Raw genomic sequence first — 57,474 nt, 5'->3', positions numbered from 1 at the left:
TGCGGCGAACAACGCGCCGCCCGGCCACTTCCACCGCGCGCGAGGTCGCAGCATTGATACCGACGCGCCCAGCGCACCTCCACCACGTCTTTCGAGCGAAGCGAGACCGAGCATCCGCCGTTCGCGGCCCGGCTCGCGTCCGAGCGGCCGCCGCGTCCGCGACGAAGTCGCCAGCGGCGGTCGCTCGGACGCGAGCCATGAGGGGGCCGCGAACACGCCGCGACGAAGTCGCGGCAAAATGATCCAGTGCGCATCTTCTTGGCCGGTGCGACCGGCGTTATCGGAGTCCGCTTGATCCCGCTGCTGATCGAGGCGGGGCACGAGGTCGCGGGGATGACCCGGTCGCCGGGCAAGGCCGATCCTCTGCGGGCGCTGGGGGCCGAGCCGGTGGTGTGCGATGTGTACGACGCCGACGCGCTGAGCGCCGCCGTGGTCGGGTTCGGGCCCGATCTGGTGATGCACCAGCTCACCGACCTGCCCGACGATGCGGCGCTGCTGCCGGAGCGGGCCGAGGCGAACGCGCGCATTCGTACCGAGGGCACCCGCAACTTGATCGCCGCCGCGCGGACGGCCGGCGCGAAACGGTTTCTCGCGCAGAGCATCGCGTGGGAGCCGCCGGCGGGCCGGGGAGCGGTGATCCAGGAGCACGAGGCGGCCGTCCTGGACTACGACGGCGTGGTGGTGAAGTACGGCCAGTTCTACGGGCCGGGCACCTACTACGAGACCGAACTGCCCGCGCACCCGCGCGTGCACGTCGACGACGCAGCGGAGCGGACCATTCCGTTGCTGGACGCCTCCAGCGGCGTGGTGATCGTCGCCGACGCGTCCTGACGCCGGTCAGGAGGCGCAGGGCCCGGTGTCGACCGGGCGGTCGGAGCGCCAGCCGTGGTCGAGCCGGTCGATGATCTCCGGCAGGCTCGTGGCGAACCCGACGTTGCTGTTGTTCTCGTCGACGCCGAACACGATGCCGAGCACGCGGCCGTCGCGGTCGACCAGCGGCCCGCCGGAATTGCCGTGCTGGATCGAGCCGTCCAAGGTGTAGATCTCGCGTTCGGACACACCGGTGCGGTAGATGTCGCGCACCTGGCGGTCGGCCCGGCCGCGCACGCGTGTGGCGGACGCGCTGTAGGACCCGCCCCTGGGGTAGCCGAGCGCGATCGCGTCGTCGCCGGGATCGGCGGGTTCGGGCGCCACGGTGAGGGCGGGCGCGGTGAGACCGGGGACGGCGAGCACCGCGATGTCCATGGTCGGATCGAACTGCACGACGGTCGCGGTGAGCGATCCCGTGGCGGCGTCGACGGAGACTTTGCTGGAACCGGCGACGACGTGCGCGTTGGTCAGCACCCGTTCCGGCGCGATGACGAAGCCCGAGCCGGACTGGCGTACGCCGCAGGTCGGCGCGAGGTCCTGCACCCGAAGCACGCTCTGCCGCAGTGCCGCGGGTACCGGGCCCTCGGTGATGCCCGGATCGGGTGGCGCGAGCGGGCGGCCGAGTCCGGCGTCCACGATCGGTCCGGTGAGCACCTCCGACAGGCCGGACAGCCAGAACGGCGCGACGTCGTCGACGGTCCGCACGGTCGTCGAATCACGCACCAGCGCGGCGGCTTCCAGCGGTGCGGCGAACAGCCACACCACGAGCGGAACCGCGAGCGCGTGGGTGAGGCATCCGAACGCGGCGTCGATGCGCTGGGTGAGAGGATCGGACACCGACGCACGCGCGGCTCGCCCGGCCCGGTGCCCGGCGACCGCGCCGAAGGCGACCAGCCCGAGGACCACCGTCAGCGCGAGCAGGAGCCGCACCGCGCCGGGGGCGAGCCGACCCAGCGCCGTGGCCGAAAGCGCCGCGCCGAGAATCGCCCCCGCGAGCGCGCCCGCGAAACCGGGCAGTCCCACGATCGCGCCGCGGCGCCAACCGAGCACCGCGGCCACCGCGGCGGTGCCGAGCACGGCGAGATCCAGCCAGTTCGGCAAGGTCAACGCCACACTCCCGTCGCTGCTGATGGACAACGGCGACGGATTCGTCGTCGGCCGCCCCGTCGCCGTCCGGCTGTGTCACGGCCGACGAGTCGGCAACGGTCGAGCCGCTAATCTAATCAGCGATTCGAGCTGCGGCAACCATGTCACGCTAGGCCGTGGGCTGGGTGGCCAGCGCCCGCCGGGCATACGCGCGCACGTCGGCGTCGGTGTCGTCGATCGCGGCGCGCAGCGCGTCGTGCGCCGCGGGCAGGTCCGGCCACGCCGACAACGACAGCACCGCCGCCTTGCGGACGTCGAGATGCGGATCGCCCAGTGCCGCGGCCAGGATCGGCACCGCGAGGTCGGGGTCGGCGCCCGCGAGCCCGCGCGCCGCGCCGACCCGGATCTGCCAGGCCGAGTGGCGCAGGGCGGTTGCCAGCGCGGTGATGTCGGTGGGCTCGGCGCCCAGTTGTGCGAACGCGGTCAGCGCCGCGGCGCGGACCAGCGGGTCCTGGTCGTCGGCGAGGCGACGGATCACCTCGGCTCCGCCGTCGCCGATGGCGGCCAGGCCTTGGGCGACCGCGATCCGCACTTCCCGGTTGCCGTCGGCGGCCAGCGTGGCGACGCCGTCGCGATCGTTCAGCGAGACCAGCGCGCGGACCGCCTCGATGCGCACGCGATGGTCCTCGTCCGCCAGCGCGGCGCGGTAGTGCGCGGGCTCGCCCGCACGCAGGGCGCGCAACAGGTCGATCACCGTGGACCGCACGACGGGATCGGAGGAACCGAGCCGGTCGGAAAGCCCCGCCGCCGAGGGCAGGACCTCGACGAGCTCGCGCAGGCTGGCGGCGGCGGCGCGCCGCACCGATGCCGCCGCGTCGTCGAGCGCGTCACCCAAGGCGGTCGCGAAGCCTTCCGGCGTGTGCTCGGTCAGCACCGAGATCGCCGCGGCCCGCACGCCCGCGTCGGGATCCGTCAGATAGGTGGACAGTTGCGCCACGGTGGGTTCGTCGAGTGCGAGCAGCGCGACGATGCGGGGTGACGGGGGAGAGGCAGGCTGCGACGGCGTACCGGAAGCGGTGCGATCGCGATCAGCGTCGCCGCCGGTGTGCGGCGCACGGCCGACGACTTGGTGCGGCTGGTGCACCGGCACGGCCTCGGCATCGGCCGAGGGCAGGTCGTCGAGTCCTGGCACCGGAACCAGGTACGGCGCCACCGGCCGCTTCAGGAACGCCATGGTTCCGTCGGGGTTCTTGCGCAGGTTGAGGTGGTATCGCCATCCGACATCGTCGCGTTCGGGTAGGTCGGCGCGCTCGTGGTAGAGGCCCCAACGGGATTCGGTCCTGGTCAGTGAGCTGCGGGCGGCCATCTCGGCGCAGTCGCGGATGAACGACACCTCCACCGCGCGCATCAGCTCGTGCGGGGTGCGCGCGCCGATGCCGTCGACCTCCGCGCGCATCCGGTCGAAGGTCTCCACCGCGATGGCCAGCTTGGTCGCCGTCTTGGGCGGCGCGACATAGTCGTTGACGAAGCGCCGCAGCTTGTATTCGACCTGCGGTTGCGGCGGCCCGTCCGGCTGGCGCAGCGGCCGGTAGATCAGCTCGTGGGCGGCGGCCAGCTGGTCCTCGGGCAGTTCGGCGGGCGCGGCGACCTGGTCCAGGGTGGACGCGGCGTGCGCGCCGGCCAGATCGCCGAAGACGAATGCGCCGATCATGTAGTTGTGCGGCACGCACGCCAGATCGCCCGCCGCGTACAAGCCGGGCACCGTGGTGCGCGCGTGCTCGTCGACCCACACGCCGGAGGCGGAATGCCCACTGCACAACCCGATTTCGGAGATGTGCATCTCGATGTCGTGGGTGCGGTAGTCGTGGCCGCGGTTGGCGTGGAAGGTGCCGCGGGTGGGGCGCTCGGTGGTGTGCAGGATGCCTTCGAGCGTGCTCAGCGTCTCGTCGGGCAGGTGCGACACCTTGAGGTAGATGGGGCCGCGCGCGGACTCGATCTCCCGCTTGACCTCCGCCATCATCTGGCCCGACCAGTAGTCGGAGTCGACGAAGCGTTCTCCTTCGGCGTTGACCTGGTAGCCGCCGAACGGATTGGCGACGTAGGCGCAGGCCGGACCGTTGTAATCCTTGATCAGCGGGTTGATCTGGAAGCATTCGATGCCGCTGAGTTCGGCTCCGGCGTGGTAGGCCATCGAGTAGCCGTCGCCCGCGTTCGTCGGGTTCTCGTAGGTGCCGTACAGGTATCCGCTGGCGGGCAACCCGAGCCTGCCGCACGGCCCGGTGGCCAGGATGACGGCCTTAGCGGCGACGGCCACGAATTCGCCGGTGCGGGTGTGCAGGGCGGCGGCGCCGACGGCGCGTCCGTTGTCGGTGAGCACGCGCACCGGCATGAGCCGGTTTTCGATGCGGATCTTCTCGCGCATCTTGCGCTGGCGCAGCACCCGGTACAGCGCCTTCTTGACGTCCTTGCCCTCCGGCATCGGCAGCACGTACGAGCCCGACCGGTGCACCCGGCGCACCGCGTACTCGCCGTACTCGTCCTTCTCGAACTTCACGCCGTAGCGTTCCAGCCGCTGCACCATGGCGAAGCCGCGCGTGGCGGTCTGGTAGACGGTGCGCTGATTCACGATCCCGTCGTTGGCGCGGGTGATCTCGGCGACGTAGTCTTCCGGTTCGGCCTTGCCCGGGATGACGGCGTTGTTCACGCCGTCCATACCCATGGCAAGCGCACCGGAGTGGCGCACGTGCGCCTTCTCCAGCAGCAGCACGTTCGCGCCCTGCTCGGCGGCGGTGAGCGCGGCCATCGTGCCCGCCGTGCCGCCGCCGATGACGAGCACGTCGCAGTCCAGCCGAATCCGTTCCGACAGCGGCGGTATGTTCACAGTTTCTCCAGGATCTCGGCCTTCGTCGCGGCCCGGTCGATCGCTTCGCGCGGACTCGGCACCGGCACCAGCGCCCGCAACGTGCCGCCGCCGAGCACGGCGATGCGGTCGCCGAGCAGCAGGGCCTCGTCGAGGTCGTGGGTGACGAAGACGATGGTGGTCGGATGGGCGCGCCAGGTCTGGATCAGCAGGCGCTGCATGGTTTCTCTGGTCTGGGTGTCCAGGGCGCCGAACGGCTCGTCCATCAGCACGGCGCGCGGCGCGGCGGCCAGGCTGCGCGCGAGCTGGACGCGCTGGCGCATGCCGCCCGACAGGTCGCGCGGCAGGTAGTCGGCGTAGCCGGTGAGCCCGACCTCGTCCACCCAGTGCAGTGCGGTGGAGCGCCGCTGGGCCCGGGGTGTGCCGCGCAGGCGCAGCGCGAGTTCGATGTTCTGCCGCACGGTGCGCCACGGCAGCAGCGCGTCGTCCTGGAACACCAGGGCGCGGTCGGCCGCCGGTCCGGTGACGTGGTCGCCGTCGGCCAGGATCACTCCGCCCTCGGGGGCGCGCAGTCCGGCGATCGCTCGCAGCAACGTGGACTTGCCGCATCCTGATTTACCCACTACGACGAGGATTTCGCCCGGCGCGATCGCCAGGTCCAATCCGTCGAGCACGGGTTCGCCGCTATAGGCGATGCGAACACCGCTGAGGCTCAACGCCATTCCGGTCGACGCCGGCGCGTCGATCACTGTGGTCATGCTTCGACCTCCCTGGGCAGCCAGCGGGTGATGCGGCGGCCGGCCAGTTCGACCAGCCCCGATGTCGCGAAACCGAGGACGCCGATGGTGATCATGCCGACGAACACCGCCGGGTAGTCCACGATGGTGTAGGCCTGCCAGGTGCGGTAGCCGACACCGAGACGTCCGGAGATCATCTCCGCGGAGATGAGGCAGATCCACGCCACGCCGACGCCGACGGACAGGCCGCTGAAGACGCCCGGCAGGATGCCGGGGAACACCACGCGGGTGAGCACGTCCAGCCGGGACGCGCCCAGCGTGCGGATCGCGTCCTCCCAGATCGTCGGCAGCGCCCGCACCGCGTGCCTGGTGCTGACCAGCACCGGGAACAGCGACGCGGTGAAGGTGATGAACACGATGCCCGATTCGTCGCTGGGGAACAGCAGGATCGCGACCGGCACCAAGGCGATGGCCGGGATCGGGCGAACCAGTTCGGCCAGCGGGCCGAAGGTGTCGGCGAGCAGCCGCGACCGGCCCAGTCCGATACCCGCGATCACGCCGATGACCGCGGCCAGCCCGAAGCCGGTGACGATCCGGATCAGCGACTGCGCGATGTCCAGGTAGTACTGGTCGGAGCGCAACTGCGTGCCGAATTCGGCGACGATCTCGGTGACCGTCGGCAGGGTGTCGAACCGCAGGCCCGCCGCCCGCACGTTGTTGACCGTGAGCAGCTGCCACAGTCCGACCGCGGCGGCGACCGAGCCCACCCGCAGCAGGCGCGAGCGCCAGGCCGACCGCGATGCGGGGGCGGCGTCCGATCCGGCCGCGGCGGGTTCGGCCGCGGCCCGCACCGCCGGTGCGGCGAGTTCGCTGGTCATCCGCGTACTTCCGTGACGGCCTGGTCGTAGCCGACCGGCGTGGCGGACGGGTGCGCCTGCCGGTAGCGCTGCGCGGCGGCGGCGGTGGTGAAGGGCAGGTAGGCAGCGCCGTCGCGCAGCCAGATCGACTTGTCGGCGAACCAGCGGGTGCCGAGTTCGGTATCGGGGACGTACGCGGCGCGGATCGTCCGGCCCTGCGCTTTCGCGGCCTGGACCGCGCGCAGCAGGCAGGTCGGGTCGGCGGCAGGTTGCGGCGTCGCCGCGCCGTCCACCCACAGTTCGCCGGCCGACGCGGGGTTTTCCGCCGCTTTGCCGCAGACCGGATCGGTGCCGGTCACCCGGGTCGGGTTGGCGGTGGCGGCCAGGTCGCGGTCGTAGTCGCCGCGTCCGGTCTGCGCGTACGCCTTGCGCAGCGGCCCGTCGTCGACGAACCGATCGATGTCGAGGTCGGCGAAGTCGCCGATCGACTTCAGGTAGGCCACATCGCCTTTGAGCGCGTCGATCAGGCTCGGCTTCAGCGTGGTGTCGAAACTCGTTCCGCCGGGACCGTTGTAGAGATACACCACTTCCTGCGGCAGCCCGGACCCGTCGGCGACGATCTTCGCGGCCTCGAACGGCTTCTGCTGCAAAAACTGTGTGGCATCCAGTTGCGCGGCCAGGAACGCCTGCAGGACCTCGGGGTGATCGGCGGCGTACGCGCGCCGCGCCACCACGCCGTGGAAGGTCGGCACGCCGAGTTCGGCGCCGTCGTAGAGCAGCTTGGCCTTGTTCTGGAAGACCACCAGACCGGGCCACGCGACGAACTGCGACAGCGCGCCCACCTGGCGGGATTCCAGCGCGGTCGCCCCGACCTGCGGTTGCTGGTTGAGCACCTCCACGCCCTTGGCCGGGTCGATTCCCGCCCGCGACAGCGCCTGCACCAGGGTGCCGTGCCCGGCCGAGCCGACGCTGGCCGAGATCTTCTGCCCCGCCAGATCGGCGATGCCGGTGGCCGCGGAGTCGTTCGGCACCACGACCATGTTCAGCGCGCCCTTGGGGTTGTACCCGGTGACCGACACCAGTTCGGTGCGCGCGCGCTCGTTGACCTGGGTGCGGGAGCCGTTGATCAGCAGCGGGTAGTCACCCATGGAGCCGATGTCGATCTTCTCGGCCACCATCTGCGCGGTGATCGGCGCGCCGGTGTCGTAGTCCTGCCATTCGACCTGGTACTTCGCTCCGCCGTTGTCGGTGATCTTCTGCAGCCGCTGTTCCAGGTAGCCCTGCGCGCGCAGCAAGGTGCCCGCGGTGACGGTGTTGATGGTCTTGGACTGGTAGCCGACGACCACCTTGACGGTGCCCGCTGGCGTGTCGTCGGACTGCTCCAGCGAGCACCCGGTCAACGCGAGCGCGGCGGCGAGCAGGACAGGGGCGAGTTTCACTTTCATCGGTCTTCCAGATCAGCGGAGCAGGTAGGGCATGTTGACGGTGACGGCGCCGGTGGGGCAGCGGGCCGCGCAGGGACCGCAGTACCAGCACTCGTCCACGTGCATGAAGGCCTTGCCGTTCTCGGGGTTGATGGCCAGCGAGTCGAGGGGGCAGATCTCGACGCACAGCGTGCAGCCCTGGATGCACAGCGACTCGTCGATGGTGACGGGGATGTCGGCGCGCTGGTTGACGAGTGCCATCTAGAGGACCTTCCATTCGGGGGTGCTGCGGGTGAGGCTGCCGCGCATGGTGATGCGGTCGCCGCGCATGCGGATGTACTCCAGGTCGACCGGGCAGCCGTCGTCGAGCCGGGTCAGTCGTTCCAGCATCAGCAGCGGCGCGCCGCCGGGGATGTCGAGGGTGGATGCGGTGTGCGGGTCGGCGGGCACCGCCTCCAGGGCCAGGTCGGCCGAGCCGAGCGAGTGGCCGCTGATGCGTTCCAGCAGCACGAAGACGTCGGTGTGCTCGAGGTCGTGGCCGAGGATTTCGGTGCCGATGTCGGGCACGAGGTAGGTGAGGTCGAGACTCAGCGGCAGGTCCGCCAGATAGCGCAGGCGCTCCAGGTAGACCACACGCTCGCCCGGCGCGAGACCGAGCCTGCGGGCGACGGCGGGCGGTGCGGCGACGTGCATCGCCGCGCGCACCTCGTTGCGCACGGTGCCGTGGCCCTTGAAGGTCTCCTGCAACCCGAGCAGCGCGTCGAGCCCGTGGTCGTACTTGCGGGTGGCCACCCGGGTGCCCACCTTGGGGGCCCGGTCGATCAAGCCTTCGTCCTTCAACAGCGCCAGCGCGTCGCGGACGGTGTTGCGCGAGGCGCCGTACTCGGCGGCGAGTTCCTGCTCGCTCGGCAGCGTGTTCTCGAACGCGCCCGCGTGCAGCTGGTGACGCAAGATGTCGGCCACCCGCCGCGCCTGATCGGCGCGCAACTGCCGCACCGGCGTGGGTTCCGCTGCCACCGCCTCCGCCTTTCTGTCGCTGACCTGCACGAATAGCGACGATAGTGCGGTTGTGGCCGCGCGGTTCCCCGCGTCGCCGCCGGAAGAAATCAGGGGATGTTATTGCGCCGGGTGCCCCGCGTCCCGACCTGGCGATATGCCCTGCGCTCCGGCCATTACGCCATGTCGGGTGCCGTCGGCCGAATTCCGATCACAGCGATTCGAAAGCAGGGTCGCGCGGGCCGGGGCGTGCGGATCTACGGTCGCGGGCCGTACGTATTGAGGAACAGCGCCGGTCCGGCCCCGAACACGCCCGCGTGGTCGAGAGCTCGCAACGCGGCGAGCGCTTTGGCCGTGTAGACGGCCTCCAGGCGCAGTCCGGCCTGTTCGGCGCGCTGGGCGGCATCCAGCGCGGCGGGCGTGGGGTGGCCGTAGCCGGGGCCGAGCCATTCGGCGGTCATCGTGACGTCCTCCGGTCGGAGCCCGGTCGGCGCGAAGCGTGCTCCTCGGGCGCGGAGCAGGCGCTCGGTCCGCCCGGCGAGCCGGACGATGCGCTTCGCGTCGAGGGGCAGCGTGTCGTTGACGACGACTCCGACGACGCGCGTGCGCAGTCCGGCCAACCGAAGACCGAGGGCGAGGCCCGCGGCGGTGCCGCCTGATCCGACGGCGGTGACGACGTGGCCCGGCTCGGGCAGCTCACCCGCGGCGATCTGGGCCGCGAGTTCGCATGCCGTCTCGACGTAGCCCAAGGCGCCGATCGGCGACGACCCGCCCGCGGGCAGGAAGTACGGACGCCCGCCGCTCCGCATCCGGCGCAGATACAACCACGGCGCCGCGAGGATTGTGCGGGCTTTGCTGTGGGTGAAATGCAGAGTGGCGCCGGATTTCTCCAGCCGCCGCAGTTGCGCGCGCACATGGTCGTCGACCGGCTGGTCCACCAAGGCGAGTTCGGTGTCGATGCCCTGGGCGCGGCCGTACAGGGCGGTGGCGAGCCCCCAATTGGTTCCGGTGCCGCCTACCGTCAGGATGGTGCGCGCCCCGCGCCGCCGTGCCTCCGGCAGCAGCCATTCGAGCTTGCGGACCTTGTTGCCACCCCAGCCGCCGTCGCCGTAGCCGCTTTCGTCCTTGCACCACAGCTGGGCCGTGGTGCCGAGGTCGTAGCGGCGGACGGGCGTCGGAGCGGTGCCGAGGCGTACGAACGGCAAGGTGTCGGCCAGCTGCGGGAAACGCTCGTGCAGCAGCGGCCCGCTCATGGCGTGATCGCGTCAGGGATGCCCAACAGCGCCGCCTGCACCTCGTGCAGCCGGTCGACGTCACCGCGAATGCCCGCGACGTTGTCGTTGTACAGGAACGCCTCGCCGAGCCGGACCAGCGCGTAGGCCAGCAGCGCCGGTTCCAGCGGCGGATCGTATCCGTCCTCTTCGGCGGCGCGCGCGATCAGCTCCCGGACGGTGCCGACGACCAGCGGCTGGACCGGCCCGTCGCTCGCGGTGAGGATGCGCAGGCCCGACAGCGGCTCGTTCTCGAAGTAGCGCCGGAACGGTTCGTTGTCGGTCATCCAGCGGTTGACCCGGTACAGCACGTCCAGGATGCGCCGGGCTCCGGTGGAGCGTCGGCGGGCGTCGGCGCGGGTGAGCAGTGCTTCGAACTCCCCAGCCAGCACGGCACCGAGCACTCCGTCGCGGGAGCCGAACCAGCGGTAGACCGAGGCGCGGCTGAGTCCGAGCTGTCCGGCGATCGCCTGGATGTCCACGCGTTCTCCGGCCAGAAACGCCCGGCGGGCGTGCTCGATGACCTGTTCCCTGGTCGCGGAGGCCGGGCGGCCGGGAGGTCGGGTGGTCCGCTGACTGGAATCGATCACCGCGGAATGGTACATCTTCTAGAACATGTATCGAAACGCGGCGTCGTCAGAACCAGGCGTCGCGCATCTGCAAGGTGGTGGTGTCCAGGCTGGCGAGCAGATCCAACGCCGGTGCGGTCTTGGGCAATTCGAAACGATAGAAGAACCGGGCCGCGTGCCGCTTGCCATCATAGAAATCACCGGGCCGATCCGCGGCGGCGAGGAACTGTTCCAGCCAGATCCAGGCCAGCACGGTGTGCCCGAACGCTTCCAGATACACCGAGCTGTTGGCCAGCGCTGCTTCGATGTCGCCGGAGGCGAACAGCCCCGCGGTCACCTCGATCAGCCGCCGCCACACCGGGTCCAGCCGAGTGGCGAGTTCGGCCGCCTCGCCGCCCGCGGCGCGCGCGGCCGCGATGGTCGCGTCCACCCGGGACCCGAGGGCGAGCAGGCTGGCGCCGCCCTGCTGGGTCACCTTGCGTCCCAGCAGGTCCAGGCCCTGGATGCCGTGCGTGCCCTCGTGGATCGGGTTGAGCCGGTTGTCCCGGTAGTGCTGCTCGACGTTGTACTCGCGGGTGTATCCGTAGCCGCCGAGCACCTGGATGGCGAGGCTGTTGGCCTCCAGGCACCACTGCGAGGGCCAGCTCTTGGCGATCGGGGTCAGGATGTCCAGCAGCAGGGTGATCGCGCGGCGGTCGTCGTCGGATTCCGCGGTGCGCTGCTCGTCGACCAGCCGCGCGCAGTAGAGCACCAGCGCCAGCGCGCCTTCGGCGTAGGACTTCTGGGCCAGCAGCATCCGTTTGACGTCGGCGTGCTCGATGATCGGGCGCTGCGGCGCGGACGGGTCGGCGGGGAGCTTGGCCCGGCCCTGGGTGCGCGTGCGGGCGTAGTCGAGCGACTCCAGATATCCGGTGTAGCCGAGGGCGGTGGCGACCAGGCCGACGCCGATGCGCGCCTCGTTCATCATGTGGAACATGTAGGTCAGTCCGCGATGCGGCTCGCCGACCAGGTAGCCGACCGCGCCGGGCGCGCCGCCCGGCGTCCAGCGGCCCTCGCCGAAATTCAACACGGTGTTGACCGTGCCGCGGAAACCCATCTTGTGGTTGAGCCCGGCCAGCGCGACGTCGTTGCGCTCCCCGATCGCGCCGTCGTCGCCGACCAGGAACCGGGGCACCACGAACAGCGAGATGCCCTTGGTGCCCGCGGGGCCGCCCGGGATCTTGGCCAGCACCAGATGCACGATGTTCTCGCCGAGTTCGTGATCGCCGCCGGAAATCCACATTTTGGTGCCGAACAGGCGATACGTGCCGTCGTCCTGCGGCTCGGCCCGGGTGACGATGTCGGCGAGCGAGGAACCGGCCTGCGGCTCCGACAGGCACATGGTGCCGAAGAAGCGGCCCGCGAGCATGGGCTTGACGAACTTCTCGACGTGTTCGGGGCCGTGGGCGATGAGGAGATTGGCGTTGGCCACGGTGAGGAACGGGTAGCCCGCGGTGCCCGGGTTGGCCGCCTGGAACCAGGCGTAGCTCGCCTGCGCCACGGTCGCGGGCAGCTGGGCGCCGCCGAGTTCGTAATCCATCGCGGCCGAGGGCAATCCGGCCTTGGCGAAGGCGGCGAGCGCCTGGCCGACTTCCGGGATGATGGTCACGCGCTCGCCGTCGAAGGTGGGTTCGTTGGCGTCGTTGAGCTTGTTGTGCGGCGCGAAGTACTTGGTGGCCAGCTGCTCGCTCAGCTCGAGCACGGCGTCGAAGGTCTCCCGCGAGTGCTCGGCGTACCGCTCGCGTTTGGTGAGCGCCTCCACGTCCAGCCACTCGTAGAGCAGGAACTCGAGATCGCGCCGGGACAGCAAGGTCGACCGCATCAGCCAGTCCTTTCGAGACATGTTCGACGTACTGTATCTTACGGGCCGGTCGCCGGGCACGGGACCGGTAGTCCGCGCCGAATGCGTATCCGTGCCCAACGCTGTACCGGCTGGCGGCGACGTGCTCCCGGGCACGCCCGCCGGGTCGTTCGGCCCCACTTCGCCCGTCGCCCGTCGCCCGTCGCCCGTCGCCCGTCGCTGCCGGTCGCCGTCGCCGCTCGCTGCCGGTCGCCGACGGTCACGGGTCGCCCGCCGCTCGCTGTCCGCCGCCCAGCCCGCTCCGCCGCTCGCCATGCGCGGCTTGCCGCCCACCGCTCGCCCACCGCTCGCCGTGCGCACCCGGCCGCCCGTCCCCCGGCTGGCTTACCGCCCAACTCCCGCCGCCCGGCTGCTTACCGCCCAAGGTCCGTCGTCCGCTGTCCGACGCTCGGCCGTCCGCCATGCGCAGCCCGCCATGCGCCGCTTGCCGCCTGACGTCCGCTGTCCGACGCTCGGCCGTCCGCCATGCGCAGCCCGCCATGCGCCGCTTGCCGCCTGACGTCCGCTGTCCGACGCTCGGCCGTCCGCCATGCGCAGCCCGCCATGCGCCGCTTGCCGCCTAACGTCCGCTGTCCGAAGCCCGGCCGCTCGCCCTCCCCGCTCGCCGTCCGCTCATCGCCAACCGCCGCTCGCCGTCCGGCCGCGCTCGCCGCTCAGTGGCGTCGGCTCATGCGCGGAGGCAGGCAGTTGCCGCAGAGGAGGTGCCTCCGCGATCGCTTCAGGCGGGCCCACACAGTTCGCCGGGGATCGCGGTGGTCGTCATTCGGCGACGAGCAATCCGCGTTCTCGCGCGATCGCGGCCGCCTCGGTTCTGCTGGACGCCCCGAGCTTGGTGAGGATCCGCGAGACGTGCACACCCGCGGTGTTGGCGCTGATGAACAACTCGGCCGCGATCTGCCGGTTGCTCGCGCCCGTGGCCACCAGGCGTAGGACGTCGAGTTCACGCGGGGTCAGGCCCGAGGTACTCGCCGACCGGGCCGGGGCGGACGGGTTCCCGGCTTCGGCGAGGTCGATGCCGGCGCGGTCGGCCAGCTGTCTGGCTTGCTCGGCGAGGGGCGCCGCCGCCAACTCGTCCGCCAGCCCGAGGGCCGACCGCAGTGCGCCGCGGGCCGCCGCGCGATCACCCGCGGCCAATTCCGCGCGGCCGGTTTCGAGCAGGCTGCGCGCCAGCTCGTACGGCCGCCCCAGGGCTCGCCAGGAGGAAGCCGCCGCGGCCCAGTCGGCGGGACGGCCGCTGCGCACCGCGTGGCAGGAAGCCCGGTACGCGGCGTCGACCGCGGTGGTCACCGGCAGCTTCGCGACAGCGGAGCCGAGAACCATGGGCGCGCAACGTGTCCGCGCGATGGCATCGGCCAGTGCCCACGCCTCGTGCGGGTGCGCGACCAGATCGTCCGCGGTCAGCGTCGCGGCACCGATCTCGGCGGCGCGCTGCGGATTGCCCGCCGCGTGCGCTATCTCGGTCTGCACGGTGTGCAGCTGGATCTGATATTGCCTGGCCCAGCGCCGATTCCCGAGCAAGGGTTGCGCGGTCGCAGCGCTCGCCGCCGCGGCCTGGTCGTCCCCACGCGCGAGCATGATCCGCGCGTGGCACAGCAGCAGCGCGGCGGTGCTCAACGGGGGCAACTGCTCGGTGAGCGATTCGTCGATCAGATCCAGCGCCTCGTTCCAGCGCCCCAGCGCTGTGAGCGCCTGCGCCCACTTGACCAGCAGGATCGGCGCGGCCTCGGCGAATCGGTAACTCTCGTGCGCGGCGCGCAACCCCTGCTGGATCGCCGTGATGGCCGCCTCGTCGGCGCCTGCCGAGACCAGCAGCGCCGTCTGCCACAGCACGACGGTCAGTAAGGTGCCCGGATCTCCCGCGGCCTCAGCGGCGGCATGCGCCCGCTCGAAATGGGTCATGGCGACGTCGGGACGGTTCGCGGTGGCCAGCCCGAGATAGGCGTGGGCACGCGCGGCCAGCGCGGCGGCGCTCCGGTCCTCGCGAAGGTCGTTCGTATGCCGCCGGTGCCTCGTCGCGGACGCGGCGTCGGCACCGGCCGTGTCTTCTGCTGCGACGCCCCCGGCCGGGTGCGTTGCGACCGCGCCCGGCGTGCGGAGCGCGATTGCCGACACCGACGAGGTGCCGCCGGCGGTCGGGCCACCACGTAACCGTTCGGCCACTTCGACAGCGGCCCGCGCAGCGTTCTCGGCCACGGCGGCGCCGCTGAACACCCGCGCCGCGGCGAGTTCGGCGAGGATTTCACCGCGCAGCAGGGTCGGCTGGTCCGAAGGAAGATATGCCAGCGCCGCGAGCAGATCGTCTTCGCCGCCGCCGCTGCTCTGATTGCGCAGTCCGGCGCGGTAGTAGTGCAGGCACGCGGCACGCTCCGGGTCGGCCCCCGCATCGATGGTGGCCAGCGCCTCGTCGGCCGCTGCGATGCCGCGCTCGATGACGCCGCCGCGATGACACGCGGCCACGACCGCTGCCAAGACGTCGAGCCGATCGGCGTCCACCCGTCGCGCCGCTTCCGGTACGCGATCCCACAAATCGAGCACCCGGTCCAGGTGGCGCACCTGATCGCGGTGCGCGCTCACCCTTTCCGCCTCCGCCGCGGCGTCCCACGCGGCTTCGAATGCCAGCAGCAGGTCTCCGGCGGCATACGCGTGGTAGGCCAGTTCGGCGGCCGGGCATCGGTCCGCGCCCGGCTTCCTTCGCCGGGTAGCCAGGGCTTGGGAAAGTCTGCTGTGCAGTGCTTTTCGCTCCGCCGGTAGGAGGTCTCCGTAGACGGCGTCGCGGATGAGAACGTGCCGGAACTGGTAGCCCGTGTCGGTGGAAACCAGGAGCCGCTGGTCGACCAGCTGACGCAGTGCTGTGGCGAGCGCGCCCTCAGGGAGGTCGGAGGCGGCCGTCAGCAGGGTGTGCCGGACCGGCGACCCGGCCACCGCCGCGAGCCGCAGCACCGACGCGGTCTGATCGGGCAGGTCGGACAGGTGATCGAGCAACAGCTCCGACAGCTCGGCGGGCGTGTCCTCCGGTGCGGGATCGAGTGCCTCGACGTACAGCGGGATTCCCCTGCTGCGCTCGAAGATCCGCCCGATGGTCCCTGGCTCGGGCTCCCTGCCGCGCAGCGCGGCCAATTGCCTGCCGACCTCGTGCCTGGTCAGCGGTGCTGGATGCAGCAAGCGGACACTCGGGTCTCGGCGCAGGCTCGCGATCAGCTTGCGCAACGGCTCGGAATCGGCAGGCCGGTGGGTGCCGACCAAGAACAGATCGCCTTCGGCGATGTTGGCCACCAGGAAGGCGAGCAATTCCAGGCTGGCATCGTCGGCCCAGTGCAGATCTTCCAGCACCACCACCAGCGGCTTGGTCATCGAGAACTGTTCCAGCACGGTCAGGATCTCACCGAACAACCGGATCCTGTCGGTGTCGGCCTCCGCCGCGCCCGACCGCGCCGCCAGTTCCGGAAGCCAGCGCGCCAGCGCCGGTCGCATCGGAAGCAGCGTCGCGAGCGCCTCCACGCCCTGGTCACGCAGCAGTGTGCGGATGACCGCGACGAACGGCGTGAACGGCACCCCTTTCGCGCCGAATTCCGGGCACCTTCCGTATGCCACTACCGTACGAGCCCCGAGCCGCGTCCGGAACTCCGCGACCAACCGCGACTTGCCGATACCCGCCTCACCCCCGACCAGCACGGTATGCACCGCCGGGTCGCGATAGGCATCCTGCAACGCCGCGAGCTCAGCGGCCCGCCCCACAAACGCGCCGCACACCGGAAGGCTGACCACGGCGCGATCATGCCCGCACCGCGCGCTCGACGCCAGTTCGCGAGTGGCACACCATCGAGAGGTCTTCTCGGCCGATGCCGCAGTGGTGTGCCACTCGCGAACTCGAGACCGGGGGCGCGGCCTCGGCGCGACCAGCGCGCCGCCGGGTTCGTGGCCGATAGTGGTACGGCCCGGGTTCGGCGTTACTCGTCGGTGGGCTGGGCGAGCGCGGAAATAGTGATTTCTCGTGATTCGGCGGCCACCTCGTTACGCGAAGTATCAATGGCATGACGAACACCGAGATCCGCCCCTTCCGTATCGACATTCCGCAGGCCGACCTGGACGAGCTTCGGCTGCGGCTGGCGCGTACCCGCTGGATCGATGAACTGCCCGGCGCCGGCTGGGAGCGTGGTGTGCCGACGGGGTACCTGAAGGAGCTGGCCGGGTACTGGGCCGAGAAATTCGACTGGCGTGCGGCCGAGGCGGAGCTGAACGCCTACCCGCAGTTCACCACCACCATCGACGGCCAGAATGTGCACTTCCTGCACGTGCGTTCACCCCGGGAGGACGCCACCCCGTTGTTGTTGCTGCACGGCTGGCCCAGTTCGGTGGCCGACTTCCGCGACGTGATCGGCCCGCTCACCGACCCGGACTCGGACGCGCCCGCGTTCCACCTGGTCATCCCGTCGTTGCCCGGCCACGGTTTCTCCGGGCCGCTCACCGAGACGGGCTGGAACGACGGCCGGATCGCGGCGGCGCTCGCCGAACTCATGGCTCGCCTCGGCTATGACCGCTACGGCGTGCAGGGCGGCGACCACGGCGCGTTCATCGCTCCGGCCCTGGCGCGGATCGACACCGACCACGTGCTCGGTGTGCACGTCAACGCACTGGTCACCTTCCCGACCGGCGACCCCGCCGATCTGGCCGCCCTCACCGACGCGGAAAAGGCGCGGCTCGCCGCGATGAAGAAATTCCAAGACGACGGCTCGGCCTACATGAACCTGCAAGGTTCCCGCCCCGACACCATCGCCCAGTTGCTCGCCGACTCCCCGGCCGGGCTGCTCGGCTGGATCGCGGAGAAATACCGCGAGTGGACCGACAGCGCCCACGACCTGCCCGAACAAGCCGTCGACATCGACCGCCTGCTCACCACCGTGAGCATCTACTGGTTCACCGACACCGCCCGCAGCGTCGCCAACCTGTACTACGAACGCTTCCACGACGCCACCATGTTCGCCCCGAAACCGAAGGGCACCATACCTACCGGCGTCGCGGTCTTCAAGGACGGCGACTACGCCATCCGCCGCTTCGCCGAACGCACCCACAACATCACCCACTGGTCGGAGTTCTACTCCGGCGGGCATTTCCCGGCACTCGAGGTGCCGGAGCTGCTGATCGGCGATATCCGCGAGTTCTTCCGGTCGCTGGATTGATCCAGTGGAGTCGGAGGGGCAGGAAGTGGCGCCCTCCTGCCCCTCGCCGTGAGTGACTCAATTGTCATCTGATCAACGAGCACGCTGAACCGACGGTACGTGCATCTTTGTCTGCGGTGGACAGCTCGCGCACCCCCCGCTATCCCAACTCTCGAATCAAGACGTCGAAAACAGGCGCATCCGGCCAGCTCGGCTTTGTCACGCCGACTCGGGACCATCCCCAGCGCAGATACGCCCGGTAAGCGCGTTCGTTCTCGGGCTCGACCAGTAGCGTTGCACGCCGTTCTGGTCGGCCACACAGCAGCGTGTCGTGCAGGCTCCGCGCCAACCCACGGCCGGTGTATTCGGCGCACACCATGATCTCTGACAGCGCGAACGTCCGGGCACCATCCTCGGCCGTGAAAGTGTCGGGGTCGGCAAGCCGATCGTCTGGCTGAAAATTGCGCCACCAAGTGGCATCCGGGCGCAGCGTCCACCCCCATGTCTGCCCTGCGGGGATGCCGCCGACATACGCTATGACCATCGCGAACACACTGGCGCCTGCGGGGTTCGTGTAGCTGTCGAATCGGTGCATGAACTGGTCGGGCGCGTCGAACGGATCACCGGACGCAATCGCGTCGACGTATGACCGACGGTAGATGTCTTCGACCGTCGGCCGGAGTTCACGTGCCGCCACAGCGTCGACATGTCGGAAATCGACATCCGGAAGATTCACTCCCCGATCCCTGTCTTCGTGAAGTTATCCAGGCGGTGCCGGAACTCGGCCCCCTCAGGCAAGTCGGCGGTCGCGCGCCGAATGGGTTCGAGAACTTTCAAGGTACGGGGTGACGATACGCCGTTGTCCATGTGGTCCAGCACTGACATCGCTTCCGCCAGTGCCCCGCTGTGGTCTCCCATTGCTGTTCGTGCCGATGCCAGCCATGCCCGTGTATTGACGGCGTTTCGATTACTCGATTGCTCGCTGACGGCAGCCTCGAAGAGGCGAACTGCCCTGGTGAGATCGCCGACGCGTCCACAGCCTCTAGCCTCGTGACCACGAACCTCACTGTGGTCCACACTGCGCAGCCACGTCGGGCAGTCGGCCAGAGCTTCGTATTCCACTGCCTGGTCGATTTCGCGCCAGGCTGTCGCGATCGCACGGCCGAATTCCCTACGATCACCGAGTAAGCCGGCCGCCTGAGCTCGGCGAATCGCAATCAGGGCGTGGATACGGCCGGGCGGTCGACCACGCATCAGATGATGCGCGCGGCCGATGAGACGCAACGCGTGGTGAGGGTTCGCCCGGCCCGTCCGGCTGAGCGCAATGGATTGGTTCGCGGCGTACAGACAGCTATGAGCTGTGAGATCGGCATCGTCCGCTTGGCTTGCCAACGCCATGGCATCGGAGTAGCAGCGGCGTGCGAGGGCATGCATGTCGGCGTCGAAAGCCAGCCATCCGGCCAGGACCGCGAGTTCACCAGTCGCACTGGTGAACGCGTTTCCGCTTGCGCTATCGAAAGTACCGGTTTCCAGGAGATTCTTTGCGCGGTTCAATTGGGTTACCGCCGTTGCCACCAGGGGAGCGCCACCTGCCCGCTGATCCTCGACCTCCAGAGCATCCACTGTATCGAGCAGTCGCCGTACGTCGCTCATGCCGATTCGGACGCCGTCGAGATCCCGCGACTCCAGAACCGCAGCTGCCCCTGCCGCTGCGGCCAAGCGTCCGAACTCGCGTCGTTTCACATCACTGTCGGCTTCGCATACATCGACATCGAACGCACCACCACATGGTTCGGTCGAAGTTGTGGATTCATAATCGCCAGGATGCCTCGGCTTTCGTGCTTGGTCCACCGCCGACCAAAATCGCTCGGCCTGTCGCTCGTCGAGCCGCGCCAGTTGAGTATCGAGGTCATGGGCGGATTTCCCTCGGATGGGGCGGGAATCAGTCGCACGTTGCCATTTCCTGACCGTGACAGGCTGGTAGCCGACCTGCTCCGCGAATTCTTCCTGGGTCAGCCGTAGCGCAGCGCAGCGCAAAGCCTTGACCTCGACCCCGGTCCAATTGGTGACAATCATCGCGGTCCCCCACTCCACGTCTGCATTCTGATGTGTCGGAAGCGTATCGGGTCCGTGCGGTCTTGTGCCTAGGAACGAACAACCAGGTCAGCCACGCTCGAGTTGGCCTCGGTGCCGGGTGAGAGCATCCCTCGTCTCAGCACAGACCACGTTGCCAGGGTCCGGGGATCCCCGGCGCCGGGTGCCACACCACATCGACGGATAAGGGGCGGACATGGTGGAAATCGCGCTGGGCTACATCCGGCTGGATCAGTCCGGCAAGGACCACGTCGAGGAGGAGCGCGCGATTCGGGCGCTAGCCGAACGAAAGGGCTATCCCGAGCCGGAAGTGCTGGTCGTGGATCGCGATGCGCTGATGCCGACGCTGCTGCTTGTACAGGCGATCCGCCGGGTGGGCGCTTCGGCCGTCATCGCTCCGACTCGGGAGCACATCTGGACTGCCAGGCGTGCGCTCACGGAGGAGGTGGCGCTGATTGTCGTTGCGCCCGAACAGATGTGGGAGCGTGGGCACCGGTGGCCGACGTTCGGATCGTCGGAGAGCGGGGTGGGCGTTTGATGTCCGGCTGGTCCGAGTTCGGCACAGCGCTGATGGTGGGGGCGGTCGCGGTCGCAGTACTGCTGACGGTCTTGTTCGCGGCGAGCCGATGGTGGCGGAAGCCATTGCGTGGTCCGAGCGTCTATCACATCGCCGAACGCGTGGGCCATGAGCAACTGTGCCTGCTGGGCTGGCCGCCATTGGGTTGGCCTGCGGTAAAGCCGACCGACGGCCCGGAATTCGCTCCCGGCGATGCGCACGCGCTCATGCAGGTGCATTTGGAATGCGATGCGAACGAATGCTCGTGGAAATGCGCGGCGGTCGAGGCTCTGCGGCTCACGGGCCGGATGCGCCCTTCCAAGTATCCGCGCCGTCCGGACCGCCGTTGACCCACCGGTCGGCAACCGTCGCGTGCTCCGCGAACCACCGGCTCGTCGTCACGACGGGCCGTAAATTGCCTCGGCATCGCGGAGCAACAGCATCACCGGCCCCGTACTCGGAGGGTCAGACGCTCGCGACAGCTGTGATATCGCGTGGAAGCACCGTAATCAGGACTCGCTCGCGGACCGGAGGCCGTCGAGCGGCGTCTGGAGCGATGGTGTGATCGACGTATTTCCTTCGGAGGCGTTGAGTCCACAGACCGTTCTTGTGAGCCCACTGATCAGTCGACGTGGTGCGTCGAAGCTGCCCGCGCTGCTGGTTTCGGGTTCGGTCGTCCGGTCCGAAAACTAGCTGCCGGAGACGATGGCGGCAAGGTTGGCGAGCTCGTTCTCCCGTCCCTGGGTGAGGCGCTGAGTCCAGACGTCGTCGTGCATGGCGTCGACGGTCATGACCACGCGGACGCCCGCGTCGGTCGGCTCGAGCTCGACGGTGGTGAGGAATTCGTACGGCTCGACGCCGGGGATGAAGTCGGCCAGGGAGGTGTAGGCGAGCCGGTCGGGGCCGTCGATCTCGGTGAACGTCTTGCGGGACTCGGTCGACAGTGGCATGCCCGCGGATCGCATGAATTCGATTTGCTCGGGGGCGGTCGCGGTCATCGTGTAGACCAGTTCGCCGCCAGGGCGCAGGTCGAGCTGATCGACGCGGACGGTGAAACCGTCGGGCGCCCACCACTTCTCGATGCCCGCCGGGGTGGTCCACAGTTCCCAGATCGCCTGGGCGGTGGCGGGGTAGTCGCGTTCGATGCGGATCTGCTCGGACATGTCGTGCTCCTGGTTCAGAAATATTCCTTGAAAGGAATATATCTGAGGAGGCATGCTTGGTCAATGGACCCCGCACTATTCGCCGCTCTGGCCGAACCGAACCGCATGCGGATCGTGGAGTTGCTGAACGCCGCGCCGCGTCCGGTCGGCGAGATCGCTACCGCACTCGGCCTGAGACAACCGCAGACGACCAAACATCTGCAGGCGCTTCAGCGCGCGGGCCTGGTGGTAATGGAACCGCTCGGGCAGCGCCGCATCTACGCCCTGCGCCGGGGTCCGCTGCGCGAGCTGCGACAGTGGCTGGCGGGATTCGAGGCCGACCATCCCTCGGAGTCGGTGCTCGCGGAATACCGGGTGGCAATCGCCGCCGAGCCGTTGTCGGCCCACGAATTCCATCGGACGCTGTCGGCGCCGCCGGCGACCGTGTGGGAGTGGTGGACCTCGCCCGACCTGGCTCGCCGGTGGTGGCACCCAGCGCATTTCGAGATCGCCGACTGCGTCTTGCGGCCGGTCGTCGGGGGCGCCCTGTCGATCGTGCTCCGCGAGGGGGACGGTGCGCTGTATTCCAGCGCCGGGCGCTACCTCGAAGTCGTTCCGCCCGAACGGCTCCGGTTCGAGTTGTCACCGCTGGACGGCAACGGGACCCCGTTGTTCCGGGCCGACCATCTCCTCGAGTTGACCAGCGTCACCGGCGGCACCCGCGTCGACCTACAGATCGACGTGTCCGACCCGGCCCCGGGCTCGGAACCGGCCATGGCCGGCATCCGCTTCGGCTGGGATCAGCTGCTGGACAACCTCGCTCACGTCATCAACTCGGCCACAAGCTGATTCGGCTACCGAGTGATGCTGTCGAGCTCATCGAGGTCGCCGCGTCTCGCCCGGGCTCCTTTCCGCTCGAGCGCGGCGGCCGATGCATCCGAACGGGCGAGCCCGGTGACCTCGTGACCAGCGTCCAGCAACTGGTCGACGACGGCCGAACCGATCCATCCGGTCGCTGCGGTGACAAAGATTTCCATGCTGATACTCCTTCGTGTAGGTCCGCGACTACTTCGCTGATTCGATCCGGCGGCGAGCGGAGCGGCAACCAGCGGTCTGTGATGTAGGCGGACGCCCGTAACCCGTGCAGAGGTATCCGCTGGTCGGCTGCCGGTGCTGACACGGCGCAGCGCACTGGGCAAAGCGCTGAATCGGCCGGCATATTGAGCTGATGGCGGCTATTGGGGGAAAGCTGTTCGATGGTTGTCGGACTACCGCACCCGATATGTCGATATCGTCCGCTGATCAACCGGCGGCGGGCCCCCTCCGCCGGGACAGCGCAGACTGCAGCACCACCAGACCGCCGAGGACGAGTACGATCACGCCGATCGCGCGGAGTCCGGCGTCCGCGCCCGAGACGAACGCCGTTATCACTTCGGTGGCGCGATCGGGGGCGGTCGAGGCGAGGGCTTCGGCCACGGTGTGCGGGGAATGGCCGGCGCGGATGTCCGGCGGCAGGGCGGCGGCGAACCGTGCGGTGAGCACCGTGCCGATGACGGCGACGCCCAAGGCGCTGCCGAATTCCCTGGTGGTGGCTTGCAGTCCCGCTCCGACTCCGGCCTGCTCCCGCGGCAGCGCACCGGCGATGGCGCCGGAGAGCGTCGGAAGCGCCAGTGCCACACCGATTCCGGTGACCACGAGCCACGCCGCGTAGGCGACATAGGACGTCTGCGTGCCGCTGGTGGACAGTCCGAGCAGTCCGCAGCCGACGAACGCGAAGGCCAGCGCGATGGTCGCGTCGAGGCCGATGCGTCCCGAGACGCGTCCGGCGTGTCGTGCGCCGAGGATGATCGGGAGGGTCAGCGGCACGATGCCCAGCCCGGTGCGCAGCACGCCGAACCCCTTGCCGTACTGCAAGAACGACGCGTTGACATAGAACAGCGCGAACATGCCGAAGAAGACCGCCGTCATACCGAGGCAGGCACTGCGCAGGCCGGGTACTCGGAACAACCGGGGATCCAGCAGCGGGTGCTCGACTTTCAGTTCCACAACCGTCCACACGGCGAACAGCACAGCGGCGCAGACGAATCCGGACACGACCACCACACTGTCCCACCCCGCCTCCGGCCCTTGGACGATGCCGAGCAGCAGCGCGACCGACGCACCGACGAGCAGCACCGTGCCGATCGGGTCGAGGCGGCGATCATGGCGCGGCGACACCGGCGCGACGCGTCCCACCAGCGCGGCGAGAACCAGGCAGATCGGCACGACGGCGGCGAACAACCACCGCCACGATCCACCCGACAGGATCGAGCCGCCGCCGACGTTGCCGACGACTCCGCCGATGCCCGTCATCGAGGCCCAGGTGGCGATGGTCGCGCCCTTGCGTTCGGCGGGGACGGCGTGCAGCAGGACCGAAAGGGTGTTGGGCAGCACGGCGGCGGCGCCGACTCCGGTGATCGCACGGCCCGCCAGCAGCAGCGCCACGTTCGGTGCGAGCGCGCAGAGCAGTGCGCCCGCCGCGAACAGCACCAGCCCGATGAGCAGCACTCCCTTGCGCCCGAAACGATCTCCGGCGGCACCGCCTGGGATCACCAGGCACGCGAAGACGATCACGTAGGTGTCGATGATCCAGATCAGCGCCGAGGCGGACGGGTGAAGCGCGCTCGCGGCGAGCATCGGGACGGCGAGATTGATGGCGGCGACCATCCCGACGACGAGCACCACGCAGGCGCACATCACCGCGAGCAGGCCACGCCGGGTGACGGGAGGGGACATCGGGTCCGGTGACGGCCCACGATCCCGGATCAAGACATTGAACGGCATGTCGACGACGGTATGGACCTCGCGTGTCTGCATGCCACGCAACTTTGGCAATTATCTCTTGCGTACCATGCAACTATGCCGGAGCAGCTCGATCTGAACCTGCTGCGCGTGTTCGACGCGCTGATCCAAGAAGGCAGCGTCACGGCGGCTTCCGAGCGCCTGCATCTGTCCATCCCGGCGACCAGCCGGGCACTGGGCCGCTTGCGCCGGGCGATGAACGACCCGATCTTGGTACGGGCCGGTCGCGGAATGGCTCCCACACCGTTCGCGCTGCGCACCGCTCCGCGAGTGCGGTCGCTGCTCGACGAGGCATCCGCACTGATCAGCGCCGACCGCGAGGTCTCGATCGGCGAGCTGAAGCGCACCTTCACGATCCGCATCAACGACGGCGTCGCGGCGACACTGGCGACGGCTGCGGTCGAAGCCACGGCCGCCGCCGCTCCCGGCGTGGTGCTGCGCTTCGTCACCGAAGGCAGCGAAAGCGCCGAGGCCCTCCGCGACGGCTCGGTCGATCTCGATATCGGCGTCGGCGACGTCGCGGCTCCCGACATCCGGACAGCCGTGCTGTATCGGGAACGAATGGTCGGCATCGTCCGAGCCGACAGCCCGCTGGGCATGCGCCGCCGCCCGACCTTGCGCCAACTGTGCCGCCATCCGCACGTCTCGGCCTCCCGCCGCGGCCGGGCGCGCGGACCGCTCGACGACGCACTCGACGCCGTCGGGCTGCAACGCCACGTCGCGGCCGTCGTCCCGTCCTTCGCGGTCGCGGCGCTACTGGTCGCCACGAGCCGCTACGTCGGCCTCGTCCCGCAGCGCCTCGCCGAACAGTACGGCCCGGCTCTCGGCATCCGCTGGTTCCCCCTGCCCGACACCTTGCCGGAGGTCGATGTGCGCCTGCTCTGGCACGCCCGCCTCGACGCCGACCCGGCCCAGCGCTGGCTGCGCGACACGCTCCGCGCCGCGCTGTGCGGCGAGAACACCGGAGTCGATTCACTCGGCTGAATGACACCATGTCGCGCCGGATCGGGTCGGGCCGCGCAATGACAACCGCGAATGCTACGCCACGGCAGCCCGATTCGGACTGATGCTGTTCGGTCGCGGTGATGGTACTTTGAACGCCGAACCGCCGGGCACGGGGCTTGGAACGGCATCGGTCGATCAGGCGCGGCGCTCGGCATCGTATTCGTACCGTTCGACACACCGGTTGCCGAAGGTCGGGCGGTGGGGTGGGCTGCGGAGTGTGACGTCTGATGATTCCCGTGTGGCGCGGGCGCGTGAGACGCTCGCCCGGCGATCCGGCGGCGATCGCCGGAAGTGGGCCGGACGCGGAATCGCGTTTCGTCCCGAACCCCGCGATGGTGCGTGAGGTCGAACATCGCACCCGGCTGCTGCTTCAGCGCATGCAGGTGCGTGAACTGCTGACCATGCGCCAGCTGATCGAGCGCTACTGCGAGTTCACCGGCGCCACGGTGCTGCTGCAGGAAAAGCTGCTGCCGGTCGATTGCTTCTTCGCGATCACGCTGAAGCTCTCGGCGCCGCCCGACACGTATGTCATCGCGTACCAGAAGGCGACACCCGCCTGGCATCAGGATCACGGCATCGGGCACGAGTTCGGTCACATCATCGCCGGGCACTACGAGACCGGAAGCGTGCACCGCCATTCGGCGATGTCCCCGGAACGGGAATGGGAAGCGGAGTACACCGCGAACCTGCTGGCGCGGTGGGCATATCAGGTGAGCCGGGTGCTCGACCGGCAGCGCGCCCTGCGTCCGATGCAGCGAGAAGAAGACCCGTCCCTGCCGCTGCAGGAGAGAATGGGCTGGCTGTGATCTACATACCGCACGGGTGGCTCATCGCGGCATTCACCGTGGCCATGATCTGGAAGGCGAGTCAGTACCGCCGGAACAAGGACGTCGCTCTGCTCGCGGTGGTCGGGGCGTTCTTCTTCCTGGCGTCGGGATATTCCTTCGGAGAGTATGTCCAGGATCGGTCGGATCCGTGGTTGCTGACCGCGATGGAATACGAATTCATCGGCACCGTGCTGCTGGTGGGCGGCAAGGTCTGCATCGTCGCGTTCTTCGTGCTGGCCGCGCGGCACACCGCGCAGACGAAGAAGATCCTGATCGCCGTCGCCGTCCCGCTGGTCGCCTCCATCGCGGCCTTGGCGGTGTTCGCCGTCGCCGCCGGGCCGGACGCGAAGCCCTATGGGTTCACCGACCCTGCCGTGGTCGGTTTCTCGCTCGGCGAGAAGGTGATCACCGTGCCGATCGGGGTGCTGATCGTCTACTACTGCGTCGCATACCTGCGGTTGCTGTCGGGGACGCCTGCGCACGGCATCATGCTGGCGGTGATCGGTGCGGTGTTGATGCTCGCGGCGACCGTGGCGTTCACCGTTCAGCTCGGTTATCACGCCGCATCGGCGAAGCCGCCGCGAGCGCTCGTCGTGCTCGGTCGATGGGAGGTCTATCTGGGGCAGTTCATCTTCCTGCTGGGCGTGTCCTGGTATGGCTTGGTGATGCGGATCCGAGCCTTGGTCGCCGGCCTCGGGGCACTGCGTGACGTTTTGCTGCTCTGGCGGCTGTGGCGTTTCGCGGTCGGCGTGATCACCCGGTTCCTTCCGGAACGGCCGAATCCCGCTTTCCGACTCCGGCAACCGCTGGCCGCCATCATGGAGCGGCGTCAAGCGATGATGGTCGACATTCGCGATGCCCTGATGTTGCTCAGTCCCCAAGTCGACCCGACGTCGACCGCCACGCTTTCCGGATACGCGCGCGAACTCCAGCGCGTCGCCACGGCCAATCGCGAGCGGCCGGTGCTGTACGGTGAGCCGCACCGCGCGGCCGTGGACAAGGCTGATACGTTCGACGCCGACCGTAAACTGCTCGTGGCCTTGGCGGCCAGCCTGGGGGAGGACATGATTCGGGTGCGTCGTCGATGGTTCCGCCCAGCGGTGAAGGTGTGACCTGATGTTTCGAGCCGAAGTCATCGGTTGCGGTATCGGAGGGGCATGTGCGGCACTCGCGATGGCGAAAGTCGGTGTCCGCGTTCAAGTCTACGAGCACGCGACGCGCGCGGCCGATGTGGGCGGCTGGGTCACGCTCGGTCCGGCGGCATCGACCGCGCTCGACCAGATCGGATTGGGGGAAAGGGTCAGGGCTGCCGGATTCCCGGTGGTCGGCGTCAGCACCGTCGACACGGTCACCGGACGGGCGAGTTCCTTCCCCCGGACCGAGCCCGGTCATCGCTGGTCGAGTACCCATGTGTGGCGCAGGGATCTGCTGGCCGTGTTGCGCGAAGGACTGGACCGAGCGGATATCTCTTGCGACTACGGAACTCGGGCCGACCCCGGTGGACGCACGGGCGATCTGCTGGTCGGCGCGGACGGCGCTCGTTCGGCTACCCGGCGCATGCTCGGCGATCGCCGTGAGCCCACCTACACCGGCCAGTCGATCCGGTACGGGCACTTCCCGGAACCGGTGCGCGGGCTGCCGACGAACGTGCTGCACTTCTGGTCGCATCCGGACGGAGTGGTGGGGTATGTGGGGGACGATCGCGATGGATCGTTCTGGTTCAGCAGACGGAACGTCGCTTCCGCGGCCACGGTGACCGATCCCGACGTGTTCCTCGACGCCCTGCGGGTCACGCCGGTGGCGGAAGTGCTGGAGCGCTCCGAGGTGAGCGCGCCGATCGCGCTGTACGAACTGGAACCCGAGGGAAGGTGGCACAACGCGGACACGGTGCTGATCGGCGATGCGGCGCATGCCGTTTCACCGGCGGCGGGGCGGGGTGCGACTTCTGCCATCGAGGACGCGATCGTCTTGGCGAAGGCGTTGCGCAGTGCGAACTCCATTGCCGCCGCGTTGGATTCGTACACGGAAGTTCGCCGCCCGATAGCGCAAGCGACCTTCCGGCCCGGTGCCGCGCCGCGAATCCCGGCGGCCGACCTGCGGCTCTGATACGGGGCGACAGCCGTCGCTCAGCCAGTGGTCTCCTCGTCTTCCTCGGTGGCGGCCGGTCGGCGATAGAGTTCGTGCTGCTGGAGGTCGCGGAGGATATTGCCGACTATGGCTCCGAACGTCGACCTGCCCAACTCGTTCAGTGTGCTGAGTTCGGACAGGCGGAAGCCGATCGCCTCGACGCCCGCCTCGGAAAGCTGCGCGGCCAGCCGCGAGTCGACGTCGGCTTGCTGTGCGGCGGCGCCGTCGAGGAATTCGCGCACGTCCACGCCCAGCGCCACGGAAATCCCTTCGATGGTGCGGAAACTCGGGTTGCGGACACGTCCGAGCCGGATGTGCGACACCTGCGCCGGGCTGAGCGGATAGCCGAGCGCGGTCGAGCGCTCGGCGATGTCCTTGTTGGAGTAGCTACGCGCATCCCGCTGCTGGGCGGCGGCGATCACCCGATTGAGGTGCCGCGCGATAGGACCGGCGTCCTCCGCCTGCTCCTCGGTGCAGTCCTCTCCATCCGCAGACACGACCTGTGCCACCAACCTCCCGATTCGGCCCGTCCCCGTGGAACCATGGTATCGGCATGTAAAGGATCAGAGCGCACCGGCTAGAAATCTAGCGCTTTACAATCGGATCCTAGCGCCCTACGCTCGTATCCGAACCGATTACGGGGATGTCGCCGAAGCCGGCTTCGTGTATCGACTGTGGAGGGGATAGCCGATCCACGAAGCCGGCTCCGGCGGTCAGCTACGGACCGTCGATCGGCACGGCGGCCGCCGCACCGAGGCGGGATCAATCAATCCGGCTCAGCCGCGCGAGGATCGTCGCCGCCATCGCCGCCGGATCCCCGTGGTCGGGCCGCAGCACGATCTCGGCTTCGGTCGGCGCTTCGTAGGGGTCGTCGATGCCGGTGAATCCGCGGATCTCGCCCGCTCGGGCCTTGGCGTACATGCCTTTCGGGTCGCGGGCCTCGCAGACCGCCAGTGGCGTGTCGACGAAAACCTCGAGGAACGGGATGCCCGCCGCTTCGTGGGCGGCGCGGGCGCGGTCGCGGTCGGCGCGGTAGGGGCTGATCAGCGAAACGACCGCCACCACACCGGCTTCGGCGAACAGTTTCGCCACTTCGCCCACGCGCCGCACGTTCTCTTCCCGGTCGGCCGCGCTGAATCCGAGATCGGAGTTCAAGCCGTGGCGCAGGTTGTCGCCGTCGAGGAGGAACGCCGGGCGGCCCGCCGCCACGAGTCTGCGCTCCAACTCCACCGCGACGGTGGACTTCCCCGAGCCCGACAAGCCGGTGAGCCAGACCGTCAGGCCGCGGGTGGCGCGCTCGTCACGCTCGACGGCGGTGGAGTGCCAGACCACCCGGGACGAAGGCAGGCTCGGGCCGGTGATCATGCCCGCGGCGACGGTGTTGTTCGTGGTGTCGTCGACGAGGATGAAACTGCCGGTGGCGCGGTTGCGCCGGTAGGGGTCGAACAGCAAGGGCTGGCGGGTGCGCAGCTGGACGCGGCCGATCTCGTTGAGCGACAATGCCTCCGCGTGCTCGTCGCGGTGCAGGGTATTGACATCCAGCCGGTAGTCGAGCGAGCGCACCTCGGCGGTGGCCGCCCGGGTGGTGTGCCGGATGGTGTAGGTCGCGCCGGGGGTGAGCTGGGTGTCCTCGGCGAACCAGCACACCATCGCGTCCAGGTCGCGTCCCGTGTTCGGCCGGTTGTTCGGGCGGCAGATCAGGTCGCCGCGGGAGATGTCCAGCTCGTCGGCGAGCTGGATGGTGACCGCCTGCGGCGGGAACGCTTCCGCGACGGGTGCGCCGCCCGGCCCCCAGATCGCCTCCACCGTGGTGGTGAAGCCCGACGGCAGCACCGCCACTTCATCGCCCGGTTTGAATACCCCGCCCGCCACCGTGCCCGCGTAGCCGCGGAAGTCATGGGCGTGACTGCGGGTGACGTACTGCACCGGGAAGCGGGAGTCGATCAGGTTGCGGTCGGAGGCGATGTGCACCTCTTCGAGGTGATGCAGCAGGGGAGTGCCCTCGTACCACGGCATGCTCGCGCCCCGGTGCACGATGTTGTCGCCGTGCAGCGCCGACACGGGAACGAAGGTCAGATCGGAGACGTCGAGTTTGGAGGCGAAGCGCGCGAACTCCTCGCGGATCTCCTCGAACCGGTCCTGCGACCAGTCCACCAGGTCCATCTTGTTCACGCACAACACCAGGTGCGGGATGCCGAGCAAACTGGCGAGGAACGCGTGCCTTCGGGTCTGCTCGACCACGCCCTTGCGGGCGTCCACCAGGATCAGCGCCAGGTCGGCGGTGGACGCGCCGGTCACCATGTTGCGGGTGTACTGGACGTGCCCCGGGGTGTCCGCGATGATGAATTTCCTTCTGGGCGTGGCGAAATAGCGATGGGCCACGTCGATGGTGATGCCTTGCTCGCGTTCGGCGCGCAGGCCGTCGGTGAGCAGCGCGAGGTTCGGGTAGTCGTCGCCGCGGTCGCGGCTGGTGCGCTCCACGGCGGCGAGCTGATCGGTGAACAGCGTCTTGGAGTCGAACAGCAGCCTGCCGATCAGCGTCGATTTGCCGTCGTCGACGCTGCCCGCGGTGGCCAGGCGCAACAGTGTGGTCGTCATCAGAAGTAGCCTTCGCGTTTGCGGTCTTCCATCCCCGCCTCGGAGATGCGGTCGTCGGCGCGGGTGGCGCCGCGCTCGGTGACCCGCGCGGCGGCGACCTCGGCGACCACCTCCGCGGGCGTGGCCGCGTTCGACTCGACGCAGCCGGTGCAGGTCGCGTCGCCGACGGTGCGGAACCGTACGGTGGCCTCGTACGGCTCCTCGCCGTCGAGCAGCTGAAGAAAACGGGTGTGCGCCAACAGCATTCCGTCGCGTTGCACCACCGGCCTGCGGTGCGCGTAGTACAGCGCGGGCAGCTCGATGCCTTCGGCGGCGATGTAGCTCCAGATGTCCAGTTCGGTCCAGTTCGACAGCGGGAACACGCGGATGTGCTCGCCGGCCCGGTGCCTGCCGTTGTAGAGGTTCCACAGTTCGGGGCGCTGCCTGCGCGGATCCCACTGGCCGTACTCGTCGCGGAAGCTGAACACCCGCTCCTTGGCGCGCGCCTTCTCCTCGTCGCGGCGCGCGCCGCCGAAGACCGCGTCGAACGAGCCCTCCTGGATCGAGCGCAGCAGCGTCGTCGTCTGCAACCGGTTGCGCGACGCGCGCGGCCCGGTCTCCTCGACCACCCGTCCCGCATCGATGTCGTCCTGCACCCGCCCGACCACCAAGCGCAGCCCCAGGCGCGCCACCGTCTCGTCGCGGTAGGCGATCACCTCGTCGAAATTGTGCCCGGTGTCGATGTGCAGCACCGGGAACGGCAGCGGCGCCGGCCAGAAGGCCTTGGCCGCCAGGTGCAGCATCACCACCGAATCCTTGCCGCCGGAGAACAGCAACACCGGGCGCTCGAATGTCGCTGCCACTTCACGGAATATGTGCGCCGACTCGGCCTCGAGCGCGTCCAGATGGGGCAGCTCGTAGGTGCTCGCCGTCGACTTCGCGTACTGGCTCACACCGCAAAACTAGAACACGTTTCGGTCTTCGGTCAATGGTCTGCGTCCGCCCGAGTTCGCCGTCACCGCGTCGGCGGCGGCCACCAGCGCCGCGCCGCGGCGGGTGATCTCCGCTCCGGTGATCGAGCGGCCGACGTACATCGTGAGCACCATGTTCTGCCTGCCGTCGCCATCGAAGGTCGGTGCGGCGAGCAGGCTCACCGCGTGCTCCTTGCGCGGCCGCAGGTCCGCGCCCAGGTACACCCGTTCACCGAGGCTGGTCACCAGTTCGCCGACCAGTTCCCGCAGCTCGGGAGGCAGATCGCGATCGGCGACTCCGGCCAGCAGCGAGTACAGCCGCCGTCCCGCGGTGGTCATGCTCTCGACCAGGAATCCGCGCTCGCGGCATTCGGCGACGACCTGGCGCAGGCGCGCCTCGTCCTGCCGTAGCGGCACCGCGGGCGGCTTGGCCAGCCAGGCGTCGAACGCCGCGTCGGTGTCCCAGAGCACGTACATCAGGCCGACCGGCGGCGCGAAATGGTAGGCCGCGCCCACCTTCACCAGGCCGGGACCGGTGCTCTCCAGCACCATGATCTGCTCGCCGACGACCGCCGACGCGGTGCAGGTGGTGTGGTAACGCGCGGAGAGTTTCTCCAGCTCGACGTGGGCCAGCGCGGAGATGGCGAAGCTGTCCTGCGCCACCCGCCCCGCAGCGATCAGCGCCGGTCCGAGCCCGTAGGTCCTGGTGTCGGCGTCGCGCACCAGATAGCCGCCCGCCGTCAGCTCGGTGAGGATGCCGAGGCAGGTGGGTTTCGCCAGGTCGAGTTCGCGGGCCAGTTCGGACAGCCCGAAGCGCTTGCCGCGCTGTTCGACGAAGAAATCCAGCACCTGCACCACCCGTGCGGTGGGCGCGGACCGACGGCTGACCATTGACCACTCCTAGAACACGTTCTAATCTTTCTCCTATCGAAATGTACCAGAGCGGTACATATTTGGAACACCGGAGAGAGCCTCTTGCTGACACAGCCGTTCGCGGACGCAGTCGCCGCCGCCGAGCAGATCATCACCGGAGCCGCGCACATCCGCACCGAACAGGACCTCGTCGAGGGTTACGACTATCTGGCGGGCAGCATCCGCGCGTCGTTGCAGATGGCCTGGGCCTACGAGCTGGACTTCCCGTTCTTCGTCATGTCCACCGGCCCGTACACCAAGATGGGGCTGGACAACCCCGACACCCTCTACTACCACTCCTACCTGCGCCCGGACGCCGAATACGTGGTGACCGGCACCCGCGGCACCACCCGCGACCTGAGCTTCCAGGTGCTCAACGGCAACTATTCGCCCGTCGACGTGCCCGACAGCCTCACCGCCTTCGACGATCGGGAACTCGATATCCGTCCGGACGGGAGCTACGAGATCCGCTTCGGTCCGGGCGAGGCGCGCCCCGGCTACGTCCACCTCGGCACCGACGCGGCGATGCTCGTAGTCCGCGAGGTGCACAGCGATTGGGCGACCGAGAAGGCGGGCACCATCCGCATCCAGCGCGCCGACCGGATCGGCGAAGCGCCGCCGCCGCCGACCAAGGACCTGCTCGCCAAGCGGTACGGCGTGGCGGGCAAGATGCTGGTGTCTCGGTTGAAGACCTTCCTGGCCTTCCCGGAGTGGTTCTATCTGAACCTGCCGGTGAACACGCTGACCGAGCCGAGGCCCACCCCCGGCGGGCTGAGCACCCAGTTCTCCTCGGTGGGTCACTACGACCTGGACGACAACCAGGCCATGATCATCACGGTGCCCAAATCCGACGCGCCCTACCAGGGCTTCCAGCTCGGCAGCATGTGGTATCTGTCGCTGGACTACATCAACCACCAGACCAGCCTCACCGCCGACCAGGCGCACGTGGACCCGGACGGGAAGATCCGGCTGGTGGTCAGCGAGCGCGACCCCGGCCTGGCCAACTGGATCGAGCGCACCGGGCACTCGCGGGGCTACCTCCAGTTCCGGTGGCAGCGGCTGTCGCGGGAGATGAAACCCGACGACGGGCCCACCGTGGAGGTCGTCTCCGTCGCGGACCTGCCGAACCGCCTGCCGTTCCACGAGCAGGCGCGGGTCACCCCGCAGCAGTGGCGCGACCGGATCGCGGCGCGTCAGGTCGCCGTCGCGGAGAGGATGCTGGGCTGATGTTGTTGCAGGACAAAGTGGTCGTCGTCTCCGGCGTCGGGCCGGGACTCGGGCGCGCGATCGCCGTGCAGAGCGCGAAGGCCGGCGCGGACGTGGTGCTCGCCTCCCGCACCGAATCGCGGCTGACCGAGGTGGCGAAGGAGATCACCGAACTGGGCAGGCGCGCGGTGGTCGTCCCGACCGACATCAACGACGAGGCGGCGGCGGCCAACCTGGTCGAGGCCGCCCACAGCGCGTTCGGCAAGGTGGACACGCTGGTGAACAACGCCTTCGCGATCCCGCCCATCGTCGACCTCGCCGATGTCGATCTGGACCAGGTGCGCGCGGGCTTCGAGACCAACGTGCTGGCCGCGTTGCGGCTGACCAGGCTGTTCGTGCCCGCCCTCGCCGAGACCAAGGGATCGGTGGTGATGATCAACTCGGCGGTGCTGCACCACTCGCGGCGCACCTTCGGGCCGTACAAGATGGCCAAGGCCAGCCTGCTCGCGCTGGCGCAGAGCCTGGCCACCGAACTCGGGCCGAAGGGCATCCGGGTCAATTCCGTCGCCCCCGGCTATATCTGGGCCGACAACCTGAAGTGGTACTTCAACTATCTGGCGCAGCAGCGGGGGATCACCCCCGATGAGGTCTACGCCGAGACCGCGAAGACCACCGACCTGCGCAAACTGCCCGAGCCCGACGAGATCGCCGACGCGGTCGTGTTCTTCGCGTCCGCCATGGCGCGCGCGATCACCGGCGCGTGCCTGGACGTCAACGCAGGCGAATTCCACCACTAGGAGATGACCGTGATCGGTAGGGACGACGTCGGGACCATCGACGATCTGCACGCCTCGGCGACCAAGGTCGTCGGGCTGGACGACTTCGGCGCCGACGACTACCGCGATGGCCTCGAGGTGCTGCTCGAGTCCTATGCGAAGGACGCCGAACTCACGCCGTTCGGCAACAAGGTCAACCGCGCCTTCCTGCGCGGCGCGCTGATCGCGCGGCTGCTCAGCGAGGCGGCCTGGCGGCAGCATCCCGAACACGCGGAGGTGGCGATCGAGCGCCCGATCTTCGTGACCGGCCTGCCGCGCTCGGGCACGACGGCGGTGCACCGCCTGCTCAACGCCGACCCGGCGCACCAGGGGCTGGAGATGTGGCTGACCGAGATGCCGCAGCCGCGCCCGCCGCGCGAGACCTGGGCGAGCAACCCGGTCTACCAGCGTCTGGCGGCCGCCTACGACAAGCACCACGTCGAGCACCCGGAATTCATGGGTGTGCACCACATCTCGGCCGATCAGGTCGAGGAGTGCTGGCAGTTGCTGCGGCAGTCGGCCATGTCGGTGTCCTACGAGTGCCTGGCCTACCTGCCCACCTATTCCGAGTGGCTGCGCGACCGGGATTGGACGCCCGCCTACCGCAGGCACCGGCGCAACCTCCAGTTGATCGGGCTGCCGGACGCGGGCAAGCGATGGGTGCTCAAGAACCCCAGCCACCTGTTCGCGCTGGACGCGATCTTCGAGGTGTATCCGGACGCGCTGGTCATCCAGATGCACCGCGATCCGCGCACCATCATCGCGTCGGTGTGCAGCTTGAACGAGCAGGCGTCGGCGGGCTGGTCGGAGAAGTTCCGCGGCCCGGTGGTCGGCGCGACCCAATTGGATCTGTGGGCGCGCGGCGCGGAGCGGTTTCTCGCCGACCGCGAACGCCACGACGCGGCGCAGTTCTGCGATGTCGACTACGACGAGTTCGTCGCCGATCCGATCGGCACGGTCACGTCGATCTACCGGCACTTCGGGCTGCCGCTGACCGACGAGGCGGAGGCGGCGATGACCGCGCTGCACGCGGAGAGCACCTCGGGCGCCGCGCGTCCGGCGCACCGCTACACCCTCGGCGATTTCGGATTGAGCGCCGAGCAGGTGGACGCCCGGTTCGGCGCGTACCGGGAAGCGCACTTCCCGGGGCGGTGATCGGTCGGCGCTCGCCGGTGGGACTTCCGACCGGCCAGCGCCGCAGCGTCCGGCCGCGAACGCATCGCGCGCGAGTGTGCATCGAGTGCGGGTACGGGGCTGCCGGGTCGCGCTCGACTCGCCTACCTGGGCTCTTCCGGCAGACACGAATTCCCCTGCTATGCAGCGCGTTTCGTGCAAACTGGCACCGTACGCCATTCGCGACGGCATTCTGCGTCGCAAGCGATCGATGGCCTGCGACCCGATGGCCCGGCGCCTGACGATTCCGGTCGTCGCCGTGCTTGCACGGACTCCGTCGGACCGCCGCGGTCACCAGGACGAGCGACAGCGCGACCCCCGCGGCGGGCCGAAGCGGCAGGGGTGAGCGGCGGAGAGCGTGTACCCAACTAATCGGTAGCCGGAATGCCCCGCGTCGGAAGCCAACGCCGCTCAGCGTGGCGCGGGGCGTCCCCAAGACGCCCCCGCGAACCGGTCAGCCCTCGACGTGCTGGAACGTGTGTCAGGGCTGTCCGGGCTTGAGCACGATGAACAAGCCGTTCGCCTCCGCGCACAGCCGGTCGCCGTCGTGCAGGGTGGCCCGCACGTAGACTTTGCGGCCCTCCTGGCGTTCGGCCCACGCGCGCACCTTCAGCTCGGTGTTCAGCGGCGTGATGGAGCGGTAGTCGACGGTGAGCGAGGCCGTCCTGGTCACCGAGCCGGAGCGCACCGCCGCCGCCATGCCGAGCAGGTCGTCGAAGGCGATGGCGATCTGGCCGCCGTGGGCGGCGCTGTTGCCGCCGAGGTGGAAGGTGCGGAAGGTCAGACGCGCGTCGACGCCGTCCTGCGGGTCGACATGGTCGATGAGGAACGGCGGCAGGGTGATGTTGCCGCGGGCGGGCAGATCGAAGCGGGTCCAATTGGGGGTCGACCACTCGTCCACCTTGGCGGCGTCGAGCTTGTCGTTCAGCTCCTTGAGCACGCCGATCGCCTCCACCGCCAGCTCGTCGGAGGGCGAGGCAAGCCGAACCCGGTCCATCAGGCCGCGCACCTGCTCGATGAACTGGCCGTAGTGCGGCCCGCCGCGGGAGATGTCGTCCTTGGCGGCCTCGTGCGCGGCGATCAACTCGGTCATCGGCCGGAACCCGCCCTCGTGGTGCTCCTTGCTCGGCAGCGAGTCGCCGGCCTGCGGTTCGTTCATAAGAACAAGTTATCGGTTGCCCGGCGAATGCTCGCCGCGCGGGTGCTGTGTCCGTCGTCACGGGTCGTGACCGCCTAGGCTGGTGCGCGACCGGATATCACCCTATCCCGGGTGGTATCGGCCCCGGTTCCCGCGGCCGCAGATGTGTCCCGGCTCGCTGGATCGGTGACCGCTTCGGCTGGCGAAAGGCTCTGTGCGCATGGGTATCACCGCGGTGGTGTTCGACATGGACGGCGTCCTGATCGACTCCGAGCCGGTCTGGGAACTGGTGCGGCGTGGCTACGTCGCGGAGAAAGGCGGGCGGTGGCTGCCCGACACCCAGCAGCGGCTGATGGGGATGAGCACCGGGGAGTGGTCGGCCTACCTGAGCGGCGAACTCGGGGTCGGCGAGCCGCCGGAGACCGTCGCGCGGGAGGTGATCGAGCGGATGTCCGAGCGCTACGCCGACGGGGTGCCGCTGCTGCCGGGCGCGGTCGAGGCCGTGCAGCGGATGTGTGAGCACTGGCCGCTCGGGCTGGCCAGTTCGTCGCCGCGCGCGCTCATCGACACGGTGCTGGGCCGGACGGGTCTGATCGAGTATTTCTCCGTCACCTTCTCCACCGAGGAGGTCGATCGCGGCAAACCGGCGCCGGACGTCTACCTGACGGTCGCGACGTTCCTGCGGCAGCGGCCGGGCGACTGTGTCGCCGTCGAGGACTCGAGCAACGGCCTGCGCTCGGCCCACGCGGCCGGGATGCGGGTGATCGCGGCGCCGCGCCCGGAGTACCCGCCTGCTTCCGATGCGCTCGGCTTGGCCGCCAAGGTGATCTCGGGCCTCGACGAACTCACTCCGGCGTTGATCGCCGGTTGAGGTTCTTGCAGCGGATCAGGGGCGGTAGGAGGTCAGCAGGGTCCGGGCGGCGGCGGTGAGGTCTTCCTCCAGCCACCTGGGCAGTTCCGGGGCGTAGGCGTGGCGGCGCAGCGCCGCATAGGGCAGATCGACGATCGCGCGGCTGACGGCATCGATCTCACGTTCGCCGTCCCGGCCCAGCAAAGCGCGCGCGATGCGGTGCAAGTGCTCGATCAGCGGCGCGTTCATGCCGGACAGGGTCGCGCGGAACTCGGCGTCCGGTTCGCCGTCGAGCAGATCGCGGGGACGCAGCTCGAGCAGGAGCTTGGCGTCCTCGGGCAGCTCGCGGCCGAACCGGAGGGCGGCGCGCACCATCCCGACGCCCGCTTCCACCGGATCCGGCTGGTCGGCGGCGGCGAGGGTGCGGTCCTGGAAACGGCGCAGCGCGCGCAGCCAGGCCGCGGTCAGCACGCCGTTGCGGTTGCCGAAGCGGTGATAGAGGGTGCCGACCGGAGCGCCACTGGCCTCGGCGATGGCCGACACGCTGGCCGCACGCGGCCCTTCGGCGAGGACGAGCGCGCGTGCTGCGTCGAGGATCACGTCGGTGTCGTGCTTGCGGGGCGGCGCCATGTACTAGTACGTTCCTTCTATATGGAGCGATTGTCCTATATAGATGAGCATGCCAGATCGGTCGCCGCGAATCGGGATCGGGCGTGGAAAGCGGTGCTGGACGTCGTCTGTCCCGACCCGCACGAGCCGTCGCCGCCGGCGGGGTTCGTCATCGATTCCGTGACGCGACCGCACCGATTGGCTCTGCGCGGACAGCACTGGTTCTCGAAATACGCGCTGATCTTCGAATTGGACGAGGAGGGCCCGAGCCGGACCCGTGTCCGCGCGCGCAGTTACGGCGACTTTCCCGGTCTGCACGGCCGAATCTATCGCGCGCTGGTCGTGGGGAGCGGCGGTCACCGCTTGGTGGTTCGTCACATGCTGCGCCGGATCGCGGCGGCGGCATGATCCCCGGGACGGTGTGGGGCGCCACCGAGGCCGAACGCGAGGCGCCTCTGCCGTGCGACGACCGGCAGCCCGGCGGCCTGCAGGCCGATCGCGCGATCGGCATCGACGCGCCGCCCGCTCTGGTCTACGCCTGGCTGTGCCAGTTGCGCGTCGCGCCCTACAGCTACGACTTGCTGGACCACTTCGGCAGGCGCAGCCCGCGCCGGCGCGATCCGATGCTCACCGAACTCGCGGTGGGGCAACGGTTCATGTCCCGATTCGAGTTGGTCTCCTTCGTCCTGGGCAGGCACATCACCCTGGTCTCGGGCAAGGTGTGCGTCACCTACGCGGTGCGTCCAGAACGCGCGGGAACGCGGCTTGTGGTCCGGATACCGAGCACCGCGCCGGTTCGGCGTCCTCCACGGTCGCACCGGAACAGTGAGCCGGGGTCGGAGCGCCGCCCGAGCAAGCCGCGGCGCGCACCAGGCGATGAGCCGGTTCGTCATCCGCGCTGTCCGACTGCGCCGCTGACCGGCGACGGGCGCGTCATCGGCATGCGTGCCTGGAGTCCGCCACCGCTGTCGATCGCCCACTGGCGCAGAGCCCGGTCATCGGGGTGGCATTCACGAAAGACTTTCCACCAGGTCGAACTTCCGTTGTTCGTATCCCTTGGGCACGGTATCGCGGACCGAGATCAGGGCGTGTGCCCACGAGCCGAGGACGGTGTGGTCGCCCACCGTGCGGCCGGGGGCGGGTACGGGTTCCGCGGTGAGCAAGGGCAGCGGGTGGATGCGGTGACGGGCCTCGTTCTCCAGTACGGTCGCTTTGTCCACGAAGACCCGCAGGTCGTGATTGAGGAGATAGCGGCCGGCCGCGCCGTGTTCCGGCGGTACCAGCGCGGCGACCCAACCCACTGTGCGATAGAGGTTTTCGCCCTGCTCCGGCGTCGGCGCGTCCCGTCCGGCCCAGGTGACCCGAGTGGGCTCGGTGAGCAGTCGTTCGATCCCTTGAACGAGGTGGTGGCCGATTCTGGCGTGTTCCATGAGCCTCGGGCCGACGTCCACATAGCCGAGTACACGATGGTCGTCGGTGCGGAGTACTGCTCGGTAGAGCTGCCACACGTAGCCGTATTCCCTTCGGTGGTAGTCGATTTCGCTGCATACTCACACGCGATTGCGGTGTGGCGATTACAGCGGCGTTACCACCGTGGTGCGCCTGGTGCGGGATTTCGGTGCGCTGGGCGCGCAGGTCGCCGCGCCCGGCGTAGCACGGGGGGCGATGGCCTTCGCGCCGACGAGCGCGTCCACCGGCACCGGTCCCACCGCCGTGCGCCTTGCGACCGCGCGCTTCGGCTCCGCGACGACCTCGGTGAATGCGGTGATCGGAGGCGGCCCGTTCGAGCTGCACTCGGTCCGGCTTCAGGGCGAGCCGGGATTATCGCGGCCAGGCTGAGGGTTTGCGGGCTGCCCGCGCGGTCCAGCGGCCGTCGTCGTGGCGGACTTCGACCGGGTGTGCGAAGGCGGCGGTGACGTTCTCGGTGGTGATCGTCTCCGCTGCGGGACCCGCCGCGACGGCATGGCCGCCTGCGATCAGCAACGCGTGCGTCGTCGTGCTGGGCAGTTCCTCCAGGTGGTGGGTGACCAGGATGGAGGCGACCTCGGGGTGGGTCCGGTCCAGGGTGTCGAGGGTGTCCAGCAACTGTTCGCGGGCAGCGACGTCCAGTCCGGTGGACGGTTCGTCGAACAGCAGCAGCCGGGGCTCGGCGATCAGCGCTCGGGCGATGAGCGCGCGGCCGCGCTCGCCTTGGCTGAGCGTGGGCCAGATCTCGCTCGCCTTCCCGGTCAGGCCGACGGTGTCGATCATCGCGTCGGCTCGGTCGAGTTGGTCGGGGGTCGGGGTCCAGCGCATGGGCGTGTCGATGGTCGCGGTCAGTCCGGTCAGCACGACCTCGCGGATGGTCAGCGGCGAGCGCAGCGGGTGCCGCGGGTTCACCTGGCCGATGCCACGGCGCAGCCGCTGCAATTCGACGCGGCCGAGTTCCGCCCCGAGCACCCGGACCGAGCCGGAGGTGGGGAAGGTGACGGCGCCGCAGAAGCCGAGCAGCGTGCTCTTGCCCGCGCCGTTGGGGCCGAGCAGCGCCCAGCGCTCACCGGCCCGCACGGTCAGGGAGATCCCGTCGATGATCTTCTTGCCCTCCCGGCGGAAGGTCACGTCGGTCAGCTCGAGCACCGGATCGGTCACGTGAAGGCCTCTTTCAAAGTGGTCAGGTGGGCGCGGCTGTATTCCGCCGCGGCGGTGGGATCGCGGTCGGCGATGGCGTCGGCCAGGCGCTGGTGGGCGGCATGATCGGCGGGCTCCGAGGGCATCGGGCGGATCTTCAGCATGTCGATCATCGCCAGGCGCAGTCGCGGCAGGAAGCTGTCGAACAACTGGGTCAGCACGTCGTTGTGCGCGGCCACGATCACCGCCCGGTGGAACGCCATATCGGCGTCGACGTGCTCGGCCACCGGCCCGCCGTGCGGTTCCCGCGCGGCCAGCGTCCGGCGGATCATCCGCAGGTCGGCGGGGGTGCGCCGCTGAGCGGCCAGCGCGGCGGCCTCGGCCTCGATGGCGATGCGCGCTTCGATCACCGAGGCGATCGTGGCGCGGCGCAGCACCGCGTCCCACTCCTCGCTCACGTCGAGCGCGGTCACGAAGACGCCCGCGCCTTGCCTGCTGTCCAGCACGCCTTTTCCGGCCAGCTCGCGGATCGCCTCCCGCAGCGTGGAGCGTCCGACGCCGAGCTGTGCGGCCAGGGTGGTCTCGCCGGGCAGGCGGTGGCCCAGCGGCCATTCGCCCGCCTGGATCCTGGCGAGCAGCACCTCGGCCGCCTGCGCGGCCAGCGGATGGCGCCGTACCTGCGAGATCATCGCTACCTCTCTACTTGTCTGAGGAGTCGTGTACAGTCTAGCCATCATGCGCACCATGCTTCTGCTCAGCCGCCACGGCGGGGCCTGAACGACCGGCCGCCCGCCGTGGGGCTTCGTCGTGGCCGGTCACCTTTGTCGTGACGGCCGCAACGGCCAGAAAGCAGACCCATGACCACCGCTTTCCCCACCATTCACACCCCTGCGGGCGACATGCCGGAACAGGCTCCGGCGTGGAATCGCCAACGACGCTCGCACATGCCGTCGCACCGCTACCGGGACATCTATCAACGCGTGGAAGTGCCGCTCACGCAACGGGACTGGCCTCAGGCCAGGATCACGCAGGCGCCGCTGTGGGTGCCGGTCGACCTGCGCGACGGCAATCAGGCACTCGCCGAACCGATGGACCCGGCGCGCAAACGGCGCTTCTTCGAGCTCCTGGTCGCCATGGGCTACAAGGAAATCGAGGTGGGTTACCCGTCGGCGTCGCAGACCGACTTCGACTTCGTACGGCTCATCGCCGAGGAGGATCTCGCGCCGGAGGACGTGACGATCGCCGTGTTCACCCCGGCGCGGCGCGATCTCATCGAGCGCACGGTCGCCTCGATCCGCGGTATCCGCAACGACGTCGTCATCCACATGTACACCGCGACGGCTCCCGCGTGGCGGGACGTCGTGCTCGGCAAGGACCGCGCGGCGCTGGCCGAACTGATCCTCGACGGCGGACGTGCCGTGCTGGACTGCGCCGGGGACCTGCCGAACGTGCGGTTCGAGTTCTCACCCGAGGTGTTCAACCTGACCGAGCCCGACTACGTGCTCGAGATCTGCGACCGGATGACCACTTTGTGGGACGCCACCGCGCGGCGGCCGGTCGTCCTCAACCTGCCCGCCACCGTCGAGGTCGCCACCCCGAACGTCTACGCCGACCAGATCGAATACATGCATCGCAATCTGGCCCGCCGCGACAGCGTCATCCTGTCGGTGCACCCGCACAATGATCGCGGCACCGGCATCGCGTGTGCCGAGCTCGCGGTGCTCGCGGGCGCGCAGCGCGTCGAGGGCTGCGTCTTCGGCAACGGCGAGCGCACCGGCAACGTCGACATCGCCACGCTGGCGCTGAACCTGCACGCGCAGGGCGTCGATCCGATGATCGACTTCTCCGACATCGACGAGATCCGGCGCACCGTCGAGTACTGCACGCGCATGCCGATCCACGAACGTCACCCGTACGTGGGCGATCTGGTGCACACGGCGTTCTCCGGCACCCATCAGGACGCGATCAAGAAGGGCATGGCCGAGCATCGAGCCCGCGCCGCCGCGACGGGCATCCCGGAGCGTGAACTCGATTGGCGCGTCCCCTATCTGCCCATCGACCCCGCCGACATCGGCCGCAGCTACGACGCGGTGATCCGGGTCAATTCCCAATCCGGCAAGGGCGGCGTCGCCTACCTGCTGCACACCGAATACGGCATGGACCTGCCACGGCGCCTGCAGATCGATTTCGCCCGGCACGTGCAAGCGCTCGCCGACGACACCGGCGCCGAGATCACCGCCGCCGAACTGCGTGACCTGTTCGAGGCGGTCTATTGCGACGAACTCTCGGGGCCGGCCTTGAAAGACTGGCGCACCAGCGACGACGGGGACACCGAGATCACGCTGATCATCGACGGGGTCACCCACCGGACCCGCCGTCGCGGCGGCCCCGTCGCGGCGCTCACCGAGGCACTGGCCGCGGCCGGGTATCGCATCGAGGTGCTCGGCCTGACCCAGCACACGATCGACAGCGACGACAGCGCCATCGCTTATCTGGAGTACCGCGGCGCCGACCACACTGGGTGGACCTGCGGACGAGCCGATTCCGCCCAGGCGGCGGCGCTTGCCGCGGTCGTGCGCGCCGCCGCACGCGCGGCGCGGTGAGGAGCCGACGCGCGGTGCCGCGGCGGTCGGCGCTCGACGCGACGGAACGGGCCGGCCGGGACGGATGACCGCTGACGATCGGATCGATGCGGACGTACCGGTGCCGGTCGGTTCCCGATGAACCGACCGGCACCGGGTCAGAACATGCCGTGCGGGATCTGCCCTGGGTCGGGCACCGGTTGCACCACGTCCCAGTGCTCCACGATCTTTCCGTCGGCCACCCGCCAGATGTCCACCACCGCCAGGTCGGGCTCTTCGCCGCCGGGCGGGACCATGCGGTAATGCATGACCACGTAGTCGTCGTCGGCGATCACCCGTGCCAGCTCCAGCTTCGACCTGGTCACCGCCGCCTGTGCGATGAATTCGAGGAAGGCCTCCTTGCCCGAGGGATTCCCGGGACTGTGCTCGAGGAAATCGTCGTGCAGCAGCGTGCGCAGTACGTCCAGGTTGCCCGCGGCGAATTCCGCGAAGCCGCTGGAGAGCAGTTCCTTGTTGCGCAGTGCCGTGTTGTCTTTCGTCATGCCGCCGACACTGGCAGCGGGCGAACCGGGGTGTCGATTACCTGCCATGTAATGGCGGGCGCGAACGGGGCGCCGTGATACTTGGCCGATGAACGGTGATCGACCGGTGGGCGAACTGCTGCGGGAGTGGCGGCACCGGCGGAAGCTGAGCCAGCTGGACCTGGCCATCCAGGCCGACGTGTCCGCCCGGCACGTCAGTTTCGTCGAGACCGGCCGCACGACGCCCAGCCGCGCCATGGTGCTGCACTTGGCCGAGCAACTCGACATCCCGCTTCGCGAACGCAATCGCGTGCTGGTCGCCGCCGGACACGCTCCCGAGTTCCGGCGCAGCGACTGGAATGATCCCGCGCTGCGGCGCGCCCGCGAGGCGGTGCAGCGGGTCCTGCGGCTGCACGAACCGTATCCGGCGCTGGCGGTGGACCGGCGCTGGAACCTGGTGCAGGCCAATGCCTGTGTCGGCGTGTTCTTCGACGGCGTGGCTCCGGAACTGCTCGAACCACCGATCAACATGATGCGACTCGGACTGCATCCCGCGGGCTTCGCCTCCCGGCTGGACAATCTCGACCAGGTCCGCGCTTTCCTGCTGCCTCGCCTGGCCCGCCAGGTCATGGCGACCGGAGATCCCGCCCTGGCGGCCCTGTACGAGGAATTGCGCTCCTACGGCTCGCCGGGCGGTGCGGACGGTGACTCCGCCGAGATACTGCTGCCGATCCGGCTGCGCCACCGCGACGCGCCGCTCGGGTTCTTCAGCACCATCACGACCTTCGGCGCGGCCTTCGACATCACGCTCGACGAGATCGCGGTCGAAGCGTACTTCCCCGCCGACGATGAAACGGCCGCCTACCTGCGCGAGCTTGCCGAAGCCCGCCGGTGAGCGGGCACCCGGATCATTCGCGTCTGGTGAATCGCTGCGCGGGCTCGCCGCTGAGGTGGCCGGCGGGCAACTTGCGCCCGCAGAGGACGAGCAGCAGGTCTTGGGCGCGACCGGACAGCACCGTGCCGGATCCGTAGCTGAAGTCCAGGTCGTCGGCGCGCAGTTCGATGCCGCCGAGCTCGGCGCCGAACAGTTTGACGGTCCTGGGATCGATCGTGTCCAGAACCAAGCGCATCCGCTCCTCGGGCACCACGCGGTCCAGGCCGAGCGCCACGGTGATGTCCAATCCGTGGATCACATCGTGGCTCAACGCGTTGGACAGTCCGCCGCCCGGCGGCCGCCAGGGATGATCGACGTTGTCCCACAGCGTTTTCAGCAGATCCGAGGTGCTGAGCGTGGCGGCGTCCATCCGGGCGGTGCGGTCGGCCATGCGGTTGAAGTTCCCGAACGCCGCGATCATCCCCAGCGTGAAGCGTCCGCTCGACAGGCGGTACGGCATGGTGATGTGCGCGACCACTTCGCGTACCCGCCAGCCCGCGCACAGCGTCGGAGCGTCCCAGCCCTCGGCGTCCAGTCCGGCCAGGAGTTCGGCGAGTTCGGTCCGTTCCGCCGTCACCGCCCTCCGCACCAGGGTATCGGTCATTCGTCCACCTCTCTTCGACGAGGGTGATCCAACCCCTCTGTCCGTCGAGGCGCCAGCCGGCGACACAAATCGGCCAACCGGAACGCGGGATGGGGTATATCCCGATCCCCGCGCGCACGGCCGGGGATCGCGATGACGAGCGCGGTCAGCCGTAGAGCGCCTGGCGAGCACTGCGATACTCGGCCCGGATCTCCCGTCCGGACGCGGTATCGGCCGGTGGCGCAACCTCCGCGACCGGGCATGCGGACCAGGTCGGCGGCCGGCACGCGCCGCTGAGTGCCCACGCCGCCTGGCGGGCAGCGCCGAGCGCGACGTATTCGGCCGGTTCCGGCACCGTCACCGTGACGCCGAAGACCTGCGCGGCGATCGCCGCCACCAGCCGGGAGCGCGCCGCGCCGCCGATGAGCAGCACGCGCCGCGGCGTCACCCCGGCGATCTCGATGAGGCGGTCGAGCGCGTCGGCGAGATGGCACAGCAGCCCCTCGAAGGCGGCGCGGGCCACCGTGCCGGGGCGCATCGCCTCCGGCCGCAACCCGTGCAGACTGCCCGCGGCATGCGGCAGGTTGGGTGTGCGTTCACCGGCGAGATAGGGCAGCAGGACGACGCCGTCCGCGCCGGGCGGCTCCTGTGCGGCGAGCGATTCCAGCGTGGGCAGATCCACGCCGAGCAGAGCGGCGGTCGAGGTCAGGATGCGGGCGGCGTTGAGCGTGCAGACCAGCGGCAGGAACGCGCCGGTGGCGTCCGCGAACCCGGAGACCGCGCCGGTGGCGTCGGCGGCGGGATGCCCGGTGCGGGCGTATGCCGTCCCGCTGGTGCCGAGGGAGACCACCACGTCGCCGTCCGTGATGCCCAAGCCCAGCGCGGCACCGGCGTTGTCCCCCGTTCCGGCGGCGACCAGTGCGCCCGACGGCGTGTGCCCCGCGGATTCGTTCGGGCCGAGAACCTGCGGCAGCGCCGGGCGGCGTCCGCGAAAAGCCATGGAGAGCAGGTCTTCGCGATAGCCGCCGCCGGCTGGCGACCAATAGCCGGTGCCGGAGGCATCGCCCCGGTCGGTGGTCGGCTCGAGCACGCGTCCCGGTCCGCCGCCCCGTAGTCGCCAGGTCAGGTAGTCGTGCGGCAGCACGACGTGAGCGGTGCGGTCGGCGAGTTCCGGTTCGTGGTCGGCCAGCCAGCGCAATTTGGCGACGGTCGAGCCTGCCACCGGCACACTGCCGACGGCATCGGCCCAGGCCCCCGGCCCGCCGAGGTCGGCGATCAGGTCCTTCGCCGCATCGGCGGAGCGGACGTCGTTCCACAACAGCGCGTCCCGCACCGGGATGCCCGCCGCGTCCAGCGGGACCAAGCCCTGCTGCTGCCCCGCGACGGCGATCGCGTCCACGTCGTCGAGCAATCCCGCGCTCGCCGTCCGCAGCGCCTCCCACCACGCGGCCGGTGCGACTTCGGTTCCCTCCGGGTGCGTGGCCCGCCCCTGGGCGAGGATCTCACCGCTGTCGGCGTCGCAGACGACGACCTTGCACGCCTGGGTGGAGCTGTCGACTCCCGCCACCGTCGTCATCGGGCCTGCCCCAGTCGAAGCTCGCTCGTGACGCGTATACGGCACCCGCCGCGCGGCGGACGGGGGCGGATCGAACGCGGTCGCATTCGCACGACGAGCCCGCCGCGCGATCCGGCGAACCGTCCGATCGTCTCGAGCACACCCATACGATCACCTTGCACCTCGCCGCCACGCACCGGAGCGTTTCGGGTATTCCGCCGCCGTATCGGGCAGACTGGCGCGATGAGCATCGACCCCACCGACGTGCGCATCCGCACGGGAGACGGGACGCGGCTGCCGGAACTGACCGAAGACGCGCTCGGCGAGCTGCTCGGTGAACCGGCCGGGCCGGAACACGCCGTGCTGGAACTCAGCCGTGCCGATCTGCACGAGATACGGGCCGGATTGCTGCCCGACGGCGTCTACGAGCTGGAGCACCGTGCCGGTTCGGCGACCGAGTCCTTCCAGATGTACACCTCCGACCCGGTGCTGGTGCGCGACGTGCTGTGGGCTTGGCTGTCCGGCGATCCGTGGTGGCGCGACGCGGTGGCGTGGTTCCGGGTGGACCCGGCGATCGCCGAACTGCGCGCCGTGCAGGACGAACTCGCCGGGCTGCTGGACGGCCTGACCGGGTTGGACGATCTCACCGCAGGCATGGACGCGGCGCTGGCACGCGCCGACGAACTGCTGGCGCTCCCACCGGATGGCGAAGGCCCCGATCAGCCCTGATACCACCAGGCGGTGGTCGCCACATCGGCGTCCTCCAGCGGAAGATAGGTCTCCGCGTCCTGCCATCCGAGGGCCTGCACGGTGACGCGCAACTCGCGCTCGAAGCAAATCGGATCGCGCACATGCCATCGATACATGCCGCAGCGCTGATCCGCTCGATAGATCTGCTCGGGCGGCAGTACCTGATGCAGCCCCAGATAAGGCGTGGAGTATGTCCGGTACGTCCCGTCGAGGTCGAAATTCCAGGCGCCGCCGAAATAGTCCTCGGTGCCCGTTCCACAAATGGTGGGATGGTCGGTATCCCCGTCCAGGAAGAACTTGACCTCACCCTCGCCCCACCATCCCGGCGCACCAGGGCGGATGGCGAGATAGGTGCCGACGTAGCGGCCCGGCCCCGGCACCGTGTCGAGAACGGTGTGGACGGCGGGATTTCCCAAGCTCGTCGTCCGCGTCCACCGAGTGTGCAGATACCCGGCGTCGTCCGGCACGTCCTCTTCGGTATAGGTCGCCTGGTAATACACCGGAACCTCACGGCCGCAATGGTTTTCGAGGGTGATACGCGCTCGGTGCCGAAACGGCATGGGCCAGTAGCTGTTCAATCCGCCCGCGGGCGCGACCACCACCATCTCCGAACTCAGCAGGGCCGTCTCGCCCCATCCGTTGCAGAAGAAGTCGCCCAGCGGCGACTCGATCGCGGGTCGCGTCGCGTCGTCCCAGGTCATCCGCAGCGTCAACCCGCGCAGCACGGAACGCTCCGTGGTCAGCCAGAAATGCCGGAACACCCCGGGACCGGACACGTCGGCCAGCGTGGCGGTTCCACCGTGCGCGAGGGCGATCGAGGGGGAGATCTTCCATCCCGGTCCGAGCAGCCGCGCCGCGTGCGCTCCGGTGCCGTCGGTCGCCCGCGCGCCCGCGCCGGGCGCCCCCGTCGGATTCTCGGCGCTGACCGACCGCGTTCGCGTGCCGTCCAGCCGCCACAGTTCACCGCCCGGCGCGGTCACAGTCCCGGCCACCCGTATCGGGGAGCGGTCGGCGCGAGCCCGGCCCGGTGCGCCGTGACGGCACCGGTCGCGGCCGGCTGCCGGGCGTCGGCCTGCTGGGCGAGTTCCCGGCGGACCTGATCCATGTCCAGCCAGAGGATCTGCTGCACCAGGTCCTCCAGCGCGTCCGACGCCATGGCGCCCGCCGCGGAATAGACCAGCAGGCCGTCCCGGAACGCCATCACGGTCGGATACTGCGTCACCTGCGCGGCGGCGGTCAGCGCGACCTCGGCTTCGACGTCGACCTTGCCGTGCACGATCTGCGGATGCCGCTGCGCGGAAGCCTCGTACACCGGAGCGAAAGACCGGCACGGCCCGCACCACCCGGCCCACCAATCCACCAGCACGATCGGATGCGACGTGACGACGGAGTCGAAATTGTCCTGGGTCAGGGTGATCGTGGGCATGAAGTCCTCGTATCGTTCCGCGTCGCGACTGTCCACCGTCGCACGGATTTCGCGCTCAGGAAGCCGCCCCGGCACGATGCTGTTCGGCCGCGAGGAAGTGCGCGATATTCGTGGTTCGATCGTACAGATCGCGGTAGTGCCGGTAGTACTGCTCGTATTTCGCGACGTGCTCGGGGTGCGGGCGAACGGTGTCGACGATCGGATTCCACGCCGAGGTCTCGATCCCGGCGGCCTCGGCGGCGAGCAGGGCGTCACCGAGGCTCGCGCCGACGGTCTCGGCGGGCAACTGCTGGGGCAGGCCGGTGACATCCGAGACGATCCGGGTCCACAACCCGCCCCTGGTGCCACCGCCCACCGCGACCAGACGCCTCGCCCGTCCGCCCGCTTCGGTCATGGCCTCGAGGTTGTGCCGCACCCCGTAGCCGATGCCCTCGAGCACCGCCCGATAGAGCTCGGGCCGTCCGTGCCCGAGGGTCAATCCGGCGACGATGCCGCGTGCGTCGGGATCGAACAGGGGAGTGCGCTCCCCGGCGAAATAGGGCAGCACGAGCAGACCCCTGCTGCCCGCGGGCACCTCCGCGGCCGCGGCGACCAGGTCGGTGAACTCGCCGCCGACGAGTTTGCGCAGCCAGTCGGTGACGGCGCCGGAAGTGGCCATGCCCGCGGCGAGGGTATACGTGTCCGGCCAGGCGCCGCAGGTACCCCAGAGACCGGGATGCGGCCGCGGGTCGGTGAGCACCTGCACCAGGAACATGGTCGTGCCGTACATGATCATCGCGTCGCCCGGGGCGCGGACGCCGACGCTGGCCGCCTCGGCCCAGGCATCGATGGTCCCGGTGGTGACGGGCAGCCCCGTCGGGAGCCCGGTGGCGGCCGCCGCGTCCGCGCTCACCCGGCCCACGATCTCGGTGGGCCAAGCCAGCTCCGGCAGCCTCCAGCCCGGCACTACCCGCTCGGCCCAGTCGGTCGCCCACGCGCGTTCGCGCAGGTCGTAGAGGGGCACGCACTGGCTGGCCGATTGATGGTCGAGAACGTAGCGGCCGGTGAGCCGGTGCACCAGGAAGGAACTCGCCATCAGCAGCATCGCGGTGCGCGCGGCGACGTCCGGCTCGTGCCGGGCCAGCCACCGGGCCTTCGGGCCGACGGCCTGGCTGGTCAGCGGCGACCCGGCGCGGTCGAGCACGGCCCGCGCGCCGAATTCGTCGTTCAGCTCCGCGATCTCGGCGCTCGCCCTGGTGTCGACGCCGTAGAGGATGGCAGGGCGCAGCGGCCTTCCCTCCGCGTCCGCGGGCAGCAGGCACGGTCCGATGCCGGACACCCCGAGGCCCGCGAGCGTGGCGCCGTCGGCCGCCGCCACCAGCTCACGGGCCAGTGCGACGAAATCCGCCCACCACACCGTCTCCGCGTCGTGCTCGACCCAGCCGGGGCGCGGCATGGACACCTCGTGGGCGCGCTCGGCCCTGGCGACGATCGTGCCGCGCGCGTCGGTGAGCACGCCTTTGGAACTCGAGGTCCCGATGTCGATGCCGAGGAACATCGTCACCGCGTGAACTCGTCCACCGTGATGTCGAGCAAGCCGCACGTCGCACGCAGGACTTCCCGGTGGTCGCCGGGCACCGCGTGAATGTGGTTGGCCCCGAACCGGTTCAGGAAGTCCTCGGCGCGCGCGTCCAGCCGGGCGAAGGCGTGCGGCCACTCCCGGGTCGACTGCTTCATCAGCGCATCGTTGGTCTGCTCGTCGTAGTGCTCGAAATCGCCGAGCATCAGCTGCATGCGGTAGTCGCCGTCGAGCCGGGTGAGCCGGGCGAGAGTCATCCGGCCCGGCGCGGCCAGATGATGCACCGATGCGCCGCCCGCGGGGAAGAAGAACACCTCCGGATAAAAATGCACCTTCGCGAGGTTCTCGGCCGGATCGTCGCTGCGCGCGGCGAACCAGGTGGCGTGCTGACCGGAATTGCACAGATCCCAGATGTCCCGATCGGCGTGATAGTGGCGGACGTCGGCGAACAGCACCGGGGTGTCCGCGACGGCTTTGAGCAGCTGCATGGTCAGCGCGCCGTCCATGTCCGCCTCGGTCGCGCAGACGTGCGGTTCCTTCGGGCCGTTCCAGTCGTAGGGATCGTTGAGGAACGCCTCGGTGATGTCCATGGTGGCGAAATACTGGGTGAGCTCCGGTTGTCCCTTGATCCCCGAGAAGTCCAGGCGCCATTCGGCGATCAGCTCGCGCACCGCGAGATACGAGCGGATCTGGCGTTCCAGCAACTGCGGGGTGAGCTTCGCGCCGTCGTAGTGCACGCCTGCGGCGTGCCGCTCCAGCCATTCGCGCGCGGCCTTCGCCTCGCCCGCGTCGGCCAGTTCGGCGCGCCGCACGATCTCCCACTGATCGATTTCCTCGACGTCGATGCCGAATCGGCGCTGCCACTGATCGGTGTTGGCGACCGCGGTGTTCATGCCCATCGGCCGCCCGCCGAAGCGCCCGAAGGTCGAACCGCGCAAGCTCGCCACGGCGGCCGCGGCCCGCGCGCGAACGCCGATGGCCTCGATCAGTCCGGGATCGGACGGATCACCCCACAGCCTGCTGTGTTTGCGCCCGATCTGGTCCAGCGCGCCTCCGGCGGCCAGCATGCCGACCATGCCGGGCTGGACCGGGTCGATATTCGACAGCAACAGCAGTGGACCGGGAATCGCGCCCGCCGCGAGCATCGTGAAGTGCGGAAACGCCCAGACCGCGTAATGCAGAACGGTGAGATCGACGCCCGCCGCGGCGACCGTGCGCGCTACCGTGCCTGCCAGCGCGTTGTCGCTGATCGGCGCCGCGCCGCGAACCACGTCGTGCCCCGCCGCCGTCAGCGCGGTCACGAGCCGGTCCTCGGTGGAGGCGATGAAATCGGCGATGCCCGCATGCACATAGTCGCGGCCATCGGAGATGCTGATGATGCCGATACGGGCCATGCCGGTCCCTCCCGTAGGTGGGGTGATCGGAGAGTTCGACTCGCTCAACAGATACCAGCCGAGACCGCGCCCATAGACGGGTTTCGCCGAAATGGCGCTCGGCTCGGTGTTTCGGACCGCTTAGCGCGGAACCGTTTTGACGACCCGCCCCCGCGGGAAGCCGAGCGGCGCCAGATGCACCCCGCCTTGGCCCCAGCCCGCGCTGGTGATCCACCAGCGGCCGTCCGCTTCGACCACCTCGGCGGCGTGCGCCGCGATATGGCCGACCTTGTCGCCGATGCGGAAGCGGAACGGGTTGTCGCTGCGGAAGACGTCGGTGCCGACGTAATGCGGGCGCGGACCGATGAACAGGTACCACCATCCGCCGTGCCGGAGGACATAGGGCGACTCGGTGTTGCCCGCCTCGGTGCCTTTTGCCGGGTCCGTGTACGCGATGTGCCGCTCGCCCCAGTGCACGAGGTCGGTGCTGGTGCGGTAGGCGACGACGTGGTGACCACCGTCCGGGGCACTGGTCGCGCAGTAGTACATCACCCATTGGTCGCCCACCCGCGCCACCATCGGGTCGCGCGCGTCGTAGCCGTCGCGGAACAGCGGCCCCGCCGCGGACCTGGTCCAGTGGAACAGGTCGGGCGAGGTCGCCAGGTTCATCGCCGCGGCGGTGCGGTCGGCGCCGCCCGCCGCGTAGAACATGTGGTACCGGCCCAGGGCCGCGAGCACGTAAGGCGCCCACAGATGCGTCTCGCCGTAGTTCCGGTCCACCCGCAACGCGGAGGCATGCTTGGTCCACGGGCCGGCCAACCGGTCGGCGGTGGCGTGGGCGAACTCGATTTCATCGAACGGGTCCGCCGGTTCGGGATGTGTGATGCCGAAAAGGTGCCACCGCCCGTCGTCGTCGCGAACAATCGTGTGGTCGTTGATGTACCAGGCTTCCGGCTCCCCGGCGCTCGGGTCGTAGATCCGCGCGAAACTTCCCGCTCGGACCACCTCCCGCGTCGCCATAGGTTCATGATGCCGCGATCAGGTCCACGGTGGCGGGATCATCGGGCAACAACACTGCCCCGCAAGTACTCCGCGGTCAGCGACCGGCCGTCGGTCAGCAAGTCCGCAGGCGTGCCGGCGAAAACGAGTTCGCCGCCGTGCTTTCCGCCGTCGGGTCCGAGATCGATCACCCAGTCGGCCCGAGCGACGAGATCGAGGTCGTGCTCGATGACGATCACCGTGTTGCCCGCGTCGACCAGCCGGTCCAGCAGCCCGACCAGGGTGTCCACGTCGGCCATGTGCAGTCCGGTGGTCGGTTCGTCCAGCACGTAGACGGTGGCTTCGGCGCGCCGCTGGAGGTGATCGGCCAGCTTCACGCGCTGGCGTTCGCCGCCGGACAGCGAGGACAGCGACCGGCCGAGGGTGAGATACCCGAGACCGACATCGAGCAGCGACCGCAACGGCGTGCTGATCCGCCGGTCCTGTGCTTCGGCCCAGAAGTTCAGCGCCTGCTCCGCGGGCATCTCCAGCACGTCGGCGATCGACGCCCCGCGAATCTCGTAGGCGAGCGCCTCCGGACGGTACCTGCGTCCGTGGCAGGCCTGGCAGACCGTGGTGACCGGATCCATGTACGCCAAGTCGGTGAAGATCACGCCCGCGCCGTCGCATTCGCGGCAGGCTCCGTCGGAATTGAAACTGAACAAGCCCGGTCGCACACCGTGCCGCTTGGCGAAAAGCTGACGTAACGGGTCCATGATGCCGAGATAGGTAGCGGGGCTGGAGCGCCGGGACGCGGCAATCGCGGATTGGTCCACCGCGACGACCTCCGGATACGTCGCGACGAACGCGCCGGACACCAGCGTGCTCTTCCCGGAGCCCGCCACACCCGTCACCGCCGTGAGCACACCCGTGGGAAAGCGCACGGTGAGATTCTTCAGGTTGTAGGCATCGGCATCGGCCACGGTGAGCCATCCCGCAGGCTCACGGACGTCCTCCTTCACCCGGCGGACCCGGCGCAAGCCCGCACCGGTCGGCGTCTCCGCGAGCCGCAGCTGATCGACCGTGCCCTGGAACACCACCTGCCCGCCATGGGAACCCGCGCCCGGCCCCATGTCGACCACGTGGTCGGCGACGGCGATGACGTCCGGGGAGTGCTCCACCACCAACACGGTGTTGCCCTTGTCGCGCAGCCGGCGCAGCAGCGTGTTCAGCCGTCCCACGTCCCGGGGATGCATGCCGACGCTGGGCTCGTCGAAGATATAGGTCATGCCGGTGAGGCTGGAGCCCAGATGCCGGACCACCTTCAGGCGCTGCGCCTCGCCGCCCGACAGGGTCGCGGTCTCCCGATCGAGCGAAAGGTAGCCGAGCCCGACTTCCTCGATCCGCCGCAGCCTGGCGACGGCTGCCTGGGCGATCGGCCGCGCCACCGGATCGTCCAAGCGGTCGAGCACGTCTATGAGATCGGTGATCTCCATCCTGCCGTAGTCGGCGATGCCGAGCCCGTCGATCCGGCTCGCCAGCGCGGCGGCGTTGAGCCGCGCGCCCCCGCATTCCGGGCAGACCTTCTCGGTGACCACCGCGCGGGCGGCCGCGCGATTCTTGTCCGACAGCGCGGCGAGATCACGTTTGATGTAGAGGCGGTCGAACCGCTCCAGCAGTCCTTCGTAGGCGTTGTTCCCCGCCGATCCGTTCCGATTCTTGCGCGGCACCCGAAATCCTTTGCCGTGCAGGAACAGCTGCCATTCCTCGGCGGTGAAGTCCCGCAGCGGCTTGTCCGGATCGAAAAGTCCCGACTCGGCGTAGAGCTGCCACTGGAATGTTCCGACCGCGAACGGGCCGAACGTGATCGCACCCTCGTTGAGCGACTTGTCCGCATCGATCAGCTTGTCCGGATCGGGCCGCACCACGTGGCCCAGACCACCGCACGCCGGACACATGCCCAGCGGGTCGTTGAACGAATAGCGGGTGGCCTCGCCCGCGCTCGGCACGCTGTGCCGGGAGAACAGCACGCGGATGACCGAGTGGATGTCGGTCATGGTCCCGACCGTGGACCGGGAATTGCCGCCGATCGGCTTCTGATCGACGACGACGGCGGGCGCGAGGTCGTCGATGGCCTCCACCTCGGGACGCTCGTACTTGGGCAGCCGATTGCGGATGAACCAGGTGAAGGTCTCGTTGAGCTGCCGCTGCGATTCCACCGCGACCGTCCCGAAGACGATCGACGACTTGCCCGAGCCGGAGACGCCGGTGAAGACCACGATCTTGCCTTTGGGGATGGTCAGCGAGACGTCGCGCAGATTGTTCTCGCGAGCCCCGATGATCTTGATGGTGTCTCGATCTGCATGCACGGACCTCACGCTAGGAACGGATGAGGTCGGATTTCGTCCTCGTTCGCCGCCATACTCGAGGACGTGACCCAGACCGCCGCCCGACTGCTCCAGCTGCTGTCGCTGTTGCAGACCCGCCGCGAATGGAGCGGCCCCGAACTGGCCGCGCGGCTCGGGGTCACGGTGCGGACCGTGCGCCGGGACGTGGAACGCCTGCGCGAGCTGGAATACCCGGTGGTCGCGAGCCTCGGCGCGATCGGCGGCTACCGCCTGGAAGCGGGCGCGGCGCTGCCGCCGCTGCTACTCGACGACGAGGAAGCGGTCGCGATCACCCTCGGACTGCGCGGCGCGGCGCAGGGCGCGATCGCGGGCATCGAAGAATCGGCCGCTCGCGCGCTGGTGAAATTGCAGCAGGTCCTGCCGTCCCGGTTGCGACGCCGGGTCGACGCGATAGACACCACCACCGTGTCGCTCGGCGGCCCCGCTGCCGGGCCCCTGATCGATCCCGAAGTGCTGGTGACGCTCGCCGCCGCCGCGCGTGACGGCGAACGGATCCGGTTCCGCTACCGCGACAAGACCGGCACCGAGAGCGGCCGGCTCGCCGAACCGCACAGCCTGGTCTCCGCGGGCCGCCGCTGGTATCTGGTCGCCTGGGACGTCGACCGCGCCGATTGGCGCACCTTCCGCGTGGACCGCTTGACCGCGCCGCGACCGATCGGAATACGCTGCGCACCCCGCGCGCTGCCCACCGAGGATGCGGCGAGTTTCGTGACCAGCCAGCTGGCGCGCTCCAGGCCGGTCCGTCCTGTGGTCCTGCGGGTGCATGCCTCCGCCGCAACCCTGGCCGAAACGTTCCGCGTGCGCGCGGAGGAGATCGAGCCGCTGGACGAGCGGACCTGTCTACTGCGCACCTGCGCGGATTCGCTGGAGTGGACCGCCCTCCGCATCGCGCACCTGGACTTGGACTTCGAGGTCGTCGAACCCACCGAGATGAGGGACCTGCTTGCCGGGCTCGGGGCGAAATTGCTGCGTGCCGCGCGGGAACCGCGCTGAGTGCGGCTTGTCGGCAGATCGGGCGCGGCGCGATTGTCTTCCGAGGCGTTGGGAGTGATCTTGTGGTGGTCTGAATCACACTTGTGTCATTCGCGCTCGCTTACCGCCGTTCGCGTGTCTCTGACCTGCGAAAAAGCGCGTTGGACAGGCGATTTGACGAAGCGTTATCCGCCGCGTAACTTATTCCAGGTCAGAGCGACACGGACACCGACCCGGAGCCGAGAAGCGAGGCGGAGACGCCGAGCGGATGGACCGGGAAACGAGGTAGGACGAGGAGCGCCTGGCGATCACACTGGCTCGATCGGGAGCCCGATTTTGATCGGGTGAACGAATGAGCTAAGCTGGAAAAGTTGCTTCACAGAAAGTCCGGAGAAATTCGGATCGGATGTGTGTGCGTGTGTTCTTTGAGAACTCAATAGTGTGTCGATGAATGTCAGTGCCAATTATTTTTGGTTTCGGCTCTTCATGCCCCCGTGTGGAGGGTCGGACATTTTTAGTCAGCTAATTTCCGGCTGGCGATTGTTTTGCTGGGTTTTCGGACTCTGGTTTTTGATCTGATTGCATCTTTCGGGGTGTGATTGTGAGTCTTCAACGGAGAGTTTGATCCTGGCTCAGGACGAACGCTGGCGGCGTGCTT

Annotated in this window: 52 protein-coding genes and 1 pseudogene; 19 read left to right on the top strand and 34 right to left on the bottom strand. The window is 69.2% G+C overall.

From position 1 onward, the window contains the following. Positions 1-246 precede the first annotated feature (246 nt). Entirely contained in the window at positions 247-831 is a 585-nt protein-coding gene (locus U3653_RS21285; RefSeq protein ID WP_195081724.1) for an NAD-dependent epimerase/dehydratase family protein, read from the top strand. A gap of 6 nt (positions 832-837) precedes the next feature. Here the strand turns inward: U3653_RS21285 and U3653_RS21280 are convergent, their stop codons facing one another. The 11 genes from U3653_RS21280 to U3653_RS21230 all read right to left on the bottom strand — a co-directional run bounded on the left by U3653_RS21280 (position 838) and on the right by U3653_RS21230 (position 16,335). Then, complete coding sequence (locus tag U3653_RS21280; protein ID WP_195081725.1) at positions 838-1,977, bottom strand: MarP family serine protease; 1,140 nt, start codon at positions 1,975-1,977, stop codon at positions 838-840. A gap of 148 nt (positions 1,978-2,125) precedes the next feature. After that, complete coding sequence (locus U3653_RS21275; protein WP_195081726.1) at positions 2,126-4,837, bottom strand: fumarate reductase/succinate dehydrogenase flavoprotein subunit; 2,712 nt, start codon at positions 4,835-4,837, stop codon at positions 2,126-2,128. Next, on the bottom strand, positions 4,834-5,574 hold the full coding sequence (locus U3653_RS21270; RefSeq protein ID WP_195081727.1) for an ABC transporter ATP-binding protein: 741 nt from the start codon (positions 5,572-5,574) through the stop codon (positions 4,834-4,836). Before U3653_RS21270 ends, U3653_RS21275 begins: the two co-directional genes overlap by 4 nt. Further along, positions 5,571-6,431, bottom strand: coding sequence for an ABC transporter permease (locus U3653_RS21265; RefSeq protein ID WP_195081728.1), 861 nt, complete (start codon positions 6,429-6,431; stop codon positions 5,571-5,573). Before U3653_RS21265 ends, U3653_RS21270 begins: the two co-directional genes overlap by 4 nt. Beyond that, positions 6,428-7,855 carry an ABC transporter substrate-binding protein gene (locus tag U3653_RS21260; protein WP_195081729.1) on the bottom strand — a complete coding sequence of 476 codons (1,428 nt, stop codon included), beginning with the start codon at positions 7,853-7,855 and terminating at the stop codon, positions 6,428-6,430. The genes U3653_RS21265 and U3653_RS21260 overlap by 4 nt, the downstream gene beginning before the upstream one ends. 12 nt (positions 7,856-7,867) lie before the next feature. Next, positions 7,868-8,095, bottom strand: a complete 228-nt coding sequence (locus U3653_RS21255; RefSeq protein WP_039797742.1) for a 4Fe-4S dicluster domain-containing protein — start codon at positions 8,093-8,095, stop codon at positions 7,868-7,870. After that, positions 8,096-8,851 (bottom strand): GntR family transcriptional regulator, encoded by a 756-nt coding sequence (locus U3653_RS21250; RefSeq protein WP_323124322.1) that lies wholly within the window; start codon positions 8,849-8,851, stop codon positions 8,096-8,098. A 236-nt stretch (positions 8,852-9,087) separates the two neighbouring features. Beyond that, a complete protein-coding gene (locus U3653_RS21245) occupies positions 9,088-10,083 on the bottom strand; it encodes a 1-aminocyclopropane-1-carboxylate deaminase/D-cysteine desulfhydrase (protein ID WP_195081731.1) in 996 nt (331 codons plus the stop codon). Next, on the bottom strand, positions 10,080-10,691 hold the full coding sequence (locus U3653_RS21240; protein ID WP_323124323.1) for a QsdR family transcriptional regulator: 612 nt from the start codon (positions 10,689-10,691) through the stop codon (positions 10,080-10,082). Before U3653_RS21240 ends, U3653_RS21245 begins: the two co-directional genes overlap by 4 nt. A 46-nt stretch (positions 10,692-10,737) precedes the next feature. Continuing rightward, entirely contained in the window at positions 10,738-12,531 is a 1,794-nt protein-coding gene (locus U3653_RS21235; protein WP_195081733.1) for an acyl-CoA dehydrogenase, read from the bottom strand. Between the two features lie 798 nt (positions 12,532-13,329). After that, entirely contained in the window at positions 13,330-16,335 is a 3,006-nt protein-coding gene (locus tag U3653_RS21230) for a helix-turn-helix transcriptional regulator (protein ID WP_195081734.1), read from the bottom strand. Between the two features lie 266 nt (positions 16,336-16,601). Between U3653_RS21230 and U3653_RS21225 the strand changes: the two genes are divergently transcribed. Then, positions 16,602-17,747, top strand: coding sequence for an epoxide hydrolase family protein (locus U3653_RS21225; RefSeq protein WP_195081735.1), 1,146 nt, complete (start codon positions 16,602-16,604; stop codon positions 17,745-17,747). 139 nt (positions 17,748-17,886) lie between these two features. Here U3653_RS21225 and U3653_RS21220 read toward each other — a convergent pair whose 3' ends face one another. Next, positions 17,887-18,462, bottom strand: coding sequence for a GNAT family N-acetyltransferase (locus tag U3653_RS21220; RefSeq protein WP_195081736.1), 576 nt, complete (start codon positions 18,460-18,462; stop codon positions 17,887-17,889). Beyond that, positions 18,459-19,802, bottom strand: coding sequence for a helix-turn-helix domain-containing protein (locus U3653_RS21215; RefSeq protein WP_195081737.1), 1,344 nt, complete (start codon positions 19,800-19,802; stop codon positions 18,459-18,461). Before U3653_RS21215 ends, U3653_RS21220 begins: the two co-directional genes overlap by 4 nt. A gap of 214 nt (positions 19,803-20,016) precedes the next feature. On the opposite strand from U3653_RS21215, the gene U3653_RS21210 reads away from it, so the two are divergent. Together U3653_RS21210 and U3653_RS21205 are read left to right on the top strand one after the other, a co-directional pair. Beyond that, positions 20,017-20,358 (top strand): hypothetical protein, encoded by a 342-nt coding sequence (locus tag U3653_RS21210; protein WP_195081738.1) that lies wholly within the window; start codon positions 20,017-20,019, stop codon positions 20,356-20,358. After that, positions 20,358-20,726 (top strand): hypothetical protein, encoded by a 369-nt coding sequence (locus U3653_RS21205; protein ID WP_195081739.1) that lies wholly within the window; start codon positions 20,358-20,360, stop codon positions 20,724-20,726. Before U3653_RS21210 ends, U3653_RS21205 begins: the two co-directional genes overlap by 1 nt. 339 nt (positions 20,727-21,065) lie before the next feature. On the opposite strand, the gene U3653_RS21200 is transcribed toward U3653_RS21205, so the two are convergent. Beyond that, positions 21,066-21,539: an SRPBCC family protein gene (locus U3653_RS21200; RefSeq protein ID WP_195081740.1), complete on the bottom strand. Its 474-nt coding sequence runs from the start codon at positions 21,537-21,539 to the stop codon at positions 21,066-21,068. Positions 21,540-21,602: 63 nt separating this feature from the next. On the opposite strand from U3653_RS21200, the gene U3653_RS21195 reads away from it, so the two are divergent. Beyond that, positions 21,603-22,367, top strand: coding sequence for a metalloregulator ArsR/SmtB family transcription factor (locus tag U3653_RS21195; protein ID WP_195081741.1), 765 nt, complete (start codon positions 21,603-21,605; stop codon positions 22,365-22,367). 14 nt (positions 22,368-22,381) lie between these two features. Here U3653_RS21195 and U3653_RS21190 read toward each other — a convergent pair. Together U3653_RS21190 and U3653_RS21185 are read right to left on the bottom strand one after the other, a co-directional pair. Further along, positions 22,382-22,555, bottom strand: a pseudogene (locus tag U3653_RS21190) (NAD(P)H-binding protein); the annotation flags it as partial. A 265-nt stretch (positions 22,556-22,820) separates the two neighbouring features. After that, positions 22,821-24,341 carry an MFS transporter gene (locus U3653_RS21185; RefSeq protein ID WP_195081743.1) on the bottom strand — a complete coding sequence of 507 codons (1,521 nt, stop codon included), beginning with the start codon at positions 24,339-24,341 and terminating at the stop codon, positions 22,821-22,823. 75 nt (positions 24,342-24,416) lie between these two features. On the opposite strand from U3653_RS21185, the gene U3653_RS21180 reads away from it, so the two are divergent. The 4 genes from U3653_RS21180 (at position 24,417) to U3653_RS21165 (ending at position 28,297) form a co-directional block, all read left to right on the top strand. Further along, on the top strand, positions 24,417-25,343 hold the full coding sequence (locus U3653_RS21180; RefSeq protein ID WP_195081744.1) for a LysR family transcriptional regulator: 927 nt from the start codon (positions 24,417-24,419) through the stop codon (positions 25,341-25,343). A gap of 272 nt (positions 25,344-25,615) precedes the next feature. Further along, a complete protein-coding gene (locus U3653_RS21175; RefSeq protein WP_195081745.1) occupies positions 25,616-26,170 on the top strand; it encodes a hypothetical protein in 555 nt (184 codons plus the stop codon). Then, positions 26,167-27,303: a hypothetical protein gene (locus U3653_RS21170; RefSeq protein WP_195081746.1), complete on the top strand. Its 1,137-nt coding sequence runs from the start codon at positions 26,167-26,169 to the stop codon at positions 27,301-27,303. Before U3653_RS21175 ends, U3653_RS21170 begins: the two co-directional genes overlap by 4 nt. A gap of 4 nt (positions 27,304-27,307) precedes the next feature. Beyond that, on the top strand, positions 27,308-28,297 hold the full coding sequence (locus U3653_RS21165) for an FAD-dependent oxidoreductase (protein ID WP_195081747.1): 990 nt from the start codon (positions 27,308-27,310) through the stop codon (positions 28,295-28,297). 20 nt (positions 28,298-28,317) lie between these two features. On the opposite strand, the gene U3653_RS21160 is transcribed toward U3653_RS21165, so the two are convergent. The 4 genes from U3653_RS21160 to U3653_RS21145 all read right to left on the bottom strand — a co-directional run bounded on the left by U3653_RS21160 (position 28,318) and on the right by U3653_RS21145 (position 32,757). Next, positions 28,318-28,740 (bottom strand): helix-turn-helix domain-containing protein, encoded by a 423-nt coding sequence (locus U3653_RS21160; protein ID WP_195081748.1) that lies wholly within the window; start codon positions 28,738-28,740, stop codon positions 28,318-28,320. A gap of 340 nt (positions 28,741-29,080) precedes the next feature. Beyond that, positions 29,081-30,916, bottom strand: a complete 1,836-nt coding sequence (gene cysC, locus U3653_RS21155) for an adenylyl-sulfate kinase (RefSeq protein WP_195081749.1) — start codon at positions 30,914-30,916, stop codon at positions 29,081-29,083. Next, positions 30,916-31,848 (bottom strand): sulfate adenylyltransferase subunit CysD, encoded by a 933-nt coding sequence (cysD, locus tag U3653_RS21150; protein WP_195081750.1) that lies wholly within the window; start codon positions 31,846-31,848, stop codon positions 30,916-30,918. The genes cysC and cysD overlap by 1 nt, the downstream gene beginning before the upstream one ends. 9 nt (positions 31,849-31,857) lie before the next feature. After that, positions 31,858-32,757: a helix-turn-helix domain-containing protein gene (locus tag U3653_RS21145; RefSeq protein WP_195081751.1), complete on the bottom strand. Its 900-nt coding sequence runs from the start codon at positions 32,755-32,757 to the stop codon at positions 31,858-31,860. Between the two features lie 84 nt (positions 32,758-32,841). Between U3653_RS21145 and U3653_RS21140 the strand changes: the two genes are divergently transcribed. The 3 genes from U3653_RS21140 to U3653_RS21130 are packed head-to-tail and all read left to right on the top strand — an operon-like array spanning position 32,842 to position 35,954. Beyond that, on the top strand, positions 32,842-34,005 hold the full coding sequence (locus U3653_RS21140) for a hypothetical protein (RefSeq protein ID WP_195081752.1): 1,164 nt from the start codon (positions 32,842-32,844) through the stop codon (positions 34,003-34,005). Continuing rightward, positions 34,005-34,781 carry an SDR family oxidoreductase gene (locus U3653_RS21135; protein WP_039797758.1) on the top strand — a complete coding sequence of 259 codons (777 nt, stop codon included), beginning with the start codon at positions 34,005-34,007 and terminating at the stop codon, positions 34,779-34,781. Before U3653_RS21140 ends, U3653_RS21135 begins: the two co-directional genes overlap by 1 nt. Before the next feature lie 9 nt (positions 34,782-34,790). After that, positions 34,791-35,954, top strand: coding sequence for a sulfotransferase family protein (locus tag U3653_RS21130; RefSeq protein ID WP_324722431.1), 1,164 nt, complete (start codon positions 34,791-34,793; stop codon positions 35,952-35,954). Between the two features lie 499 nt (positions 35,955-36,453). On the opposite strand, the gene U3653_RS21125 is transcribed toward U3653_RS21130, so the two are convergent. Beyond that, entirely contained in the window at positions 36,454-37,131 is a 678-nt protein-coding gene (locus U3653_RS21125) for a PaaI family thioesterase (RefSeq protein ID WP_195081754.1), read from the bottom strand. A gap of 199 nt (positions 37,132-37,330) precedes the next feature. On the opposite strand from U3653_RS21125, the gene U3653_RS21120 reads away from it, so the two are divergent. Next, on the top strand, positions 37,331-37,981 hold the full coding sequence (locus U3653_RS21120; protein ID WP_195081755.1) for an HAD family hydrolase: 651 nt from the start codon (positions 37,331-37,333) through the stop codon (positions 37,979-37,981). A gap of 15 nt (positions 37,982-37,996) precedes the next feature. Here the strand turns inward: U3653_RS21120 and U3653_RS21115 are convergent, their stop codons facing one another. Next, positions 37,997-38,590 (bottom strand): TetR/AcrR family transcriptional regulator, encoded by a 594-nt coding sequence (locus U3653_RS21115; protein ID WP_195081756.1) that lies wholly within the window; start codon positions 38,588-38,590, stop codon positions 37,997-37,999. 21 nt (positions 38,591-38,611) lie between these two features. Between U3653_RS21115 and U3653_RS21110 the strand changes: the two genes are divergently transcribed. Beyond that, positions 38,612-38,977, top strand: coding sequence for a hypothetical protein (locus U3653_RS21110; RefSeq protein ID WP_195081757.1), 366 nt, complete (start codon positions 38,612-38,614; stop codon positions 38,975-38,977). Positions 38,978-39,579: 602 nt separating this feature from the next. Here the strand turns inward: U3653_RS21110 and U3653_RS21105 are convergent. Further along, positions 39,580-40,077, bottom strand: a complete 498-nt coding sequence (locus tag U3653_RS21105) for a hypothetical protein (protein WP_195081758.1) — start codon at positions 40,075-40,077, stop codon at positions 39,580-39,582. Positions 40,078-40,162: 85 nt separating this feature from the next. Between U3653_RS21105 and U3653_RS21100 the strand changes: the two genes are divergently transcribed. After that, positions 40,163-40,408: a hypothetical protein gene (locus tag U3653_RS21100; protein WP_195081759.1), complete on the top strand. Its 246-nt coding sequence runs from the start codon at positions 40,163-40,165 to the stop codon at positions 40,406-40,408. Here U3653_RS21100 and U3653_RS21095 read toward each other — a convergent pair. Together U3653_RS21095 and U3653_RS21090 are read right to left on the bottom strand one after the other, a co-directional pair. Beyond that, the gene (locus tag U3653_RS21095; RefSeq protein WP_195081760.1) at positions 40,391-41,197 is read right to left on the bottom strand and encodes an ABC transporter ATP-binding protein; all 807 of its coding nucleotides are present in this window, start codon (positions 41,195-41,197) and stop codon (positions 40,391-40,393) included. The two genes, U3653_RS21100 and U3653_RS21095, sit on opposite strands and share 18 nt — an antisense overlap. Next, on the bottom strand, positions 41,194-41,865 hold the full coding sequence (locus U3653_RS21090; protein ID WP_195081761.1) for a FadR/GntR family transcriptional regulator: 672 nt from the start codon (positions 41,863-41,865) through the stop codon (positions 41,194-41,196). Before U3653_RS21090 ends, U3653_RS21095 begins: the two co-directional genes overlap by 4 nt. Before the next feature lie 210 nt (positions 41,866-42,075). Between U3653_RS21090 and U3653_RS21085 the strand changes: the two genes are divergently transcribed. Next, positions 42,076-43,779, top strand: a complete 1,704-nt coding sequence (locus U3653_RS21085; protein WP_323124328.1) for a 2-isopropylmalate synthase — start codon at positions 42,076-42,078, stop codon at positions 43,777-43,779. 137 nt (positions 43,780-43,916) lie between these two features. On the opposite strand, the gene U3653_RS21080 is transcribed toward U3653_RS21085, so the two are convergent. Then, entirely contained in the window at positions 43,917-44,300 is a 384-nt protein-coding gene (locus U3653_RS21080; protein ID WP_195081763.1) for a nuclear transport factor 2 family protein, read from the bottom strand. 88 nt (positions 44,301-44,388) lie between these two features. Here U3653_RS21080 and U3653_RS21075 point away from each other — a divergent pair, with 88 nt between their 5' ends. Further along, the gene (locus U3653_RS21075) at positions 44,389-45,174 is read left to right on the top strand and encodes a helix-turn-helix domain-containing protein (RefSeq protein ID WP_195081764.1); all 786 of its coding nucleotides are present in this window, start codon (positions 44,389-44,391) and stop codon (positions 45,172-45,174) included. Between the two features lie 13 nt (positions 45,175-45,187). Here U3653_RS21075 and U3653_RS21070 read toward each other — a convergent pair whose 3' ends face one another. Together U3653_RS21070 and xylB are read right to left on the bottom strand one after the other, a co-directional pair. Then, the gene (locus U3653_RS21070) at positions 45,188-45,817 is read right to left on the bottom strand and encodes a maleylpyruvate isomerase family mycothiol-dependent enzyme (RefSeq protein WP_195081765.1); all 630 of its coding nucleotides are present in this window, start codon (positions 45,815-45,817) and stop codon (positions 45,188-45,190) included. A gap of 145 nt (positions 45,818-45,962) precedes the next feature. Beyond that, positions 45,963-47,372, bottom strand: coding sequence for a xylulokinase (gene xylB, locus U3653_RS21065; RefSeq protein WP_195081766.1), 1,410 nt, complete (start codon positions 47,370-47,372; stop codon positions 45,963-45,965). 222 nt (positions 47,373-47,594) lie between these two features. On the opposite strand from xylB, the gene U3653_RS21060 reads away from it, so the two are divergent. Further along, positions 47,595-48,080 (top strand): hypothetical protein, encoded by a 486-nt coding sequence (locus U3653_RS21060; protein ID WP_195081767.1) that lies wholly within the window; start codon positions 47,595-47,597, stop codon positions 48,078-48,080. Here the strand turns inward: U3653_RS21060 and U3653_RS21055 are convergent. From U3653_RS21055 to U3653_RS21030, 6 genes are all read right to left on the bottom strand, one after another. Beyond that, complete coding sequence (locus tag U3653_RS21055) at positions 48,071-49,081, bottom strand: glycoside hydrolase family 172 protein (protein WP_195081768.1); 1,011 nt, start codon at positions 49,079-49,081, stop codon at positions 48,071-48,073. The two genes, U3653_RS21060 and U3653_RS21055, sit on opposite strands and share 10 nt — an antisense overlap. Next, on the bottom strand, positions 49,078-49,527 hold the full coding sequence (locus U3653_RS21050; RefSeq protein ID WP_195081769.1) for a thioredoxin family protein: 450 nt from the start codon (positions 49,525-49,527) through the stop codon (positions 49,078-49,080). The genes U3653_RS21055 and U3653_RS21050 overlap by 4 nt, the downstream gene beginning before the upstream one ends. A 55-nt stretch (positions 49,528-49,582) precedes the next feature. Next, positions 49,583-51,064, bottom strand: a complete 1,482-nt coding sequence (locus U3653_RS21045; protein WP_195081805.1) for an FGGY-family carbohydrate kinase — start codon at positions 51,062-51,064, stop codon at positions 49,583-49,585. 2 nt (positions 51,065-51,066) lie between these two features. Next, the gene (locus U3653_RS21040; RefSeq protein ID WP_195081770.1) at positions 51,067-52,479 is read right to left on the bottom strand and encodes an L-fucose/L-arabinose isomerase family protein; all 1,413 of its coding nucleotides are present in this window, start codon (positions 52,477-52,479) and stop codon (positions 51,067-51,069) included. A gap of 120 nt (positions 52,480-52,599) precedes the next feature. Next, positions 52,600-53,478 (bottom strand): glycoside hydrolase family protein, encoded by an 879-nt coding sequence (locus tag U3653_RS21035; RefSeq protein WP_195081771.1) that lies wholly within the window; start codon positions 53,476-53,478, stop codon positions 52,600-52,602. Between the two features lie 38 nt (positions 53,479-53,516). Then, positions 53,517-55,805, bottom strand: coding sequence for an ATP-binding cassette domain-containing protein (locus U3653_RS21030; protein WP_195081772.1), 2,289 nt, complete (start codon positions 55,803-55,805; stop codon positions 53,517-53,519). A gap of 63 nt (positions 55,806-55,868) precedes the next feature. On the opposite strand from U3653_RS21030, the gene U3653_RS21025 reads away from it, so the two are divergent. Further along, positions 55,869-56,837, top strand: a complete 969-nt coding sequence (locus tag U3653_RS21025; protein WP_195081773.1) for a helix-turn-helix transcriptional regulator — start codon at positions 55,869-55,871, stop codon at positions 56,835-56,837. The last annotated feature ends 637 nt before the right edge of the window (positions 56,838-57,474 follow it).

Origin of the sequence: Nocardia implantans, from assembly GCF_035544775.1 — a bacterium.
Lineage (GTDB): Bacteria > Actinomycetota > Actinomycetes > Mycobacteriales > Mycobacteriaceae > Nocardia > Nocardia implantans.
Note: the sequence above shows the minus strand (reverse complement) of the source record. Positions and strands in the feature narration are given on the sequence as shown.

Coding starts and splice junctions, on each gene's coding strand:
- U3653_RS21270 (WP_195081727.1), bottom strand. CDS start 5,574: ATGACCACAGTGATCGACGCGCCGGCGTCGACCGGAATGGCGTTGAGC.
- U3653_RS21265 (WP_195081728.1), bottom strand. CDS start 6,431: ATGACCAGCGAACTCGCCGCACCGGCGGTGCGGGCCGCGGCCGAACCC.
- U3653_RS21260 (WP_195081729.1), bottom strand. CDS start 7,855: ATGAAAGTGAAACTCGCCCCTGTCCTGCTCGCCGCCGCGCTCGCGTTG.
- U3653_RS21255 (WP_039797742.1), bottom strand. CDS start 8,095: ATGGCACTCGTCAACCAGCGCGCCGACATCCCCGTCACCATCGACGAG.
- U3653_RS21245 (WP_195081731.1), bottom strand. CDS start 10,083: ATGAGCGGGCCGCTGCTGCACGAGCGTTTCCCGCAGCTGGCCGACACC.
- U3653_RS21235 (WP_195081733.1), bottom strand. CDS start 12,531: ATGCGGTCGACCTTGCTGTCCCGGCGCGATCTCGAGTTCCTGCTCTAC.
- U3653_RS21225 (WP_195081735.1), top strand. CDS start 16,602: ATGACGAACACCGAGATCCGCCCCTTCCGTATCGACATTCCGCAGGCC.
- U3653_RS21215 (WP_195081737.1), bottom strand. CDS start 19,802: ATGATTGTCACCAATTGGACCGGGGTCGAGGTCAAGGCTTTGCGCTGC.
- U3653_RS21210 (WP_195081738.1), top strand. CDS start 20,017: ATGGTGGAAATCGCGCTGGGCTACATCCGGCTGGATCAGTCCGGCAAG.
- U3653_RS21205 (WP_195081739.1), top strand. CDS start 20,358: ATGTCCGGCTGGTCCGAGTTCGGCACAGCGCTGATGGTGGGGGCGGTC.
- U3653_RS21200 (WP_195081740.1), bottom strand. CDS start 21,539: ATGTCCGAGCAGATCCGCATCGAACGCGACTACCCCGCCACCGCCCAG.
- U3653_RS21195 (WP_195081741.1), top strand. CDS start 21,603: ATGGACCCCGCACTATTCGCCGCTCTGGCCGAACCGAACCGCATGCGG.
- U3653_RS21185 (WP_195081743.1), bottom strand. CDS start 24,341: ATGCCGTTCAATGTCTTGATCCGGGATCGTGGGCCGTCACCGGACCCG.
- U3653_RS21180 (WP_195081744.1), top strand. CDS start 24,417: ATGCCGGAGCAGCTCGATCTGAACCTGCTGCGCGTGTTCGACGCGCTG.
- U3653_RS21165 (WP_195081747.1), top strand. CDS start 27,308: ATGTTTCGAGCCGAAGTCATCGGTTGCGGTATCGGAGGGGCATGTGCG.
- cysC (WP_195081749.1), bottom strand. CDS start 30,916: ATGACGACCACACTGTTGCGCCTGGCCACCGCGGGCAGCGTCGACGAC.
- U3653_RS21145 (WP_195081751.1), bottom strand. CDS start 32,757: ATGGTCAGCCGTCGGTCCGCGCCCACCGCACGGGTGGTGCAGGTGCTG.
- U3653_RS21135 (WP_039797758.1), top strand. CDS start 34,005: ATGTTGTTGCAGGACAAAGTGGTCGTCGTCTCCGGCGTCGGGCCGGGA.
- U3653_RS21125 (WP_195081754.1), bottom strand. CDS start 37,131: ATGAACGAACCGCAGGCCGGCGACTCGCTGCCGAGCAAGGAGCACCAC.
- U3653_RS21120 (WP_195081755.1), top strand. CDS start 37,331: ATGGGTATCACCGCGGTGGTGTTCGACATGGACGGCGTCCTGATCGAC.
- U3653_RS21115 (WP_195081756.1), bottom strand. CDS start 38,590: ATGGCGCCGCCCCGCAAGCACGACACCGACGTGATCCTCGACGCAGCA.
- U3653_RS21110 (WP_195081757.1), top strand. CDS start 38,612: ATGGAGCGATTGTCCTATATAGATGAGCATGCCAGATCGGTCGCCGCG.
- U3653_RS21090 (WP_195081761.1), bottom strand. CDS start 41,865: ATGATCTCGCAGGTACGGCGCCATCCGCTGGCCGCGCAGGCGGCCGAG.
- U3653_RS21085 (WP_323124328.1), top strand. CDS start 42,076: ATGCCGGAACAGGCTCCGGCGTGGAATCGCCAACGACGCTCGCACATG.
- U3653_RS21080 (WP_195081763.1), bottom strand. CDS start 44,300: ATGACGAAAGACAACACGGCACTGCGCAACAAGGAACTGCTCTCCAGC.
- U3653_RS21075 (WP_195081764.1), top strand. CDS start 44,389: ATGAACGGTGATCGACCGGTGGGCGAACTGCTGCGGGAGTGGCGGCAC.
- U3653_RS21070 (WP_195081765.1), bottom strand. CDS start 45,817: ATGACCGATACCCTGGTGCGGAGGGCGGTGACGGCGGAACGGACCGAA.
- xylB (WP_195081766.1), bottom strand. CDS start 47,372: ATGACGACGGTGGCGGGAGTCGACAGCTCCACCCAGGCGTGCAAGGTC.
- U3653_RS21060 (WP_195081767.1), top strand. CDS start 47,595: ATGAGCATCGACCCCACCGACGTGCGCATCCGCACGGGAGACGGGACG.
- U3653_RS21050 (WP_195081769.1), bottom strand. CDS start 49,527: ATGCCCACGATCACCCTGACCCAGGACAATTTCGACTCCGTCGTCACG.
- U3653_RS21045 (WP_195081805.1), bottom strand. CDS start 51,064: ATGTTCCTCGGCATCGACATCGGGACCTCGAGTTCCAAAGGCGTGCTC.
- U3653_RS21040 (WP_195081770.1), bottom strand. CDS start 52,479: ATGGCCCGTATCGGCATCATCAGCATCTCCGATGGCCGCGACTATGTG.
- U3653_RS21035 (WP_195081771.1), bottom strand. CDS start 53,478: ATGGCGACGCGGGAGGTGGTCCGAGCGGGAAGTTTCGCGCGGATCTAC.